This window comes from Methylobacterium sp. UNC378MF, from assembly GCF_900103195.1.
Taxonomy (GTDB): Bacteria; Pseudomonadota; Alphaproteobacteria; order Rhizobiales; family Beijerinckiaceae; genus Methylobacterium.
This window is the reverse complement of record NZ_FMWU01000007.1, coordinates 56,830-110,532: the sequence shown is the minus strand read 5'-3', so window position 1 is coordinate 110,532 and position 53,703 is coordinate 56,830. Positions and strand designations below refer to the sequence as shown.

Here is a 53,703-nt window from a genome sequence, read left to right as displayed (position 1 = left end):
TCCGCGACCTCGACGGCAGGGAGCAGGAAATCGAGGCCGACGGCCTGCTCTCGACCTGCATCCAGCACGAGATCGACCATCTCAACGGCGTCCTGTTCATCGATCACCTCTCGAAGCTGAAGCGCGACCGGGTGATCAAGAAGTTCACCAAGGCGGCCAAGCGCGACGCGGCCTGACCCGGCCATGCGCATCGTCTTCATGGGGACACCGGATTTCGCGGTGCCGACGCTCGCGCGCCTCGCGCAGGACGGGCACGACATCGCGGCGGTCTATACCCGCGCGCCTGCGAAAGCCGGCCGCGGCATGAGCCTGCGCCCCTCCCCGGTCCACGCGCTGGCCGACACGCTCGGCGTACCGGTCCTGACCCCGTCGACGCTTCGGACGCCGGAGGCGGCCGTGACCTTCGCGGGGCATCGAGCCGACGTCGCCGTGGTGGTCGCCTACGGGATGCTGCTGCCGCAGGCGATCCTCGATGCGCCGCAGCACGGCTGCCTCAACCTGCACGGATCCCTGCTGCCGCGCTGGCGCGGCGCGGCACCGATCCAGCGCGCGGTCATGGCGGGCGATGCCGAGAGCGGCGTCGGTGTGATGCGGATGGAGGCCGGCCTCGATACCGGCCCCGTGGCGCTGGAGGCCCGCATCCCGATCACGCCGGGCATGACCGCAGGCGAACTCCACGACGCATTGATGCCGCTCGGCGCCGACCTGATGGCGCAGGCCATCGTCCAACTCGCGGCGGGCACGCTGCACCTCACGCCACAGGCGGAAGACGGCGTGGTCTACGCCCACAAGATCACCAACGACGCGGCGCGGATCGACTGGTCTCGGCCGGCACGCGAGGTCGCCAACCGGATCAACGGGCTGTCGCCGTCCCCCGGCGCCTTCTTCGAGACCGATCTCGGCAAGGGTGTCGAGCGCGTGAAGGTGCTCCGCGCCGTCCCGGCGGAGGGCGCGGGCGAGCCGGGCACGCTGCGCGATTCCGAGGGACTTGTCGCCTGCGGCGACGGCGCCGTGCGGCTCATGGCGTTGCGCCGGGCCGGAAAGGGAGGTAGCGCGAGCGGCGCCGAGTTCGTGCGCGGCGCCCGCCTGACGCCCGGCGCCCGCCTCGGCTGATGCCCCGCTACAAGCTCGTCATCGAGTACGACGGCGGCCCGTTCTGCGGCTGGCAACGGCAGGCGGACGATCCCACCGTCCAGGGCGCGATCGAGGCGGCCGTCACGCGCTTTTCCGGAGAGGAGGTTCGGCTCACCTGCGCCGGGCGGACCGATGCCGGGGTCCACGCCATCCATCAGGTGGCCCATCTCGACCTCGCCAAGGACTGGCGGACCGACACGGTGCGGGATGCGCTGAACGCCCATCTGCGGCCGCGGCCCGTTGCCATCCTCTCCGCCGAGATCGTGCCCGCGAGCTTCGACGCCCGCCACTCGGCGATCCGCCGACACTACCGCTACCGCATCCTCAACCGGCGCAGCCCGGCGGCGCTGACGCGCGCCCATGTCTGGCACGTGCCGTGGCCCCTCGATGCCGACCGCATGCACGACGCGGCCCAACGCCTCGTCGGCCATCACGACTTCTCGGCTTTCCGGGCCGCCGAATGCCAAGCCAACAGCCCGATCCGCACGCTGGAGCAGCTCGACGTCGCCCGCGCCCCGATGGCGCTCCATGACGAGATCGTGGTGGCGACCTCGGCGCGCTCTTTCCTGCACCATCAGGTGCGGGCCATGGTGGGCACCCTGATGCTGGCCGGCTGCGGACGCCTCTCGGCGGATGACGTGGCCGAGATCCTCGCTTCGGGCGACAAGCGCCGGTGCGGGCCGTTGGCGCCGGCCGCTGGGCTGACCTTCGTGGGCGTGGATTACGTGCCGGGGAAATAGGCCTCGAGCACACGCACGTAGATCGCCGTCAGCCGCTCCAGATCGGCGACGGCCACGCACTCGTCGACTTGGTGCATGGTCTCGCCGACGAGGCCGAACTCGATCACCGGGCAGGCATCCTTGATGAAGCGCGCGTCCGACGTGCCGCCGGTGGTCGACAGCGTCGGCGTGAGGCCGGTCTCCGCCCGGATCGCTTCGGAGACCAGCGTCACGAAGGCGTCCGGCCGCGTCAGGAAGGCCGGCGCGTTCGAGGGCTGAAGGTCCAGGCTGAAGCGCACCGCGTTCCCGGCGGCCTGCTCCAGGCGCCGGCGGATCTCGGCGCCCAGGCTCTCCGCCGTCCAGTCGTCGTTGAAGCGAATGTTGAACGTCGCCCGGGCGGTCGCCGGGATCACGTTGCTGGCCGGATTGCCGACATCGATCGTAGTGAATTCGAGGTTCGAGGCGTCGAAATGCGCGGTGCCGCGATCCAGCGGCTCGGCGACCAGGGCCGAGGCGAGGCGCAGCAGGCCTGGGATCGGGTTCTCGGCCTTGTGCGGGTAGGCGACGTGACCCTGGCCGCCAAGCACCGTGAGCTTGCCGGTAAGCGAGCCGCGCCGCCCGATCTTGATCATCTCGCCGAGCCGGCCTGGATTGGTCGGCTCCCCGAGCACGCAATGGTCGAACCGCTCGCCCCGAGCCCGCGCCCAATCGAGCAGCTTCACGGTGCCGTTGACCGCCGGCCCCTCCTCGTCGCCGGTGATCAGGAACGCGATGGAGCCGCCGAAATTACCGCCGCGCCGTTCCAGAAAGGCGAGCGTGGCCGCCAGCATGCAGGCGACGCCGCCCTTCATGTCGGCCGCGCCGCGGCCGTACAGCATCCCGTCGATCACCGCCCCCTCGAAGGGAGCATGGCGCCACGCGCCCTCGCCTTCCGGCACCACGTCGGTATGGCCCGCGAAGACGAGGCACGGGCCTTCCCGTCCGATGCGCGCGTAGAGGTTCGGCGTGTCGGGATAGCCGGGCTCCGAGAAGACCGGCCGCGCGACGGTGAAGCCGGCGGGCCGGAGCGCGTCGGCGACAGCATCGAGGGCGCCGCGATCCTCCGGCGTCACGGACGGGCAGCGGATCAGGGCCTGCGCGAGGCGCAGGGCCGCATCGGGGGCGTGATGATCAGCCGGCATGAACCCGTCCTCTGCGGCGGAGAGTGCCGCACGGCCCGCTTACCCCGAAGCGGGCCGTCCCGGGAGCCCTACTTGGTAACCACCACCTGTACGTCGCCGTGGCGGCGCTGAACCGACACGGTGACGTCGTCATCGTAGCGCTGGAACCGGATGTCCAGGCGCGAGTCTCCGAGCCGGACGTTGTAGAGTGTCACCCCGTCGAGGAAGGACGGGAGGATCGGGTTCTTCAGCCGGACGCGATTGCGCGCGTGGTCCAACTCGAGCCCGAGACAGGCCGCCAGGAACGCGAAGGGTGCCGCCGCCGCCCAGGCCTGCGGGCTGCAGGCCACCGGATAGGAGACCGGCCCGCGCTGCTTGCGGCGCATGAAGCCGCAGAACAGCTCCGGCAGGCGCTTCTGGTCCTGGTAGAGCGAGGTTTCGAACATCCCCTGGAAGATGCGCGCGGCCTCGTGCTTGCGGTCGTAGCGCGCCAGACCCATCGCGATCAGGGCGTTGTCGTGCGGCCAGATCGAGCCGTTGTGGTAGGACATCGGGTTGTAGCGCGCCTCGCCCTTGGCGATCGTGCGCACGCCCCAGCCGTTGAACCCGTCCTTGCACAGCAGCGTCTCGGCGACCCGGGCCGCCCGCTCCGGCTTGGCGATGCCGGTGAACAGGGCGTGGCCGGCATTGGACGAGCGCACCGCGCACTGCTTCTTCGCGCCGTCCAGCGCCAGCGCGTAGGTGCCGATCTCCTCGTTCCAGAACGCCGCGTCGAATGTCTCGCGGAGGGAGGCGGCCTCCTGCGTGAGGCGCTCGGCCATCGGGTCATGCCCCAGCAGCGCCGCGAGCTTCGCCATGCCGTTCTTGGCCGCGTAGACGTAGCCCTGCACCTCGCAGAGGGCGATCGGCCCCTTGGCCAGGTGACCGTCGGTGTGGAAGATCGAATCGTGGCTGTCCTTCCAGCCCTGATTCTCCAGGCCCTTGTCGGTGTCGCGGGCGTATTCGACGAAGCCGTCGCCGTCCCGATCGCCGTAGCGATCCATCCATTCCAGGGCGAGTTCCAGCGCCGGCCAGATCGCCCGGACGGTGTCGAGATCGCCCGTGACCGCGTAATATTCCCAGGCCAACATGACGAAGAGCGGCGTGCCGTCGATGGTGCCGTAATAGTGCCGGAACGGCACCTCGCCGAGCATCGCCATCTCGCCGCGCCGGGTCTCGTGCAGGACCTTGCCGGGCTGGGCGTCAGCGGCCGGGTCGACCACCTTGGCCTGGGTCGAGGCGAGGTAGCGCAGCACGCCCCGGGCGAATTTCGGGTCGATCCAGAGCGCCATCATCGCCGTGATGATGCCGTCGCGCCCGAAGACCGTGGAGTACCAGGGGATGCCGGCGAACGGGTAGATGCCCTCAGGGGTGCGGGTCGCCAGCATGTAGAGGTCGGCCGTGGCGCGGCAAAGGCCTTCGTTGAATTGGTCGTTCGACGAGATGATCGTGGTGATCCCCGCCGTCAGCGCCCGAAGATCGCGTCGCGAGTCGCGATAGGCGCGGGCGAAGATCATCCCTTCGCCGAGTTCCTTGAGCTCGCGCCGGGCGCCACCGGCATTGGCCGCGAGCGTCAGCTTGGCGGCGGCATCTTCGCCGACCATCATGTCGGTCGGCGGTTTGGTGAAGGCCCGATGCGCCTCGAACGTGACGCGGATGAACAGGGAGGTCCGGCCCCCCGGCGGCAGCGACACATCGAAGACGACGCGGCCCGGCTCGATCAGGTCGGGCTTCGGGCCGAAATGCAGCGCCGTGGTCCGGACGATCTCGTCGAGGCCGACATAGCGGAACTGGACCTCCCGGTCGCTCGCCACCAGGACGCCGCGCTTGCCGCGCTCCTTCCTGTCGGTGCCGCGCACTTCGAACAGGTCGCGGTAATCCGCGTCGAAGGTTACGGCGATGCGCAGGCGGCGGTGCTTCGAATCGAAGGAGCGCAGGCCGATCCGGTCGTAGCAGGCGCCGCGGAACAGGAACTTGGTGCGCTCGATCGCGATCGTCTCGCGCGGAATCGAGGTCTCGTCGTGGGCGTCGAGCCGGATGTCCGGCGTCGTCATGTCGACGCTGAGCGCGCCGTTATCGTCCTGCATCACCGAGGAGAGCATCAGCGGGCGCTGACCCTCCACCGTGACCTCCAGGCGCGAGAGATAGCGTGTGTCTTGGAAATAGAGGCCTTCGGGACCGGGCTGGACGCCGATATCGCCGTAGGAGTCGAGAACGCCGAATGCCTCGCCGAATTTCAGCGAGCGCAGGGGCCGCTCCACCAGAGAGGTCTGCGCCTCGATGTGGTAGGTCGGAAGGACGTCGTCCGCGTCCTGAAATCCGTGCGCCACGCTTCCGGCGCTCGCCGCGGTCCGGACCTTCGCATCGTGGGCCGCTGCCGTGTTGTCCGCCGCCATGCAGGGCATCTCCGGGTGCAAGTGAGAGGTGCGAATCGAGAGGGCTGCCGCATCCCTTCGATGCGGCAGCCCTCTTCACCCTACGGATGAGTCGCCTTTAAGACGCTAGGCCGAGCCGGACCCGCCCCGCAAGTCCGCAGCCGGGTTTCAAGCCGGCATGGCGGCGACCGGAATCGCCGGGCGGGCGGAGCCGTTCACCTCGCCGTATTGCGGCTTGAAGCCGGACTTCGGCAGCTTGATCACGTCGGCGCCGCGGGACAGCAGCTCCTCGTACGCGGCAACATACTTCTTGACCATGCACTCGGCCGTGAAGGCGCTCTCGAAGTGGCGGCGCACGCCGGCGCGGCTCATAGCCTTCACCTTGGCGACCGCAGCCACGGCGTCGTCCATATTCTCGCAGAGAACGCCGCCGACGCCGTCCTTGATCACCTCGGGGACCGAGCCGTTGCGGAAGGCGATCACCGGCGTGCCGGCCGACATCGCCTCGATCATCACGAGACCGAAGGGCTCCGGCCAGTCGATCGGGAAGGCGAGCGCCAGGGCGTTGCCGAGGAATTCCTTCTTCTGCTCCTCGTTGATCTCGCCGATATACTCGATCAGCGGGTGATGGATCATCGGCTCGATGACCTCATCCCAGTAATCCTGGTCGGCCTTGTCGACCTTGGCGGCGATCTTGAGCGGCGTGCCCGAGCGGATCGCCATCTCGATCGCGCGGTCGGGCCGCTTCTCGGGCGAGATCCGGCCGAGGAAGGCGAGGTAGCCGCCCTTGGCCTCCGGGTAGTACGGGCAATTCTCGGCCGGCAGGCCGTGATGGATCGTCGCCAGCCAGCTGGAGGCCGGCGGCATGGGCAGGCGCTGGTTGTCGGAGATCGAGACCAGCGGCATGCCCGTGAAGGTGCGGTAGACCGGCATGAAGTCCGGCACGTCGAGGCGACCGTGCATCGTGGTGATGCACTTGTGGTTCAGATCCTCGAACATCGGATACTGAAGCAGGTCGATGTGGAAGTGCAGGATGTCGAACTCGTGCGCGCGGCGGTGCACCTGATGCAGCATCGCCAGGTGGCTGGCGGTGTGATCACGATAGCCGAGAAGGCGCAGGCCCTCGGGCGTGCAGGCCGCGAGCTTGGCAGACGTCTCGGAGTCACCGCTCGCGAACAGCGTGACTTCGTGGCCCTGGCGGACCAATTCCTCTGTAATCCAGCTGACGACGCGCTCGGTGCCGCCGTAGAACTTCGGAGGGACGGCCTCCGACAACGGAGCGATCTGGGCAATGCGCACGAAGTGTCTCCTGGTTGGCCGAATTTGACGGGGGGTCTAACCCTGCCGGCCTGAGCGGGACATGAATGAAACGGACGGCCAAGGTTATGGTTCCTGGCGCCCCCCGCTGTCGCTCACCGTTTTGTGCAGCGCGCACGCTGTCCCCGAATTCCTCCGAATCAGAGGGGGTGAATCAGAGGGGGTGACCTGGCACGGGCCGCCATCCTCGTCTGCGGCCCGGGATGGAGCGCGGCACCGGCTCGGCTCCGATCCGCAGGCGTTTTGCACCGTCTCGACTCGGGATGATGAACCCCTCCTCCCTGGGCGCCGGAGGCGAGCCCGGAGGAACGGCGCGGGCGTTCGCTTGGCAACCGACGCTCGGACCCGTTGCGATCCGCTCATGCGACGACAGCACCTCGCCTCGCAGGCGTTGCCGCCGCGTCAGCTTTCTGTCATAAGCCGCCCCGCGTCGAACCGCCCGGCCGATAGGGCTGCCGTGGCGGCTCGTGCTGCTCCACCAGAAGCATCAGCGCGCGAACCTCATCCGACCCTTGCGGGGCGGTCCGAGATCATTTCGCGCAACGGAGAGCCAAATGCCCAAGTTGAAGACGAAATCGGGCGCGAAGAAGCGCTTCAAGATCACCGGCACCGGCAAGGTGATGTACGCCCAGGCCGGCAAGCGCCACGGGATGATCAAGCGGACGACCAAGCAGATCCGCAACCTGCGCGGCACCACGACCCTGTTCGAGGGCGATGCTGCCAACGTGAAGAAGTACTTCCTGCCGAACGCGCGGTAAGTCCTTCGACACCCGTTGCCACTGTCTTTCGTCGAATCCAGGAGATAACCGATGGCCCGCGTCAAGCGCGGCGTGACCAGTCACGCGAAGCACAAGAAGGTTCTGAAGGCCGCCAAGGGCTATTACGGCCGGCGCAAGAATACGATCCGGATCGCCAAGCAGGCGGTCGAGAAGGGCATGCAGTATGCCTACCGCGATCGCAAGAACAAGAAGCGCACGTTCCGCGCGCTCTGGATCCAGCGCCTCAACGCGGCGGTCCGCGAGCACGGCCTGACCTATTCGCGCTTCATCAACGGCCTGGCCAAGTCGGGCATCATCGTCGATCGCAAGGCCCTCTCTGAGCTGGCGATCCACGAGCCGGCGAGCTTTGCCGCCGTCGTCGAGAAGGCGAAGGCCGCGCTGCCGGAGAACACCGCCAAGGCGGCCTGATCCAGGCCTGAGGCGAGACAGACGGAAGGCGCGGTTCCCCGGGGGCCGCGCCTTCGTCGTTTGCGAGTCCCCCGCGCCCCGCGCTTGCGCCCGGGCGCGCAACGCGCGAGAGCACGGCCCGACGGCCGACTCCGCCAACCCTGCTCGAAGACAGCGATGACCGATCTCGACACCCTCGAACGCGATCTCCTGGCCCAGGTGGGCGCGGCGTCCGACGAGGCGGCCCTCGACGCGGTCCGCGTCGCCGCGCTCGGCAAGAAGGGCAGCGTCTCGGATCTCCTGAAGACCCTCGGCTCGATGACGCCAGACGAGCGCAAGGAGCGCGGCCCGCTGATCAACGGCCTGCGCGACCGGGTCCAGGGCGCCGTCACCGCGCGCAAGACCGAACTCGCCGAGGCCGCCCTGGAGGCCCGCCTCGCCTCCGAACGGGTCGACGTGACCCTGCCGGTCCGCGAGGCGCCGGAGGTGCGCGGCCGGATCCACCCGATCTCCCAGGTCATCGACGAGATCACCGCGATCTTCGCCGACATGGGATTCGCGGTCGCCGAGGGCCCGGACATCGAGACGGACGAGCTGAACTTCACCGCCCTCAACTTCCCGCCCGGCCACCCGGCCCGCGAGATGCACGACACCTTCTTCCTGGCCCCCGACCGCGACGGGAAGCGCAAGGTGCTGCGCACCCACACCTCGCCGGTTCAGATCCGCACCATGCGGGCGCAGACGCCGCCGATCCGCGTGATCATCCCGGGGCGGACCTACCGGCACGATTCCGACCAGACCCACACGCCGATGTTCCACCAGGTCGAGGGGCTGGTGATCGACACGAGCGCCAACATCGCCAACCTGAAATGGGTGCTGGAGGAGTTCTGCAAGGCGTTCTTCGAGGTGGAGGGCGTGAAGATGCGCTTCCGCCCGTCCTTCTTCCCCTTCACCGAGCCGTCGGCAGAGGTCGACATCCAGTGCTCGCGCAAGGGCGGCGAGATCCGCTTCGGCGAGGGCGACGACTGGCTGGAGATCCTCGGCTGCGGGATGGTCCACCCGAACGTGCTGCGCAATTGCGGGCTCGACCCGGACGCCGTGCAGGGCTTCGCCTTCGGCGTCGGCATCGACCGCATCGCCATGCTGAAATACGGCATGCCGGACCTGCGCCCGTTCTTCGAGGCCGACGTCCGCTGGCTCGACCATTACGGCTTCCGCCCGCTCGATGTGCCGAGCCTCGTGGGCGGCCTCACCGGCTGAGCCGCCTGCGCCCTCGCCGCGGCCGTCCAGCCCCGGGGAAGGCTCCGCGATCCTGTTCCTCCGACGGTCGAGCCGACGTCAGGCTCTCGAAGGCCCATCATGAAGTTCACCCTCTCCTGGCTCAAGGACCACCTCGACACCGAGGCCACCCTCGACACCGTCGCCGAGACGCTGACGCGCATCGGCCTCGAGGTTGAGGGCGTCGAGGACAAGGCCGCCGCGCTCAAGCCCTACGTGATCGCGAAGATCCTGACGGCCGAGCAGCATCCGAATGCCGACCGGCTTCGGGTCTGCTCCGTCGACACCGGCGCGGGCGCGCCCGTGCAGGTGGTCTGCGGCGCCCCGAACGCCCGGGCCGATCTCGTCTCGGTCTTCGCGCCGCCCGGCACCTACGTCCCGGGCAAGAACATCACCCTGTCGGTGGGCACGATCCGCGGCGTCGAGAGTCACGGCATGCTCTGCTCGGGCGCCGAGCTCGGCCTCGGCGACGACCACGACGGCATCCTGGAGCTCCCGACCGACGCGCCGATCGGCCAGGCCTACGCGCTCTATGCCGGGCTCGACGATCCGGTCATCGAGATCAACCTGACGCCGAACCGGCCGGACTGTACCTCGGTCCACGGCATCGCCCGCGACCTCGCGGCTGCCGGCATCGGCACGCTCAAGCGCGAGACGCTGCCCGGCGTGCGCGGCGAGGGTCCCTGCCCGGTCGCGGTCGAGCTGGCCCTCGATCCGGCCGACCGCCACCTCGCCCCGATGTTCGCCCTGCGGCTGGTGCGCGGCGTCCGGAACGGCCCGTCGCCGGCCTGGATGCAGGCGCGGCTGCGCGCCATCGGTCTGCGCCCGATCAACAGCCTCGTCGACATCACCAACTACGTCACTTTCGACCGCGGCCGGCCGCTGCATGTCTTCGACGCCGCCAAGGTCGCCGGCACGCTGACCGTGCGGCGGGCGCGGGAGGGCGAGAGCCTGCTCGCCCTCGACGGCCGGACCCACGCCCTCACCGAAGACACGGTGGTGATCGCCGACGAGAACGGTGTCGAATCCATCGCCGGCATCATGGGCGGCGAGGCGTCCGGCTGCGACGCCGGCACCACGGACGTGCTGATCGAGTCTGCCCTGTGGGACCCGACCAACATCGCCCAGTCGGGCCGCCGCCTCGGCATCATCACCGACGCGCGCTACCGCTTCGAGCGGGGCGTCGACCCGGCCTTCACGCTCCCCGGCCTCGACCTCGCGACGCGGCTCGTGGTCGATCTCTGCGGCGGTACGCCGACGGAGGCGCGGATCGCCGGCGAGCCGCCGGAAGCCGAGCGCATCATCGACTTCCCCTGGACCGAGGTTCGCCGCCTCGCCGGCCTCGAAGTGCCGCGCATCGAGACGAAGCTCATCCTGGAGACCTTGGGCTTCCACATCTCCGGCACCGGAGACCGGGTGAAGGTGCTGACGCCGTCCTGGCGGCCCGATGTCGAGGGCAAGGCTGACCTCGTCGAGGAAGTCGTCCGCATCGCCGGGCTCGACCGTATCGAGGCTAAGCCCCTGCCGCCACTCGCCGGGATCGGCCGCCCGCTGCTCACCGTGATGCAGAAGCGGACCCGTCTGGCCAAGCGCGCCCTGGCGAGCCGCGGCCTCATGGAGGCTGTCACGTGGTCGTTCGTGCCGCACGGCGATGCGGTCCTGTTCGGCGGCGGCGGGGCCGACCTCGTGCTGGCCAACCCGATCGCCTCGGAGCTGTCCGACATGCGGCCGAGCCTGCTGCCGGGCCTCCTGCGCGCGGCCCAGCGCAACGCCGACCGCGGCTACCCGGACGCCGCCCTGTTCGAGGTCGGCCAGTGCTTCGCCACGGACGAGCCGGAGGGCCAGACCATCCGCGCGGCAGCGGTCCGCCGCGGCGGCGCGACCCTGGCCGGCGCCGGGCGGCACTGGGACGGCAAAGCCGCGACCGTCGACGCCTTCGACGCGAAGGCGGACGCCCTCGCCCTGCTCGGCAGCCTCGGCGTGCCGACGGGCGGCCTCCAGATCTCGGCAGGCGGCCCGTCCTGGCTGCATCCCGGCCGCTCGGGCACGCTGCGCTTCGGCCCGAAGACCGAGATCGGCTGGTTCGGCGAGGTGCATCCGCGGACGTTGCAGGCCCTCGACCTGAAGGGGACCCTCGTGGCCTTCGAGATCGTCCTCGACGCCCTACCCCTGCCCAAGCTCAAGCCCACCAAGGCCAAGGCGACCCTGGCGCTGTCGGAATTCCAGCCGCTGTCGCGGGACTTCGCCTTCGTAGTCGGCCGCGACGTGCCGGCCGGCGACATCGTGAAGGCCGCCCAGAACGCCGAGCGCAAGCTCGTGACCGGCGTCGACGTGTTCGACCTCTACGAGGGGCCGGGCGTGCCGGACGGCGCCAAGTCGGTTGCGATCGCGGTGCGCCTCCAGCCCGTCGAGCGGACCCTGACCGACGCGGAGATCGAGGCGGTGAGCGCCAAGATCGTCGCCGAGGTCTCCCGCCGGACGGGCGCGACCCTTCGGACCTGAGAAACGCCATGGACCGGATCGCCCTGCTCATCGACGATCTCGCGGCGGCCGAGTACCGGCCGAAGGCGGCGTTGCGGGAGGCGCTCAGACATCCCGCCGCCGTCGCGGAGGCGACGCTGCCGCTGCTGGAGGCGGCGGCCGACGGGCGTGAGCTGGCGCCGGAGGAGACGAACCTCCTGTTCTGGGGCCTGCACGTGCTGGCCCATGCCCGGGACACGCGCGCCCTGGCTCCGCTCCTCAGGCTGCTCCGGCACGACGAGGAGACCCTCGACGCGATCCTCGGCGACGCGGTCACGGCGACCCTCGCCAGGGTCGTGGCGAGCCTGTTCGACGGCGATCCGCAGCCGCTGTTCCGGCTGATTCTGGACAGCACGGCCGACGATTACGTGCGCATGGCGCTGCTCAGCGCCTGCACCTTCCTGACCCTGGAAGGCCGCATCGACCGGGCGGCGATGCACGACCTGCTTGTCCGGTTCGACGACGCCCAGGCCGCCGTGGAAGAGGCGCCGGCCTGGGTCGGTTGGGAGGAGACGATCGCGCATCTCGGCTTCCGGGACCTCGCACCCAGGGCGGCCGCGGCCCGCGCCGACGGTCGCCTCACCGACGAAGTCAGCGACGCCGAATGGTTCAAGGAGGCGTTGCGGAAGGCCGAGACCAAGCCGGACGACCGCGACCGGCTCGGCCCATACCAATACGGCTATCTCGACGATCCGGTGGAAGCGCTCGACTGGGCCGAGGAAGGCGCGGGCGAGCCGCAGCGCAACCCGTTCAAGGATGTCGGCCGCAACGATCCTTGCCCCTGCGGCTCGGGCAAGAAATTCAAGAAATGCTGCCTCAACGCGGAAGCGGTCGAGGGACCGTGGATGCCGCCTCAACCCTTAGGCGGCTGAAGCGCCGCTGCCGCTGAGCGGGTTCTCGGGATCCCAGCCGTAGTTCAGCGTCTCGAACCGCATGGCGCGGGCATCGACCATCAGCAGTCGCCCGACGAGCGGCTCGCCGAAGCCCGCCACGGCGCGAAGCACCTCCATGGCCATCAGCGAGCCCATCACGCCGGCCAGGGCCCCCAGCACGCCGGCTTCCGCGCAGGCGGGCACGCTGCCGGGCGGCGGCGGGCTCGGAAAGAGGCACCGATAGGTCGGGTTCGGCGTCCCGCCGGGTCCGGTCTCGTGCGCCCGGATCGTGGTCAGCGTGCCGTCGAAGCGGCCGAGCGCTGCCGTCACCAGCGGGCGTCGCGCGTGGAAACAGGCATCGGACACGGCGTAGCGCGTGGCGAAATTGTCGGATCCGTCGGCGACGAGGTCGTAGCCGCCGATCAAGTCGACGGCGTTGTCCGGATCGATCCGGAACGGATGCGGGACCACGCTCACGTGTGGATTGAGCCGCGCCACCGCGTCGGCGGCGCTGTCCACCTTCGGCCGGCCGAGATCCGGGGTCCCGTGGATCACCTGCCGCTGAAGATTCGAGAGTGAGACGGCATCGTCGTCGACGATGCCGATCGTCCCGATCCCGGCAGCGGCGAGGTACTGGATCAGCGGCGCGCCGAGCCCCCCGGCTCCCACGACCAGGATCCGGGCGGCCTTGATCCGCGCCTGACCGGGACCGCCGACCTCGGCGAGGACCAAGTGGCGGGCGTAGCGTTCGATCTCATCGGAAGCGAGGGCCATGGGCTGCCCATAATCCGCCGCAGCGCCGATCGGAAGCGCAGAAACGACAACGCCGCCCCGGTGAGGAGGCGGCGCGGGTCTCGCATCCCTGATCCGTGCCGCTCAGCGCGGCGCGAGGATCATGATCATCTGCCGGCCTTCGAGCATCGGCTCGCTCTCGACCTTGGCGATCTCCGCCGTCTCGTGCTTCACGCGCTCCAGGAGGCGCAGACCGATATCCTGGTGAGCCATCTCACGACCACGGAAGCGCAGGGTCACCTTGACCTTGTCGCCCTCCTCGAAGAAGCGGTGCACCGACTTCATCTTGGTGTCGTAATCGTGCTTGTCGATGCCAGGCCGGAGCTTGATCTCTTTCACTTCGACCGTCTTCTGGCGCTTGCGAGCCTCGTTCTGCTTCTTCTGCTCGTTGAAGCGGAAGCGCCCGTAATCGAGCAGCTTGCAGACGGGCGGCACGGAATTCGGCGCGATCTCCACGAGATCGAGACCGACTTCCTCGGCCATGTTCAAGGCGTCGAAGAAGGGGACGACGCCGCGGTTCTGCCCGGTATCGTCGATCAGCTGCACTTCCCGCACACCGCGAATGTCGCGGTTCGCGCGCGGCCCGTCCTTCTGCGGGGCCGGCATGGCTCTCATCGGTCTACGAATGGCTTCAGTCTCCTGCTGCAACGGCGAAACGGCGGTTCCCAGGAGGATCTCCTGACCGCCAGCCGACCCGGTATCTTCCGGGCATACAACGTTGGTGGAACCGCGGCCAGAGTCAACCGGCTGCAGTCGCGGTGCCGAAAATAAACGGCTGCCGCGTCTCGATTCGATCCTGCGGCCAGCCGGCCGTTCAGGGTCAACCGCCGAGCAATCCGGCATAGACGGCCAGCGTGTCGCCGACCATCCGCTCGAGGGAGAAATGCGCCTCGACATGTGCGCGGCTCCGCCGCCCGAGGGCGTCGCGCGCGCTGGCGCCGAGGGAGAGGGCCTCCGTGAGGGACGCGGCGAGCGCGCCCGCGTCGCCAGCCGGCACGCGCCATCCGGTGCGCTGGCCCGCTTGCGTCTCCGGCGGCGCCAGAACCGTTTCCGGCACGGCCCCGAGATCGGAGACCACCACCGGCGTGCCGAGCGCCTGCGCCTCCACGGCCGAGCGCCCAAAGGCCTCCGGTTCCACGGACGGCACGGCCACCACCGAGGCGGCCCGGAAGGCGGCCGGCATGTCGGTGCAGTGCCCGACCCGCCGGACGATGCCCTGGAGCCCGCGCGCGGCGATCAGCGCGTCGAGTTCGCGCTCGTAGGAGGCGCGGCCCTGCGGGTCCCCCGCGAGGACCACGGCCAGATCGGGCACGCCGCGGTCGCGCATCTGCGCGGCCGCCTCGATCAGCACGCGATGGCCCTTCCAGGCGGTGAGGCGGGCGGCCAGCAGGATCACGCGCTCGTGCGGCGCGACGTTCCAGCTCCGACGCAGGGCCTCCACCCGGGAGGCCCCGACGGCGACAGGATTGAATACGCCGAGATCCGTGCCGCGATGGATGACCCGCACGCGGTTGCCGGCCTGCTCGGCATGCAGCCGCTGGATCAGCTCCGCGGTGTAGTGTGAGTTGGCGATGACCACGTCGCCGCGGGCCATCACCGAATTGTACAGCACCTTCACGTTGGTGCGGCCGGAATAGCTGCCGTGATAGGTGGTGACGAACGGCAGGCCGAGCCGGCGCGCCGCCCCGAGGGCGACCCATGCGGGCGCGCGGGATCGGGCATGGATGATCTGCACCTTCTCGCGACGGCAGAGCGCCATCAGCCGGAGGACATTCACGGCCATCACCGCGGGATTCTTCGCCGCGGCCGGGAAGCGGAGCCAGTGGCCGCCCTTGGCCTGCAATTCCCCGACAAGCCGTCCGCCTTCCGTCGCAACCAGCGCGCGGGCACCCACGGCCGCAAGGCCGCCCGCAACGTCGACCGTGGTGCGCTCGGCGCCGCCGGCATCGAGCTCGGGGATGATCTGCAGGATACGGGCGCCCGCCAGCGCCCCGACCTCCGCGGGAAAGCCCGACAGGGCATGGGTGCCTTCGCCCGTCCGCGGGCCCTCGGCGAGGACGCGCAGGCCCCCGGCCGGTATCTGCCAAATGCTCGCTGCCATTGATCCAGCATCGCCGTCGGGCTTTACGGTCCGGTAAACGAGAGTTGAAGCCGAACCGTTCAGGTTCGGACTTCTTCTGCGGCGAGACAGGGATATCGGAGAGAACGATGACGGATGCGGCCCCCGAGTTCCTCACCGTCGGAACGGGCGAGGCGGCCCGGCGCATTGCCGTGCGGGTGCGCGAGGGCGGCGGTCCGCCGGTCGTCTGGCTCGGCGGATTCCGCTCCGACATGACGGCCACGAAGGCGTCAGCGCTGGATGCCTGGGCCGCCCAGACGGGCCGCAGGCTCATCCGGTTCGATTACGCCGCCCATGGCGCCTCGAGCGGCACCTTCACGGAATGCACGATTTCCTCGTGGCTCGAGGATGCAGAGGCCGTCCTGGCCGCCTATGCCAGTGAGGCGCCGATCCTGGTCGGCTCATCGATGGGGGGCTGGATCGCCTGTCTGGCCGCCCGCAACCGGGCGGCCAGCGGACAGGCAACCGCCGGGCTCGTGCTGATCGCCCCGGCCCTGGATTTCACGGAAGAGCTGATCTGGAACCGCCTCAGCGAGGCCGCCCGCGCCATGCTGATCCGCGACGGCGTGCTGCGAAAGCCCAGCGACTATGCGCCGGAGCCAGACCCAATCACCCGGACCCTGATCGAGGACGGGCGTCGCCACTGCATGCTTGGCGGGAGGGTGGATCCGGCCTGCCCGCTCCATATCCTCCAGGGCATGCGGGACACCGATGTCCCCTACATGCACGCCTTGAAGATCCTCGACCGGCTGCCGGCCGAGGGGACCGTGCTGACGCTCATCGCGGACGGCGACCACCGCCTGTCGCGGCCGCAGGATATCGCGCGGCTGGTGGCGGCGGTGGCCGAGATGGCCTGACCGGTCACCCGGCCGGCCCGGTCAGTGCAGGCTGACCGGCTGCAGGTCCTGCGCGACCGCGTTCGCCAGGACGACGTCCCGCGAATCGGCGAGCATGATCGGCGCGCCACTCGCGGACAGGAGGGCGAACAGATCGAGGCCGGGGAGCAGGTCGGGAGCCTGCGGGAAGAAGCGCCGCACCTCGTCGGACCGGATCGGCCGGACGTAGGCGATGTGCCCCTCACCGAGCGCCGCGAGATCGGCGGGCTGGAAATCGGCCGGATCGAGATCGGCCGGGGTCAGGGGAGACGGGTTCAGACTGGTCATAAAGCCCTCCTGGGGTGGCAGAGCGTCCGCCGCCGATCCTGACGGCATCGGCGGCTCCACCCTGATGTGGGGATCCGCGCCGCCCAATCAATCGGTCTCAGCCGCGGGCGCCGATATCAATCTTGCGAACGATGCGGTCCGGCTCCGGCCGGACGAGGTCAATCGACAGCAGGCCGTTGGCGAGGTCGGCGCCGAGGACCTCCATGCCGTCGGCGAGCAGGAAAGCCCGCTGGAACTGCCGCGCGGCGATGCCGCGGTGGAGGAATTGCCGCTCGCGCTCGTCGACCTGCCGGCCGCGCACCACGAGCTGGCTTTCCTCGAGCATCACGTCCAGCTGATCGCGGGTGAAGCCGGCCACCGCCAAAGTGATGCGCAGGCGCTCAGGCTCGCTCTCGGTGCGGGGCAGCCGCTCGATGTTGTAAGGCGGATAGCCATCGTTGGCGGCCTTGGAAACCCGGTCGAGGGCCTGCTCGATCTCGTCGAAGCCGAGCAGGAACGGGTGCCCGAAGGGCGAGGATCGAGTCATCGCGGCCATCATCCAGAAAGCGAGGCCTCCGACCCCGGGATCTGCCGCAATCCCGGGATGCCTGAGCACCCCGTCGGTAGGGAGCCCGCGGGGGGCAGCGCTCCGCCGGGCGGGACACCGCCGGCAACGACCAGATATGGCCAAGGCCTCCCACGCCATCAAGAGCGGGCGCCGGTTTCCTGCCACGGTCCCGGACAAACAAGATCCAGGATGATTTGGCAAAAACGCCCGGGATTCATAGGCAAACCCCCGAACCGCCACGCTTTCCTCTAACAGTTTGGAACTGCTCTGATTTTCTCGCTGGGTATTGATCCGGACGGCCGGCCTGGATACTGCCGCGGCAGACGATCCGGCCGCGACGGTTGGTCGGCGTGATCTTTCCCGCGACGCGAGGCACCACAGCCCATGAGCGCGCCCTTGACCCGGTCTGACCATGCGGCGATGCGGCGCGTCGCCGATGTGTGCGGCGATCAGGCCGATGTCCTGGCCTTGTCGGTGGCCCGTTTCGTGGCGGCCGGCTACATGACCAGCGACGTCGCCTGCTGGAACGCAGCCTTCGACGGCGCCGAGCAGTTGCTCGGACCGGCGGAAGGCTGCCGGTTCGTCGCCTGCGTGGTCGCGATCATCCGGGCCCTGCGGGCGGAGCGCGACGGCGACTGGTCGTTCATGCCGGCGAGCTGCTGCCGCGTGACCGGCCACGAATGCGCGCTGGTGAACCTGATCAACCGGGGGCGGCAGCGCCTCTGGACGGATCTCGAGGCCGCCGCCGCCGAGATCACCGGACAGGAGGCGGCGCCGCGCCTCGTGGCGGCGGTCCGTGCGGCGGTCGGCCCGCTGGATGCGGCGGCCCAGCGCCTCGCCCCGGCCTCCTGCCCGTCCGGCGTGGTGCTTCACTGATCCGGCGACTGCCACCCACCACACCGGCCCGCGCGGCGAGACCCGCCGGCCGGCATGAACTTGAAGAGGACCTGGTCACGGTGCTTGCCCTGCGCGCTCCCCTGTACCGCCGGCGGATCGGGCGTATCGCCCTCGACACGGCGGCCTGCTTCGCGCTCTCGGCGCTCCTGGTGGTGTCGGCCCTGGCGCAGGATGCGTCCGAGAAGGCCGCCCCGATCAAGCTGCAGCTCAACAAGGTCGAGACCGCGGGCGAGGCCTGCCGGATCACCATGGTGATCGACAACAAGGGCACAGGCCTCAAGACCTACAAGGTGGATCTCTTCGCCTTCGACCCCGAGGGCGTCGCGCAGAAGCGCGTGGCCGTCGAACTCGGTCCGCTGCCGCCGAAGAAGACCACCGTGAAGATCTTCGATTTCCCCGGCATCGCCTGCAATAAGGTCGGACGCGTCCTTCTGAACGACGTTCTCGCCTGCGACGGCGGCGACGCTGCCCGCGAGGCCTGCCTCGAACGGACCGAGACCGACACCAAGGCCGGCCTGCCGTTCGACCGCTGAGGCGGGGTGGTTTGACGGTCGACGAGACCAAACCGCCCGGCGGCGAGGGCCGCCGGGCGGCCTGCGGCTTTCGCCGCACCCCGAGACGATGGCGGCGCAAGGCCGCGTGAGACCAGGACGCCAGGAGCCCGCGATGGACCCGACACAAGCCCCGATCGAGGCGGCCCACGACTTCTCGTTCCTCGGCCTGTTCCTGCAGGCCGACCCCATCGTGAAGGGCGTGATGATCCTGCTGGTGATCGCCTCGATCGCCTGCTGGACGGTGGTGTTCGAGAAGATCATCCGGCTGGCCGCCGCACGGCGCCAAGCCAAGGCCTTCGCCACGCTGGTCCGCTCCGGCGGAAGCCTCGACGGCGAGCATCGCGGCATCGCCGGCCACGTGGTGAAAGCGGCCATCGACGCGTGGCGCGACCAGGATTCCTCGGAGACCCGGGCGGAGCGCCGCGAACGGATCGAACGGGCGATGAAGGGCGCCCTCGCCCTCGAGGTGAAGCGCCTGCGCACCGGCCTTTCGCTGCTGGCGACCTCGGGCTCCACGGCCCCGTTCGTGGGCCTGTTCGGCACGGTCTGGGGTATCATGAACTCGTTCTCGTCCATCGCCCGGAGCCAGGACACCTCGCTCGCCGTGGTGGCGCCGGGCATCGCGGAAGCGCTGTTCGCGACCGCGATCGGCCTCGTCGTCGCGATCCCGGCGGTGATGGCCTTCAACAAGCTGTCGAGCGACGTGAGCGGCATCCAGAGCACCTTCACGTCCTATATCTCGGTTCTGGGCAACCGCCTGGCACGCGACCGCGCGGGCGCCCATCGCGCGGCCGCCGAGTAGAGCCGCCGCGCTTGCCCGCATCGAACCGAACGTAACGGTACCGGAGACGCCCCATGGCGATGGGATCCCTTCGCGCGAACGACGACGACGATCTCGACGACGTGCCGATGTCCGACATCAACGTCACGCCGATGGTTGACGTGATGCTCGTGCTGCTGATCATCTTCATGGTCGCCGCACCGCTGATGACGACCGGCGTGCCCGTTCAGCTTCCGAAGACCGCAGCCCCGAAGGTGGCACAATCGAAGAAGCCCGCCGAGGTGACGGTCGACAAGGACGGCAACCCGTCCATCGCCAAGGAGGTGTTCACGATGGAGAGCATCGTGCCGCGCCTGCGCGAGATGGCGGCGGCCGAAAAGGATCAGGTCATCCTGGTGCGCGGCGACCGCGACGTCCCCTACGGCAAGGTGATGGAGGTGATGGGCCTCGTCGGCCAGGCCGGCTTCACCAAGGTCTCGCTGATCGCGCAGTCGCCCGGCGGTGCCGCGCCGGCATCGCCTGCCGCATCCGCCGCTCCCGCAGGGACCGCGCGCTGAGCCGATGAGCACCTACACGTCGACGGATCTGCCGGCCGGCCTCGGCGAGCGCCGCCCGTCCGGGCTGGCCGCCGCCTTCCTGATCGCCCTGGGCCTGCATGCGCTCGCGCTGGCCGCGATGATGTTCCTGCGGCTCGCCCCGCCCGCGCCGCCCGGCGAGCAGCAGATCACCGTCGACCTGGCGCCGCTCATGACCGATGCGGCGACCGAGGCTCCGGCGGAGCAGCAGATGAGCCAGGAGGCCCCGCCGGAGACCAAGCCGGTGGACACGCCGCCCGATGAGGCCGTGCAGCCCCCGCCGCCGACCGAGATGACTGAGGTCAAGCCCGAAGATACCCAGGCGGTCGAGGTGCCCCCGGAGGCGCAGCCGGTCGAGGCGCAGAATCAGGTGATCACCTCGACGTCCGAGGCCGCCGAGCCGCAGACGCCGCCGCCCGCCGAGGTCGCCAAGACCGAGCCGCCGCCGAAGCCGACGCCCGATCCCGCCAAGCTCAAGGCGGAGCGGGAAGCCAAGCTGCGGAAGATCCGCGAGGAGAAACTCCGCGAGCAGAAGCGGGAGGAAGCGCGGCAGGAGCGCCTGGAGGAGATCCGCGAGGCGAAGGCCAAGGCGGCTCGCGAGGCCAAGGCGCGGGAAGCCAAGGCACGGGCGGGCGCCGAGCGGAGTTCGGCGTCGTCCTCGCGCGAGAATGCTCCCGGCCGTGCCGCTGCGGGCAATGATCCGAGCGCCATGCGCCAGTGGCAGGGCGCGATCAGCGCGGCGATCCACAGCCGGATGAACGTGAACGCGGCCGTTGGGACCGGTGGCGGGACCGCGGTGGTGCGCTTCACCGTGATGCGCTCGGGACAGGTCACGGGCGCGGGCGTCGCCCGCTCGAGCGGAGTCGGCCAGATCGACAACGCCGCCCTGGCGGCGGTGCGCGGCAGCATGCCGGCGGCACCCCCAGGTGTTACGCAGTCGAGCTTGTCCGTCTCTATTCCGCTCAACTTCCGCGTGCGCTGAACCGACATCGATCGGGTTCCACTGGTTTCAGCAGACCTGGAACCCGATCGACTTTATCGGCGGCTTTGAGACGAATGATGTGTGTCGTCAGTCTCATCGCGCGATCCGGATTCGCCATTTGCGCCGCGGGCATGCTAAAGCGTTCGTCAACCTGCTCTCCTTGTGCGCCGGACGGCGATGCGGGAGGGCGGCCGATCCGGCCTCACCCCGCCCCTCGAACAGGCCGGACCCGCTCAGACTCCGTCCCGCGCAGGATGTGCAGGGTTGGATCCGTCGAGCCGGGGTGAAAGGGACAGGATGAGCGACGATACCGAGTATGACCTCGACGAGGTGAATTCCGTCCGCGACGCGGAAGCGGAAGCGAAGACACGCGCCGACAACCGCGCCGAGCGCGCCGAACGGGCGGAACGCATGGCGCGCGAAGGCGCCCAGGCGATGGCGGAACATCACGCGGCCATCAAGGCGGTGGACGAGCGGACGGTCCGGTTGCGCTCGATGCGCCTCGCCAAGGAAGCCGCGGATGCGCAGACCAAGGCCGCCGAGAAGGAAGCCAAGGCTGCCGCCAAGGGCGCCGCGAAGAAGGCCGTGAAGAAGGCCGCACCCAAGAAGACGACCGCGAAGGATTAGGTGTCGATGGCCGAGGACCGCAACCGCCGCCGCTTCACCGACCCGCGTGCGACCGCCGAGGCGGCTTTCCGGGCCGCCACGTCACCGAAGCCGGCCGCTCCGGCGCCGCAGCCGGTCGCGCGGCCCACGACGATCCCCGGCTCTCGGGAGGTGGTGAGCCTGCGACTCGACAGCGCCGTTCTCGCTTATTTCCAGAAGGATGGGCCGGGCTGGCAGGACCGCATCAACGAGGCCCTCAAGAGCCTCGTTCCGGCGGTCGACGCCTGAGACATCCGCCGAGCCGGAGAGCGGCCAGATCTCAACCCGGCTTCGGCCGGTCCCGCAGGATCCGGTTCACGGCCCGGTCGAGAGCTGACAGGAAGGCCGACCGGTCAGCGCGCGAGAACGGCTTCGGCCCACCCGTGATGGTCCCGGCTTCCCGCAGTGACTGCATCAAGTCGCGCGTGGCGAGCGCGAGGCCGATCGAGGATTCGCTGAACGGCTTGCCGGTGAAGGCCAGAACCGTGGCGCCCGCCTTGACGCAACGCGCCGCCAGCGGGACGTCGGCGGTGAGCACGATGGTCCCCGGCCCGGCCCGCGCGGCGATCCAATCGTCGGCGGCGTCGAGTTCCGATCCGACCACCACGCGCTCGATCCAGGGCTCGCGCGGAAGGTTCAGCACGCTGTTGGCGACGACGTGAACGGTGAGGCCATAGCGAAGGGCCACCCGATAAGTCTCGTCCTTGACCGGGCAGGCATCGGCATCGAGATAGATCGGCGGCCCTGACGGCGCGGCGCTCATAGCGGTGCTCACGGGCGGGGAACGAGTTTCGAGGTGAAGCCTGCCAGGATCAGGAGCACGCCCAGGCCGAACTGCCAGCGCTCGATGTCGCCGCCCACCGACAGCACGATGGCGCGGCCGAAAACCGCGACCCCGATCAGCGGCAGGCCGAAGCGGAGCGCCATCTTCACGGCGATGAGGGTGTTTGCGCGGGCCGCGCTGACCTGCGCCATCAACGGGCCAGCGCAGCGCGGCGCGGCGCCAGATCCGCCACGGCGGCGCTCTCGGCGGGCCCGCGTTCCAGCGTCGCCACGGAAAGCGGCGCACCGCGCCCGCGGAGGGCATGGGCACCGAGGGATCGCGCCCGGATGCCGGTGGGAAGGCGCGGCAAGCGACCGAGGAGATCCTGCGAGATCAGGATGCCGACGCCGAGCGGGCGGCACAGGGCTTCGATCCGCGACGTCACGTTCACGGCGTCGCCGAAATACGCGATCTTGTGGCGGTCGACCCCGACTTCGGCCGTGACCACCGGGCCGCCGTGCAGCGCCGCCCGCAGCCGCGGCACCGTCCCGAACCGGGTGGTCCAGGCCGCGGCATCCGCGTCGATCCGGTCGAGCACCTCGAACAGGCACGTGATGCAGCGCGCATCCTTCAGGCCGCGGGCCATTGGCCACGTCACCATGGCGAGATCGCCAACATAGTCATCCACGGAGCCGCCGTTGCGCCGCACCGGTTCGGCCAGAGTCGCGAAGACGGCGCCGAGATATTCCTGGGCGCGCAGGTCGCCGTGGGTCTCCGCGAAGGCGGTGGAGCCGACGACGTCGAGGAACAGGAAGATCCGTTCCTCCTCCACCGGCTTGTGGTAGCGGCCGATCATGAAGTTCACGAACACCTCGCCGCCGATCAGGTCGCGCATCCGGATCACGAAGACGAGGAGGCCCGACACCGCCAGGGCGTAGGCCAGGACCCGCGCGGTCATGCGGGTCGCCGAGGTGAGGTCGTCCGGTGTCAGGGCGAAGGTCCACACGACGAGACCGCCGAGGGCGTTGCCCGCCATGATCATCAGCACATAGGCGAGTTCCGCGGCCAGGACGTACAGCCAGGCCGGCAGCCGGCGTATCCGTGCCTGCAGCCCGGCCAGGATCAAGCCGCGGTCGAAGGCCAGCACCGTGGCGCCCATGCAGAGGCCGTAGGTGAAGCCGGCGATGGGAGAGGCACCGGCCGCAAAGATGATGTTGTAGAGCAGCCCCGCCCCGGCCGCCGCCAGCAGGATCAGACCCCAGAATATCCGATGGGCCGGCAGCATCGACGCATCTCCAGCATGGCCACATGACGGACCGGGTGTCGCGTGGCCGGGCGCGGCGGCGCTGTGCGGAGAGGCGCCGGCGTGGCAAGCCCGCGCCGCCGGACTTCGGGCTCAGGCCTAAAGTTTAGCGTCGCGGAAGGCCGCCAGCCATTGCTCAACGCCCCAAGATGGCGCGAGTAAGGCGTGCCGGGTTGTTCAACGGCAGAGCCGTGACATGCCTGCGGCCCGGAGCCCAACCGGATCGCCGCCGGCAACCCCTGTGACAGCGAAGAGGGAGCGCTGCCATGTACGCCAGGAGCTTCGGCGCGACCCGTGTCTCGGTGCCGGTCATCGGCCAGGGCACGTGGCACATCGACAGTTCGGACCGGTCGGACGCGATCCGTGCGTTGCGGGCCGGGATCGACGCCGGCATGACCCATATCGACACCGCGGAAATGTATGGCGACGCGGAAGCGATCGTGGCCGCCGCCATCGCGGATTGCCGCGAGGAGGTGTTCCTCGTCTCGAAAGTGGTGCCGGCCAACGCGACACGCCGCGGCGTCGCGCGGGCCTGCGAGGCCTCGCTCCGTCGGCTGCGGACGGACCGGCTGGACAGCTACCTGCTGCACTGGCCGGGACAGCATCCGCTCGAGGAGACGATCGCGGGCTTTGAGGACCTACGCCGGGCGGGCAAGATCCTGTCCTGGGGCGTCAGCAATTTCGACGTCGAGGATCTCGACCGGGCCCGCGCTATCGCCGGACCCGACCGGATCGCCTGCAATCAGGTGCTCTACCACCTGAACGAGCGGGCGATCGAACACGCCGTGCTGCCCTGGTGCGAGAAGCACGCCGTCGCGATGGTCGGCTACTCGCCCTTCGGCAGCGGCGACTTCCCAGACCCGGCCAGCGCCGGCGGCCGCGTGCTGGCCGGCATCGCGCACAACCATGGGACGACGCCCTACGCTGTGGCCCTCGCCTTCCTGACCCGGCTGCCCGGCACCTTCACGATCCCGAAGACCGGCCGCCCGAGCCGGGCCATCGAGAACGCGGGCGCGGCGGACCTGCATCTCGGCGCGGCCGAGGTCGCCCTGATCGACGCGCATTTCCCGCGGGGACCGAGGCCTCGGATCCTGCCGATGCTGTGAGACCTGCGTCGGCTCAGGCCCGCAGCGCCAGGGTGACCGGATCGGGCGGCGCGGCGGCCCGAACCCGATTGCGTCCGGCCGTCTTGGCCGCGTACAGCGCCGCGTCCGCCGCGGTGAACAGCGTTTCGGGCGGATCGCCGCCGCCGGGATTGGCACAGGCGACGCCGATGGTCACCGTGGCGGTGCCTCCCACCTCCGGCGCATGGGGGATCCGGAGGTTCACCACCGCGCGGCGGATGCGCTCCGCCGCGACGCTGGCTGCGGTCACGTCGAGACCCGGCAGCAGCGCAACGAACTCCTCACCTCCGATCCGGAAACTGAGTCCGCCGACACCGAGCGTCCGGTGCAGGCAATCGGCCACCGCCTTGAGCACCTCGTCACCGCGCTGATGGCCGAAGCGGTCGTTGAACTGCTTGAAGTGGTCGGCGTCGACGATCATCAGGGCCAGGGGGGTCCGGAACTGCGCGGCCCGCGCCCATTCCACGGCGAAGTGCTCATCGTAGCTGCGCCGGTTCGGCAACCCGGTCAGGCCGTCGGTCCGGGCCAGCACCGCGAGCGCAGCGTTCGCTTCGCGCGTGGTTGCCTCCGCGGCCATGTGTTGCCCGACCTCCCGGTGAAGCAGGACCGTCAGCCCCAGGGAGAGGATGCACAGGAACAGGATCAGGACGCCGACGATCGCCGCCTTGTAGATCCAGACGGCGCGGATGCTGTCGACGTCCGTGGCCACGGTTACGATCAGCGGCAGATCCTCAAGATCGGCGAAGCTGTAGACCCGCTCCACACCATCCAGGAACGACCGCCCCTGGAACTCGCCGCGGGTTTGCGACCGATAGGTCTTGTAGCCCGCGCTCGCGCCGATGCTCTGCCCGAGCGCGTCCGGCCGTGCCGGCGCGCGGATCAGCAGCGTCCCGTCCCGATGAAAGACGTTCAGAGCGATCCCATCGTCGAAGTGCAGACGGTCGAACAGCGCCTGGAAATGCTCCAGCATGATCGATCCGGACACGATCCCCGCGAAGGTGCCGTCGGGAGTCTGGATCCGCCGGGTCATGCGGATGATCGGCTCTCCGGTCAGACGGGAACGGGTCGGCCCGGAGAGGATCAGGCCGACATCGGGGTCGGCGCGGTGGATCTGGAAATTCGGCAGCGTGCTCATGTTGAGCCGGTTCCGCCCGTCGGCATCGCTCGTCATCCGGACATCGCCGGCCGCATCCGTGATGACGATCGGGCCGAGACCGGAGCCCGCGACCGCGGTGTCGAACAGGGCCAAGCGCCGGAGTTCCGGATCGAGGGCGGCGATGTCCGGACGGCGCGCGAGGCGCGCGGAACTCTGCAGGGAGAGGTCGTAGACCCGCAGGCTGTGGCCGACGCCCTCCTCGATCACCGCCAGCAGGTTCGCGGCATTGCGGCGCGCGTTGTGCCAGGCCACGTCGCGCAGATCGAGACACAGATAGACGCCGAGCAGCGTCAGGCAGAGCACCAGACATGTGCCGCCCGCCGCGATCGTGCGCGAGGCGCGATCGGCGAGGTGGGCTCGGATCGCTGTGGCAGTCGCGCGCAGGACCATGGGCTCGGTCGGATCGCCGCCGGCCGCGCCATTGCGGCCGGCGGACTTCCTGTCAGTCCGATCTTATGACGGTGAAGATTGAAAAAGGCGTTATTCGCAGCGTTAAGATACGCACAATTGCTGCCGATACTAATACAGGCAAGACAAATGTGACTGCTGACCCGACAAAGGCGGACCCGATCCGAACTCGGCGGTACGGCGAGCAGGCGCGCGTCGGCGCGGTGCGGCCGGCATCCGGCCCGGGACACGCGCTGACGCGCAACCACCGACGCTCATGAAGCGTCAGTCGCCGATCCCGAACAACTTTTCGATGAAGTTGCGATCGTCCTTCTGGCCACGCCGCGAGGGCGCGGCCTGACGCGGTGCGGGCGCGTCCGGTTCGCCCAGGATCTGCCCGAGCAGCCCGCCGGGGGCGGCCGGGGCGGCGCTCGCGACGGAGGCTGTCGTCTCCGGCTGCCGACGCCAGCGGTTCAGGCCGGGAAGCGGAACAGGGGTCTGCCCCTTCAGCGCCTGGGTCATGTAGGTCTTCCAGATCTCCGCAGGCAGATTGCCGCCGGTGACCTTCTTGGTGAGTTCGCCGTCGTCGTTACCGAGCCAGACCCCGGTCACGAGGCTGCCCGAGTAGCCCATGAACCAGGCGTCGCGGTAATCCTGGGTGGTGCCGCTCTTGCCGGCCAGGTCCCAGCCCGGGATGTCGGCCTTCTTGCCGGTGCCGCTGACGAAGGTCTCGTGCATCATCGCGTTCATCATGCCGTCGGCATTGGCGTCGATGACCCGTCCGAGACCATTGTCGGACCGCTTGTAGAGAACCTTTCCGTCCTGATTCTTCACGGCGGTGACCACGTAGGGGATCACACCGTTGCCGCCATTGGCGAAGGCCCCGTAGGCGCCGACCATCTCCAGGAGCGTGACCTCGGACGTGCCGAGGGCGATGGAGCCGTTGGCCTGGAGCGGCGAGGTGATGCCGAGCCGCTGCGCGGTCTGCACAACGGTCTTCGGGCCGACCTCCTGACCGAGCCGCACCGCGACTGTGTTGAGCGACTGGGCGAGCGCCGTCCGCAGAGTGACGGCCCCCTCGTACCGGTGTGAGTAGTTCTCCGGCGCCCAGTTGCCGATCCGGATCGGTGCGTCCTCCCGGACCGTGTCGGGCGTGGCGCCGTGCTCCACGGCAGCGAGGTAGACGAAGGGCTTGAACGAGGAGCCGGGCTGGCGCTTCGCCGTCGTGGCGCGGTTGAACTGACTCTGGGCGTAGTCGCGGCCGCCGATCAGCGCGCGGATCGCGCCGTCGGGCCGCATCGAGACCAGCGCGCCCTGGCTGACATTGAAGCGCGCGCCCTTGGCGTTGAGTTCGTCGGTGAGCGCCTTCTCGGCGGCGGCCTGCAGGCTTGGGTCGACGGTGGTCTGGACCGTGATGTCGGTTTCGAACTTGCCGACGTAATCGTCGAGCACGTCCATCACGAGGTCGGCGACATAGTTGGCGGAGCCGCCGCCACGGGCATTGGCCGGCTTTGCCGGCTGCGCGAGCGCCACCTTGACGTCCTGCGGCGCAGCGAAGCCCAGTTCCTGCATGGCGGCAAGCACCTGGGCGGCGCGCGCCTGGGCGGCTGGGAGGTTGCGGTTCGGTGCGAGCCGCGACGGCGCCTGCACGAGGCCGCCGAGCATCGCGGCCTGGGCGAGGCTCACCTCCTTGGCGGGCTTGCCGAAATAGCGCTGCGCGGCCGCCTCGACCCCATAGGCGCCGGCGCCGAAATAGACGCGGTTCAGGTAGAGTTCGAGGATCTCGTCCTTGGTGTACTTGTGCTCCAGCCAGAGCGCGAGGATCGCCTCCTGGATCTTCCGCGAGGCGGAGCGCTCCGGAGTCAGGAACAGGTTCTTGGCGAGCTGCTGCGTCAGGGTCGAGCCGCCCTGCGCAACGCCGCGCCGCGTCAGGTTCTGGCCGATGGCCCTCAGGATGCCGACCGGATCGACGCCGAAATGCTGGTAGAAGCGGCGATCCTCGATCGCCACGAAGGCGCGCGGCAGGTAGGGCGGCAGCTCCTTGATCGATACGACGCGGCCGCCCGTCTCGCCGCGATTGGCGAGCAGCGAGCCGTCACTCGCCAGGATGGCGATGTTGGGCGGCCGCTTCGGCACCGCGAGCTGGTCGATCGGCGGCAATTGCGACGCATGGTAGGCGATCAGCCCGGCAAGCCCGATGACCCCCCAGAGTCCGAGGACCACGGTCCCATAGACGATGCGACCGAGCCAGGAGCGCCGGCGGCGCCCGCGGCCCGTCGCTTTCGCCCGTCCTGTCGTCCGGGACGGCGCCTTGCCGGGCTGCCGCGCTGCTCCGCCTGATCGCTTCGCCACGCCGTCTCCTGCCCCGGGCCGGTCCTCCCGGGACAGGCGCAGATCGAGTTCGCCGCGATCCCGAACGCGCCCCTCGGGCACGTCGAAATTCGGCTCAATCCTGCCCCGCCCCTTGGCCATGCATCCCGTCTTCAAATGTTCCGCCGCAACACGCGTCTCAGACGCGCAGCAGGACGGTTTCCGCACGCTAAATGCGGCGGTTTAAGGGGCCGTTATCGAAGCGTTCGGCTCCCGTTCCAGGTCGCGGGCGCCAATGTGCCTCACCGCTCCGCCGTCGGCGTCGTGGGCTCCGCGCCCAGCACCCGTCGGGCTTCCGCGAGCAGAACGGGATGGCGGGCCGATTGCGGACCGGAATCCGGCGTCTCGCGGCCCAGCCGGGCGATGCGCGACAGGAACAGGCGCCGGCGCAGGCCGAACCGCCCGATGCTCATCACCAGCGCCTGAAGCACGAGGCGGACCGCCTCCGTCCGCTCGCGCTCCTCCACGAGGGCCGCCGACAGAGCCGCCTCGCGGCCGAGGGCAGCCTCCAGATCCGCCCGGACGGTGGCGCGGTCCGCCTCGTCCTTTCGCGCGGCGTCGAGCTGAATCCGGCACTCCTGCAGCGCGCTGAGCAGTAGAAGCTCCTGCGCGGACGCATCCCTCATCAAGGCCTCCTGAGGCGCTGTTTTCCGCCCGCGAGCGGGTCATTCCGTCCGCTCATGATCGCGTCGGCGGCGGACCGGCCCGCGCGGATCCGTCCGCGACGCCATAGCGAGCGCGGCCGCTGGTCGGAAGCCGCCGACCGGATTATTCGGCACGCGGACCGCAAACCAAGGGGGAATCGGGGACGTGCAGATTCGGATCGCTCTGGCCTTCGGGGCCATCGCGCTGGGCGGCGGGGCTCTCGCACCGGCTCCGGCCCAGGCCTATCAACTCGACACGGTGAATCTCGTCGGCTGCGCGCAGGACGGCGGCGTCTGCCGGATGCCTTACCCGACCAACGTCTATTACGGCGTACCCGGCCGGACCAATGGCCGGCCGTTCCCACAGGGCGGCGTCGTGCCCTGCAACAGCCAGACCTTCGGCGATCCGGCACCCGGTCAGGCGAAGAGTTGCTGGTACGCGCCCCGCATCACCGCAGGTGGCGCAGGCGGCGGCTATGGCGGCGGCGGCTATGGCGGCGGAGGCGGCTATCGGAACGACGGCTACGACAGCCGGCGCGACTCCGACCGCTATGGCCGCGACTACGACCGCCCGCCCGCGCGCCGCCCGTATGATGAAGATTATGAGCCCGGGCCACGCCGCTATCGGGGCGATCCGGACGATTATTGATCTCGGCCAGCCAGAGCGGACACAGGATCGTATTGGCCCTGTTAACCGCCATCCGGCATCGTCCGGGGCCGCGGAGGCCGTCTCCGCGGGGTCGCGTGACCGGACGGAGGAGTCGATGACGGAGAATCGCCGCGGCGCTTTCCGGAAGAACGCCTTCACCTTCGGCGCGGTGCTGCTCGACGGCGGCGAAGTCAGCTGCCTGGTCTGGGACGCGACTGAGGTCGGCGCGCAGATCGAGGTCGAGGACGATCAGGCCGTGCCGGATCGGTTTCCGCTGCGCGTCAGCGCGGACGCCGAACCGCGCCCGGCCGCGGTGGCGTGGCGACGCAGCCGTCGGATCGGCATCGCCTTCGAGGGCTGAGGCCGACCGCCTCAGGTCGGCTGGAGGGCCGGGCGCGTCCGCGGCACCGACCCCACGAGCCGGAACCGGCGGGGCCGCACGAACAGCAGATCGAGCGCCGTGCCCCGAACCAGCCGCTCCACCGCCAAAGGCAGCAGCACCGCCAGCGTCATGACCGTGAGGCTCGCGAGCCCGATATCGGCGATCGTGCCGGTGCGGACCAGGATCTCCCGGGTCGCCGCCATGGGCAGTGGAAAGGCGAGGTAGATCACGATCGAGCGCTGGCCGCAGGTTCGGACAGCCTCGGCGATGGGCCCGCCGGCGCGGCCGATCAGCGTGGCCACCACCACGATCGCGAGGGCACCGGCGGCGCCGAGGGCGAGGCTCACCAGCGGCACGCTCGCGAGCGTCGGATAATCTGGCAAGCCCGACGGGGTCAGCGCGAGCCAGCCCTCGAGGCCTGCCCAGGCGGCAAGGCCGCACAGGGCGAGAGGGACGTGGCGGCGCGCCGTGTCGGCGAGCGCGAAGATGCGGTCGGCGAACAGGTAACCCGCGAGAAAGAAGATGTAACGGGCGCAGAACTCCTCGATCAGGGTCGAGTCGCTGCGGATGTCGGCGATCTGCAGGAGGGCGGCACCGGCGAGCAGCACGCCGCCGGGCAGCCGGTGCAGGACCTTGGTGACGACCGAGAACACCGCCAGCAGGTAGATGAACCACAGGCTGGAATAGGGCTCGACCAGGGCATAAGCGAGGTGCTCCACAAAAGCCGCGGGACCAGCATCGCCGACGATCTTGCCGTATTTGGCGGCTGACTGGATCACCAGCCAGAGCAGGTAGAAATACGCGAAGTGGACGACCCGGCGGTCGGAGAACAGGCGCCAGTCGCGGTCGATCACCCGCCCCATGAACAGGCCTGACAGCAGGAAGAAGTCCGGGATCCGGAACGGCTTCGCGAAGGCGACGACCGGGTGGAGGAAACCCTCGCCGCCCATGGCCTCACCGGTGCCGGTGACCGAATGCATCATGACGACCAGGAGGATGCAGATCCCCTTGGCGATATCGACCCAGGCGAGCCGATCCCCCCTATCTCCGACCCCGGCCATCGTCCCACCCTCGCGATCGGAGCGATCCTGGACCGGTTCGGGTTGACGGCAAGGAACGCGGCGGCCGCCACCTGCGGATGTGACGAACGGTCGGTAAACGCCGGCCGCTCAGATCTTGCGCCGCGCCGATTGCCGCGCGCGTGTCATGCGCGTGGCGGCGTGGAAATCGTCGGGCTTGCCGCGGACCCAGAGGAGGAAGCGGGCGATCTCCGGATCGGCGCGCAGGGCCTCGACATCCGCGAGGCGCTTGGCAATCTCGGCCTCGCTGTAGCGAGCGTGGATCGCCGAGTGGCAGATCTGGTGCAGCCGGACGGTGCCGCGATGGGTCCCGCCTTTCAGCTTCGGCGTTAGGTGATGGAGGCTGGAGCGGGCGCGGCGCGGGATCGGGCGCTCGCAGAGAGGGCAGACCGGGTCCGGGCGGCCCTGGACGCCCGGCGCGTCCTGATCCTCGGCGCTCCAGCGCTGCGAGCGCCGTCCGACCAAGCGAGCCTCCTCTCCTACTCGTGCTGATCGACCGGCTGCGGGCAGGCCTGACCGATCCGCTGGCCGAACAGCGCCTCGGCCTCGCGGTCCAGGGCCCCCAGGATGGACACGTGATCGCCCGGAATCACGTCGATCCGCGTCCGCGGCCCGGCCGCCTCGGCGAGGCTCCGCGCCAGCTTGACCGGCACCACCGTGTCGTCGCGGCCCTGCACGATCAGAAGCGGCTCGATCCCGCCTCGGATGCGCAGATCCGAGCGGTACGTGTCGCGCAGGAGCCAGATCGGGGCTAGCGGGACATGCAGCCGCACGGTGTGGGTCATCGAGTCAAAAGGCGCCTCCAGGTAGAGGCCGATCGCCGGCACATGTTCGGCGACAGCGACCGCTACGGCGGCGCCCAGCGAGTGGCCGTGGAGCAAGATCGGCGCGCCGGGCGCCCGCGCCCGCGCGGCCTCGACGGCTGCGAGCCCGTCGCGGATCAGCCCGTCCTCACTGGGACTGCCGGTCGAGCCGGGATAGCCGCGATACGCCACGGTCAGCAGACCCCAGCCGCGCGCCCGCCACGGCTCCGCGGCGAAGCGCGCCGCGTGCGGTTCCGGGCGTGATCCGTTGCCGTGAAAGCTGACGATGACGCCGCAGCCTGGCCGCGGCGCGCGCCAGAGGCCGTGAAGGGTCTCGCCATCCTGGGTCGCGACCGTGATGGTCGCAATCCCGGGCGGCACCGGCCGTGGGGGCGGTGGGTCGAAGGCTCCGGGATAGAGGAAGCGGCGCTGTCCGAGGGCGAGCGCGGCGCAGGCCAACCCGCAGAGCAGGAACGCGGCGAGCGGGAGGCCGGCGAGGAGACGCATGGGATGCGGGGACGCGGGCGTACGAATGCGTTCGGACGGACGGTTTTCGGGAAGTGTTTTCTAGGGCGGCCGGTCAGCATTGACAAAGCCGTCCGCGGGCCCGAGTCTGGAACCGTTCCGAGGGGGGCCCTGCAGGGGGCTGAGATTGGGCGCGCTGCCCTGACCCTTGAACCTGATCCGGCTCATACCGGCGGAGGGACGGGAACCTGCGGTCGCCTCTCGCGCGGCCTCATCTCATCTCGGCCATCGCGTGGACCGGACCGCTCCAGCACGAGGAGAGGCCCACGATGAACGCACCCGTTCTCCCCAAGGACGTGAAAGGCAGCCCCGAGACCGTGACCACGGGTCCGGTCACCGGATCGCGCAAGGCTTATGCGAGCCCGGCTGGCCGGCCGGACATCCGCGTCCCCTATCGCGAGATCGTCCTCTCCGATCCGAAGGAGGAACCGGTGCGGGTCTACGACCCGTCGGGCCCCTATACCGAGACCGAGGCCCGCATCGACCTCAACGCGGGCCTCCCCGGCGTGCGCGAGCCCTGGATCGCCGCGCGCGGCTACGCGGCCGTCGCGCCGCGGGCGGTGAAGCCCGAGGATAACGGCTTCGCGGGCGACAAGCTCGTGGCCCCCTGCCCCGCCGAGCGGACCATCCGCAAGGCGGCACCCGGCCAGTTGGTCACCCAGTACGAGTTCGCCCGCGCCGGGATCATCACCGAGGAGATGATCTACGTCGCCCATCGCGAGAATGTCTGCCGCGAGACGATGCTCGCGGGCGCCGAGGCCGCGCTCGCCGACGGCCAGAGCTTCGGCGCCTCGGTCCCGCCCTTTATCACCCCCGAATTCGTGCGCGACGAGATCGCCCGCGGCCGGGCGATCATCCCAGCCAACATCAACCACACCGAGCTGGAGCCGATGGCGATCGGCCGGAACTTCCTGGTCAAGATCAACGCCAATATCGGCAACTCGGCGGTGACGTCCTCGGCGGCGGATGAGGTCGAGAAGCTCGTCTGGTCGATCCGCTGGGGCGCCGACACGGTCATGGACCTGTCCACGGGCCGCAACATCCACAACATCCGCTCGTGGATCATCCGCAACAGCCCGGTCCCGATCGGCACGGTGCCGATCTACCAGGCGCTGGAGAAGGTCGGCGGCGACCCGCTCAAGCTCGACTGGGAGGTCTTCAAGGACACGCTGATCGAGCAGGCCGAGCAGGGCATCGACTACTTCACCATCCATGCCGGCGTGCGCCTGGCCCACGTGCCGCTGACAGCCCGGCGCGTCACCGGCATCGTCTCGCGCGGCGGCTCTATCATGGCGCGCTGGTGCCTCGCCGGGCACCGGGAATCGTTCCTCTACGAGCGGTTCGACGAGATCTGCGACATCATGCGGGCCTACGACGTGTCATTCTCGCTGGGCGACGGCCTGCGCCCGGGCTCGATCGCCGACGCCAACGACGCCGCGCAGTTCGGCGAGCTGGAGACGCTGGGGGAGCTGACCAAGGTCGCCTGGGACAAGGGCTGCCAGGTGATGATCGAGGGCCCCGGCCATGTGCCGATGCACAAGATCAAGGTCAACATGGAGAAGCAGCTGAAGGAGTGCGGCGAGGCGCCGTTCTACACCCTCGGCCCGCTGACCACCGACATCGCCCCCGGCTACGACCACATCACCTCGGGCATCGGCGCCGCGATGATCGGCTGGTTCGGCACCGCGATGCTCTGCTACGTCACCCCGAAAGAGCATCTGGGGCTCCCCGACCGGGACGACGTGAAGACCGGCGTCATCACCTACAAGATCGCCGCCCACGCCGCCGACCTCGCCAAGGGCCATCCCGCCGCGCAACTGCGCGACGACGCACTCAGCCGCGCCCGGTTCGACTTCCGCTGGGAGGACCAGTTCAACCTCGGCCTCGATCCCGATACGGCCCGCCGCTACCACGATGAAACCCTGCCGAAGGACGCTCACAAGGTCGCGCATTTCTGCTCGATGTGCGGGCCGAAATTCTGCTCGATGAAGATCACGCAGGATCTGCGCGCCGAGGTGCTGGCGATGGAGGAGGCCGGCGAGGTCGTGGGCGCGTCGCCCATGATGTCGAAGGCCGAGGCCGAGGCCGGCATGCGGGCGAAGTCGCAGGAATTCCTGGCCGAGGGCGGCAAGCTCTACGTCGACGCCGCCGAGTGAGACGGCGGCACGCCCGGTCCGCTCAGGATCCGGGCGTGCCGCACCCGCTTCCCGGGGATCCGCCGTACGGAGCCGCGATATCGAGAGCGGCGCCCGGGCGGGCGCCATAGGCGTCGTGCAAGGTCGCGAGCATCAGGTCCGCCGCGATGCCGCTCCCGGCGGCCCCTCGTCGAGAAAGCAGCACGGATTTGTGTCACGGCGGTAACGGGATGTTCATCGCATCTCCGACCATCGGCCAGCCTCCAGTGGACCAGGCACAGCCCTTAACCGATGATTAGGCAGGTGCCCGGCTGAATCCTCCGATCACAGGATCGTAGGAGACCGGCCATGGAGATCCGCCAGCTGACAGCCACGACGCCGGGACCTCAGGGCCTCGATGCGCTGGGAGCCACGGCCGCCGCCGCCGTGACGCAGGAGGCGCCCGAGCCCCAGACGAGTACCGCGCCGCTGGAACCCGCGGTGAAGCTCGACATCGGTACGAGCGGCGGCAAGGCACGCTACATACAGGATCCGGACACCAGTTCGATCGTCTTCCAGGTCGTCGATCCGGCGTCGGGCAACGTCATCGATCAGCTGCCGAGCGAGACCGCTCTGCGCAATCGCGCCTACGATTCCGCGCGCGGCACGCATGGATCGCAGGCCGGAAGCCTCTCCCGCGTCGCCTGAACGCCCGCGCTCAGGCGCGCAGCCGGCGGACAGGCTCGTCGATCGGGACGGCGCCCAGGCCGAACTGCGCCAGGGACAGGACCTCGACCGGCGCATCCCGCCGCGCGATGACGACGCTGTTCTCGGCGACGGCCGTCCAGGTCGCGTGATCCCGGTCGAGCGGCTCCGAGGCGACGACCACGCCGCCCTCCGAGGTGCGGTAATAGAGCGAGTTGGCCTTGTCGTTGGCGGCGTACCGGAACGCGTAGAGGTCGCGTCCGTTCGCGAGGGCCGCGGTGAAGCGGAACGGATGCGTCCCGGCCAAGTCCGTGAGCGCGGCGAGCGCACGTGCCGTCGCCTCCACCGGGTCGTGGCGCGGGCCCGGCCCCATCAGCCCGCAGCCGAGCAGGCCCAGGAAGATCGCCTCCGAATCGGTGGTCCCGGCACGCGACGGGTAGAGTTCGTCGGGGATTAGGGCCTCGACCGGCCGCCGCAGGCGACTCCAGTCGCCGATATAGCCGTTATGCATGAAGAGCCACGGGCCGCAGGCGAAGGGATGGCAGTTCGGTCGTGTGATCGGCGTGCCCGTTGCGGCGCGCACATGCGCGAAGAACAGGTGCGAGTGCAGGTGCCGGCACAGGTAGCGCAGGTTATCGTCCGACCAGGCGGGCTGAACCTCCCGGTAGCGACCCGGCTCCGGGTGATCGCCGTACCAGCCGAGGCCGAACCCGTCGCCGTTGGTGGCCGCGGTCGATTCGAGCGCCTGGATGCTCTGCGAGACGAGGCTGTGGGACGGCTCGGTGACGTAGTGCTCCAGCGGGATGGTGCGGCCCGCATAGGCGATCCAGCGGCACATCGACAGGCTTCTCCGGGTGAGTGTCGATCGGCTGATCCGGGACGATCGTGGACAAAGCGCGGCACCTTGAGGGCTGCGTCGATCACGATTGGTCGCGAAAGCCGTGCCGCGGCGGGTTTCAGACGCCGTGCGTCTGAAGCCAGCTCTCCAGAAGGGCCACCTGCCAGAGCTTCGAGTTGCCCTTGGGCGTGAGCGTACCGTCCGGGTCGGCGAGCAGATGATCGACATAGGCGCGGTTGAAGATGCCGCGGTCGCGCGCCTCGGGCCGGTCGAGGATGGTGCGAACATAGTCGAGGAACGGCCCTCGGATGTGCTTCAGGGCGGGGACCGGGAAATAGCCCTTCTTGCGGTCGATCACCTCTGCCGGAACCACCGCGCGCGCGGCCTCCTTCAGGATGTATTTGCCGCCGCCGCGGACCTTCAGCTCCGCCGGGATGCGGGCGGCCAGCTCGACGAGGTCGTGGTCCAGGAAGGGGACCCGCGCCTCCAGACCGCAGGCCATCGTCATGTTGTCGACGCGCTTCACCGGGTCGTCGACCATCATGATCTGCTGGTCGAGTTGCAGCGTCTTGTCGATGGCGCTGGCGCTCGTCGATCGCTCAAAGAACGTGGCGATGTAGTCGGTGCTGTAATCGCCATTCAGCAGATCGGGCGCGAGTGCCTCGCGCATCTCGGCATGGTCGCGGTCGAAATAGGCCTTGGCGTAATCGGTGACCGGATCGGTCGAGCCCATCAGCTTCGGGTACCAGTGATAGCCGCCGAACACCTCGTCGGCGCCCTGACCGCTCTGGATCACCGTCACGTGCTTGGCGACCTCCTGGGAGAGCAGGAGGAACGCCACCGCGTCGTGACTCATCTGCGGCTCGGACATCGCCGCGATGGCCGCGGGAAGCGCCTCGAGGGTGCGCGAGCCGTCGACTGCGAGCTTCGTATGGTCGGTCGCGAAGGTCTCGGCGATGATGTCCGAGTACTTGAACTCGTCGCCCTCGACGCCGTTCACCGCGTCGAAGCCCACCGAAAAGGTCTTCAGGCCGGTCTGCCCGCTGCGCGCGAGCAGGGCCACCAAGAGCGAACTGTCGAGGCCGCCTGAGAGGAGGACCCCCGTCGGGACGTCGGCGACCTGCCGGCGCTCGACGGCGGTGCCGAGGGCTTCAAGAACGGCCTCCCTCCAATCCGCCTCGGTCCGGCCGCGGTCGGCCTCGCGGGGCCCGATCGTCAGCGTCCAATAGGTTGCGGCACGCTGCGTCCCGTCCCGCTCGATCGTCAGGATCGTCGCCGGTGCGAGCTTGCGAACGCCCTTGAGGATGGTGAGCGGCGCCGGCACGCCCGCGTGCCAGCTCATGTAATGGTGGAGGGCGGCGGGATCGATCCCGGTGTCGACATCGCCCGCGGCGAGCAGGGCCGGGAGCGACGAGGCGAAGCGGAATCGGCCTTTCGTCTCGCTGTAATAGAGCGGCTTTACGCCGAGGCGGTCGCGCGCCAGCACGACACGTCCGGAATCCCGCTCCAGGATTGCGAAGGCGAACATGCCGGCGAAACGCTCGACACAGGCACTTCCCCAGGCGTGATAGGCCTTCAGCACCACTTCCGTGTCGCTCGAGGAAAAGAACCTGTAGCCCCTCGCCTCGAGTTCGGCGCGCAACTCACGGAAATTGTAAATACAGCCGTTGAACACGATCGCGAGGCCGAGGCTCGGATCGACCATGGGCTGCTGCCCGGCCTCGGACAGGTCGATGATCTTGAGCCTGCGGTGGCCGAAGAGGACCCGGCCCGATCCGAAGAGACCCTCGCCGTCGGGCCCGCGCGGCCGCAGGCATCCCATCATGGCCTGGACGGAAGCGGGATCGGCCGGCCGGTCGAAGCAGATCTCACCGCAGATTCCGCACATGATGGCAGCTTGTTCTCGTTCCGGTTGCGCGACCGCTCCAAGGGAGCGAAACGGTGTGCGCGCGGCAGCGTTCCGCCGATTCGACGCGATTGTCGCGACGGCACGCCTGCAAGAGGGCCGAAACAGCCGGGCGCCGGTGCGTGGATGGCCGAGGCGTTTGACGCCGTCGCCCTCGAACTGCTAAACCTCGGCCGCACATGAGCGCACGGCGCCGTTCGGACTTCGCCCTCCGCAACGAACTGTCTCCGTGTCGGCCATGTCGGCGGGCGTAGTTCAGTGGTAGAACGTCAGCTTCCCAAGCTGAATGTCGTCGGTTCGATCCCGATCGCCCGCTCCAATATCCTCAGTGACTTAGCCTGTGGATAGCTGCCCTTGGAAGGGCATGATACAACTTTGATACAACGGATAAGCTCAGCGGCGGTGTTGCGCGCTGATTCGAGGGCGACGCGCCGAGGCTTGCCGCTCTGTGCGAAAATCGCACAGACCCCGCGGTTGCCGGGCACAGCCGCGAGGGGCATCATTTCGGCATAGGAGATCGGCCCCGGCCGGTCGGCCTCTCGCACCCCATGAGGGCTCCCCGTCATCGCCCCGGCGCCGCGCGCCGGGCAGGAGCACCTTAATGCAGACCATCGACATCGCCGTCATCGAAGCGCGCATCCGGGAGGGCCTGCCGCGCGCCACCGAGGAAGAGGTCGCGTTCATCATCTCCCGGTGCGAGGGCCGCGCCCTGAGCCGTGAGAACGCAGACCTCGCGCGCCCCTTCCTGCCGCGCGACCGGGAGCGCTCCCGTCGCGAGGGCGTGGAGGCCCTCATCGGGTGCTTGCTGACGGGTCAGCGGTCCGGTTGGTTCAGCAGCGCCCTGAATCCTCAGGTCCGCCGCATCATTGTGGATGCGGGCGCAAGGACCGCGTAGCCGCCTCGCGACGACGGGGTGGGGCTACCCGGCGGTCAGGACGACGTCTTCGTCCGGGCCGACGGGACGGGAGCGCTGATCTCGAACCGGTCGTTCCTCGGCAGCCACGGCATAAAATGGTCCGGGGCGCGGGCAAGTTCGACATCGTAGCGGACCGCCCGGGGGATATCATCCTGCAGGGGTCTGTCGTCGGGGTGCTCCACGAATGTCGGTCCACCTTCTCTCCGGCCGTCGCCAAGGGTCCAGCAGAGCATTTCGGTATATCCGAGCGAGTGGCAGAGAATGCTGACCTGCGTCGCGGTCACTGGTTCAGCGCTCTCGTATGGCCTGCGAAAAATCTCGGCCCCCTTCAACACCGCGACATGGACATTTTTTACCTCCCATTCCTTGTCTCCGGGAAATACACCGAAGACGATGTCCGCGCCGAATGCTTCCCTCAACCATGAAGCCCGTTGGTCCACCGGGACAGAACGTAGGATGTCATGGTTTTGCTGTGCCAGACCGGCCTGCTCGATGCGATCTTCCGTCGGCATATACGGCAGCGTCATCAACTGCCTGATCGGCAGGTCGTCCACGGTTGGCGGCGAGGGGTCTTGGCGTCCATCACCGAGGACGCGCCAGTGTAGCTCGGCGTCGAGATAGTCAGTGCAGAGGAATCGGAGGACCCTCTCCGTCACAGGATGCCCGCCCTCTAAAATCTCCTTCAGGCGACCCATCCCCCGGAGGACCGCCACCCGGTTACCGCCAGGTGCATCCTGGTCCGGCCAGACACCGTAGACGATACCGGCAGCCTGGAACTCGTTCACGATCCACCGGCCCGACGCATCATTGTCCATGCGACTGAGTTCAAGCGCGGTCCGATCAGCCTCACGACGGATTTCGACGGCCATTTCAGCGGGACACTTTTTCGAAACCTCGAACCTTTGCTGCCAAGGTTCCTTTTGCTGGCCTTGCTGGGCCCGGCGCTTCTTCTCACCCATCTCGTCATTTCCAGCCGCGTCTGTTGAGGACACCCTGAACGGCTCAGGTTACCTGAAACCGAATCACCCAACGCCAAGCTTCGCCTTGGTTCGCGTTCGGTCGCCGGGTTCGCTCAAATGCGATGGACCCTCGCAACGTCTCAATTGCCACGCCGGCAATCGGGTGGGCCGGCTCAACCAAACTGGAACCGTGGCACCGCCAAACTGCGGACAGCGTGACAGGGCTGAAAGGGAATGACGATGCGTGAGCTCGTTGAGGAACACGTGTTCGGGCGCCTGTCGGCCCAGCAGCGCGATGCGTTCCGGGAAAAACACATCTCCCCGAACAGGAACGCGATGCTGATGCATGAACTTCAGTTGTCAGGCGCTGAGGAATACTTGCAATCGAAAGTCGTCTGGGCTGGCGATGGGGCAACGGCGTATTCTTATCCGACCGCCCCTGATAGCTGCCTAGTACACAACCTCAGAGCCCTGGCGCACTCTCGCTATTGGCGTAGCAGCAGAGATGAATGTCAGTATGAGGCATTGCTCCGAATGGCGTTTGCTCCCCACAAGGATTGGCTCGCCTCAATTGACCAGTATTTCGAGGAAGCTACCGGCGTAAGCACAGCCTTCACCGAGTCATACGATGGCTACGAGCTGATGAATTGCCTCTGGTCTGTGGCCAAAGAGCTCAGGCATTACGGGGCCGAGGTGCCATCAGAGCCTGCCTCGATTGCGCTGTACGAGGCGGCAGGCATCGAGCCCATCATCGCAGTGATCCCGTCGGACGGTGACACTCCCCCCCGAGCGTTCGCCTCGGAAAGGGCCCGCCCCGTGTACGAGAAGCACGCCGCTATGATGGCTGACGAGAAACGGGACGCCATCAGGCGCAGGGATGTCCTCCGGGCGGAATACCCTGAGGAGCTGCATCTGTTCGACGACTACGTAAGGTACCCGCCGTGAGAGGCCCGCGGGCCTGGCTGGCGTCGGTTCTGACGTCCCTCCGCCAGGCGACGGCCTCCCGCATCCCGGCGGGGAACCTCGGGCACGCCGGGCGGACCGGTTGGGGCGGCTGCCGGGTCACACCCGGTCCACCCGTGCCACGTCCCCCACCTTCCGGCAGATGAACCACGTGGCTGCGGCTGTGTGGGCCGTGACGATGCACCACCAAGTGACGATTGAATCCGGGGGCGTCACGGGCCGGTCGAAGAATCCCATCAGCCAGAGCACAGTCACGTCGTCCTCTCCGTCAGCATCCTCGCCAGGGCTGCATGCGCCATGGCGGGCTCCATCCGGTGCCAGCGCCGGTCCTCCAGGACCGCGACGGCCTCGTCCGGACCGAGGCCTCCCCGCTCGGCGAGGCGCTCCAGGGTCTGCCCGCCGTGGTTGCTGCGGGCCTGATCCTCGTGCGGGGCGATGAGGCTCCACGGCAGGGCGATGACGACCTGCGTCGCGCCAGCCTGCCGGAGTGCGAACAGGTCATCGCGAGCCCGGTACGAGGACAGCGCCATGATCGGGAACAGGCGCTCAGGCCCTATAGGTCGGGCACTCCTCCTCGGTCGCCGGACCTTCGGCGCAGATCTCCCAGTGCCTCCCACACGGGCAATGGGTCTCGGGGTCGACGGGCACGATGAGGTCGGATCTCATGCCGCTGGCCGCCCATGCGGCGTCGTGCTCGGCTAGGAGCTCATCGTCGGCCGGCATGCCCGCACACTCGGTATCGCCGTACCAGACGTCGGGGCTGACGTGTTCGCGCAGCCAGAGAATGATGGCCTTGAACGCCGGCCAGTCACCCCGGTGGTAGCCCCGTCCGAAATAGCGGACCCCGCTTTCGACCGTGACGGCCTGGACGTGAGGTGCCGGCCCATCGCCACCAAGGACCTGATACTTGTCCGGCCAAGCCCACCAGTTGTCGTCGAGCGCTAAGCCGGTGCAGAACGACCGGGCTGGCGTCGCATCCAGCCGTCTCTTCAGGTTCGCGAGGTCGATGGCGGTGAGTTCAGGAAGGTGGCGGCGGTACGCGACGATGCGGACATCCATGCCCATGTCAGGCCGCGCTCCTGTCTCGCCCGGGCCGAGCCGCGCCGGTGAGCTCGTGCCGGTGGGAGAGCGCCCGGACGGCGGCCGCCAGGATGGCCCGGCACTCCCGCCCAATTCCGTTACCGGGGGCGAGGTCCTCGCTCCACTCGCAGGGGCACTCGTCCTCGGGCCACTCGCGGAACAGACGCTCACCGTGGGGCCCGTTGTAGTCCGGCCAGAGGGAGGCGTGCCCGGTCAGGCCGCAGAGGCCCGACGAGACCCAGAACCCGGGGAGCGCCTCGGCGACGAACGCCCGCGCCGCGTCGATTGAGCGGGTGTACGGAGCCGGCCCCTCCGGCGGGTCGTAGACGCTCAGCGGGGTGCTGCGCAGGATCAGCTCCAGGTAGGCGTCGAGGGCCGGGTCCGGCGCACCACCATCCACCAGGGAGAGCTCGACCCGTCGCAGGTCGGCCCGGCGGCACGCGCGCTTGAGCGCATCCCTGTCGTTGTCGTCGACCGCGGCCTGAAGTTCGGCGAACAGGCGCACGTTCATGGAGGCCCACGCGGCCTCGGGGTCGTCCCGCTCGGCTATGTGCCGAAGGGCCTCGGCGTCCCAGCGCTTCCGGTCCGTCAGCAGGGTCATGCCACGCTCCTGTCCGACGCCTTGCCGGCAAACCTGGCGGTCGTTTCCACCAGGTGATTAAGCCAAGCCTGTCGGTGGACAGCCTCGGGCCGGACGCCGGGATGCCTGTCTCCCATGGCCTCAGCGATTTTCTCCAGGGGCGGGGGCGGGCTTCGGTACGACCCGACGACGTCCTCGACCGCTTCGCGCAGGCCGCGGAGGATCACGCTCTGCATGACGGACGCCTGCAGGTGAGCCTACCTCGCGCCGGCGAACATGGCGGCCGCGTGAACCGTCCGCCAGAATGCGTCCTCGGCAGCCGGTTCCTGACGAACACGGAGTGGCCATCGTCATCCCTGACGAGCGCCCGCGTCTCCGTCTCAGCGGCGGCCGGGTTCTTCGCACGCCAGCGAGCCATCATCGCGAGTTGGGCTAGGCCCTCGGCATGGACGAGCAGGTCGTCCGCGGCTCGTTCGATGGCGTCCCGGGCGGCAGTTGCCTTGGCCATCCAGTCGTTGTCGGGCTTGGTCTTAGCCATGAAAGCCTCCCTCGTGCGGCCACGCCCACTGAATGGACATCGGCATGTCCCGGCCGAGGCGCGCTCGCTCCGCGCGGATGCGCCCCCGATTCCTGCGGCGGGCCCGGATGGACAAGGGCTTGCCGATGGCGGGACGGGCGGCCTTGTCCGCTTCGGCGTCGAGCCAAACGTCGGCGAACAGCCGCCAGGACGGGCGCACGTAGTCGCACTCCACGATCGCCCTGGCACGGGCCCGGTGCTCCTGCTCACGTCGCATGACCTCACGCCATGCCTGACCGTGGACCGCGCACTCGTAGTCGAGGGGATGCTCAGCCATGGAACGAGCTCACCTGCGGGAGGTCGGCGTCGCGGGTGATCCGAGCCTGTTCCGGGGGAGGCACAGGCGTGCAGCGGAGCGGCACCCCGATCTGCCTGTCCCACGCGTTGAAGTCGCGGGCGCAGCGGTGGCAGTAGTAGAGCTTGCCACCGACGACCATGAAGTCGTCCATCGTCCACTGCCTCTCCCCCTTGAGGGGTGCCTGACAGGCGGTGCGGTTGCAGGAGCCGTCCCTGAGCCCCTTGTCGGGCTTGCGGGGCTGATCGAGCGAGGCGAAGATCAGCCGCTCTTTCATGCCCGCCTCCGTGCGCGCTCGGCCGCCCGGCGCTGCTGGCGGTTAGCCTGAGGGTGGAAAGGGACCGTCTCCCCCAGCCAGGCGCACTCCACGATATCACCCACATCTCGGGCGGCGTGCCTCGCGACATGCACCGCATACGCGCGGGCGCCGATGCCTCTCAGCGGGATTGTCCTGCCCGCGACGGTGGTCTCGTTCGCCATGGTCAGGCGTCCTCCTCGATGACGGCGGGGACGTGGGGGCCGTACTCGGCCTCCATCGCGATGAGGGTCGCCCCGGCCTCGTCCGCATCGAGCTCGTCGAGGTGCAGGCGCATGTCCCGGGTAGTCTCCTCCAGGGCGGTCAGGAGATCGGGCCGGAACAGCAGGCGGGCCCCGACGGCGCGGAGCCATGCGGCCCGCATGTCGGCGGCTTCCCGCTTAGCGGCGGCCGCCTCGGCCTGAGCCTTCCGGAGCCTGTCATCGGACGCGGCCAGGAACAGCTTGAGGTGGCCGACCTGCTCGTCGGGCGTAGGCATGCCTGGGAGCCTACCGGCCTTGCGAGCTTCCGCCTCCAGGAAGTGGGCAGGCTCCTCAAACTCGGTGAAGACCTCGTCGATGCACTCCTCGCACAGCGGGCAGAGCCGGGCACGGTGGTCACCGCAGTCCTCGCAGCCGACCTCGGTCTCCTTCCACATGGAGACTGGCGACCAAGCCTTGCACTCCGGGCACTCGTAGCCGAGCTCGGCGTGCGGGTCCGGCCGGCGGGTTATGCGGACCTCGCCCATGATCACGCCTCCTCGGACGCGAGATCGGCCAGGTCGGCACGGACGATGTCGGCCATCACCTGAAGGGCGGCGCCGAGCAGCGCGACCGCGAAGGGGTTGGCGCCCTTGACCGGAACGACCCGCTGAACGCGGAAGGCCTCCCGGGCCTCCTTCGGCAGGCGCGCGTTCGGCGGCGGCATCAGGAAGATACAGTCACCGTCCCGGCGGCCGCGGCACCCGGGCAGGACGCGCTGAACAAAGGCGCTGGCAGCGTTGAAGCTGTTCAGGAAGAGGCCGAAGGTCTCGCCCTCCTCGAAGCCACCGAACTGAGCGAGGACATGCACACCCGCCTCTGGCGGCGCTGACTGCGCAGATCTCCATCGAGCCACTTCCGGAGTTGGGCCAACTGGTCGAGTTGCATCTCGCAGGTCATCCGCATCAGCGGGGCGAGGAAGCCGGCCGTCATCTTGATGTCGATGGTCGTCTCGATGCGGGTATGGATGACCGGCCGCTCGCGTTCGGGTCTGCGGAAGTCGGAGGCCGAGAGCGCGACGAAGGAGCCAACGGGCTTCCCCGTGGCGTCCAACGCCCGAGCCCTGACCTGGCCGTAGCGGGGGGTGTAGTCGGAATCGGGGTGTGCGTCGGCCATGCGTCGTCCTCGCGGTAAGATCAGCGAGGAGTGCCGGGACAGCTTTGGCCGTGTGACCCGGCATGATGGGAGTGGACCCCACCACCGGCAGCCGCGCCCTCTCCATGGGCACGTGATCCGATTCTATGTGGAAACGCCGATTCGAGAAGACCGGTTCGACTTGACGCGGCGAGCGGCGTCCCCAATTCTGGTCCGACCGCTAAGTCGCGGCGTCCTCCCGGTGGGAGGGCGAACCCAGTGTCATCGTCACCTTTGGCGGCGGCTGGTCATCCTCCCGTCCGCGGGAGGGCAAACCCGTCACAGACGTGGGTTCAAGTGTAACTGTGACCTCCTCCTGCTTGCGGGAGGGCAGACAAGGCCCCGGCATCGTCCGAGGCCTTCTACGTTTCTGGGGGGCGCGCTATGCCGGGGGCATGCGTGTCGTCCTCCGCCCCGTCCCAACGCACCCTGATGCCGTCGGCACCGTCGATGGCGCCCCCCTGACATACGAGGGCCGGGTCCCGCATGTGGCTGGCCGCCCTGTCGAGCACGCCGCAATCGCCGAGGCGCTCTCCGACGCCGTCGAGGCAGCCGCCGGCGCCGTGTTCGGGGGCGACTATGTGAACCCGTTGTCGCGCGCGACGGGGCTGAATCGGAGGACGGTCACGAGGGACCGCGTGCTCCGGAACGGGCTGCCGGGGTGGGCGCTGGCGTTCCTCGCCCGCGCCGCCGCATACGAGCATCCCCGCGCCATGGGGTACATGCTGCAGGCCGCCGCGGAGATGTCAGAGCGGGGCAGTCTCGCGCAGGGTGATGCGCTCCCCGGCGTGCGCCCGCGCGACCGCGAGGATCTCGCCATCCTCGCCCGCTTGGGCCTGGAGGAGGCCCTAGAGCTCGTTGCGGTCGCCCGGGACGCCAAACGGAGCCCGGTTGTCGACAGGGAATAGAGGGCACCTGCACAGAACCGTTTGACGAGTTCTTAACAGACGGCCGGTAGTGTTCGCCGGATATGCGCCAGTGGCTCTCGCCCAGGCGTGTGGTGACGGAGACACCCCATGACCAAGATCGCGCCCGCGTTTGGCGTTCCCCCGACTTTGCGCCAACTCCTGAGCGGCACCGCCCTGTACGGCGGCTCGGTCTACCGCGACCTGTACTGCATTCTCGGCAATACATGGTCGGACCTCATCGTCGACGACCGGGACGGGTTGATCGAATCGGTCGGCGGCTCACGTACGATGGCCGAAATCCTACGCGGCATCTGGACTACCAGCGCGAGGATGCTCGACAACAAGCGCGGCCACAGCAGGTTGGACCTTCGGGTATTCCACACAAACGTCCTGTGCTCCTGGACCGAGCTTCGGCGACTGCTTGACCAGCGGCCGGCCATCGACATCGATTTCGACTGGCAGCACGGCCTACCGTGCCCGCTCGACGAGCTCCGGTGGCGGATGGCACATCATCTCCTGATGATGGGCGAGCAGTCCGCCGTCGGCGAAGTCGTGGGCGTCTGCTGGGCGTATGCCCGGCGCCCCGGCGAGGGGCAGGCCGAGATCCTGGCAGCGGCGACCGGTGCCGAGCTGGACGAGGGCGCGTACAGCCCGAGGCCGATTCCCGGTGGCGAGGACCTCGTCGACGTCCTCGCTCAGTGGCGAGAGCGCGGTCAGCAGGCCATCCTGGAAGCCGTCGCGCAGATGCGCGGCAGCATCCGCGAAGCCGTGGCGGAGGCCATCCAGGAGCGGCCCAAGCCCATGACGGTGCTCGCTGCGCTCCGGAAGCAGGCCGCCGAGGCCGAGCGGCCGGCTCCGGAGCCCGAGGGCCCCGGGCTCGTCGTGCTCGCGTCGGTCTCGCATTTGCCGGGGAGCGCCAAGGACGGCGAGAGCAAGACGACGAGCGCCTCGAACCCGCGCATTGAGTTCGCCCCCATCGCCGGGAAGCGGCTGCCCCTCGTCCCCGTGCCCGATCTCGCGCGCGTGCAGCGCGTCCTGGCGGGCGAGTTCCCCGATGCCGCGCAGATCATCACCAGCATCCTCGCGTCCCTCGCCGGGCGTCCCTACGTGCGCCTACCCCCGCTCCTCCTGCGAGGCGGACCCGGCACCGGCAAGTCGCGGCTGGCGCGCCGGCTCGGCGAGGAGCTCGGGCTGGCGGTGACCGTCTACGGCGCCGCCAGCGTAGCGGACGGCAGCTTCATCGGCACGTCGCGGCAATGGTCGACCGGCCGGGCCTGCGTGCCGCTGCAGGCGGTGAAGCGGCACGGGTTCGCCAGCGTCCTCGTGGTGGTCGACGAGATCTCCCGGGCTGGCACGCGGCTCGATAACGGCCGCCTCACGGACGGCATCCTCGCCCTCGCCGAGCCCGAGACCGCCCGCGCCTACCACGACCCGTACCTGGAGTGCGCCACTGACCTGTCGGGTGTCTCGTACATCGCCACGGCGAATTCCACGGAAGGCCTCGATCCGGCGTTGCTGAGCCGATTCCGGGTCGTGGACATGCCCGTGCCGACGCTCGCCTCCCTGCCCGTGCTCGCCCGCGGTCTCGTCGCCGAGCTACGTCGCGAGCGGGGCCTCGATGACCGGTGGCTGCCCGACCTGACGCCCGGTGAACTCGATCTCGTCGCGGAGCACTGGCGCGGTGGTTCCGTCCGGACCCTGCAGGCGCTCTGCGAGTGCGCCCTGGACGGCCGCCATGCCGGCCCGGCGAACTAGGGGGGGTGACCATGGATGCGCCCACCATCGTCCCCGTCGGCAGCCCCATCGTGGAGCTTTTCCTGGAGCAGGTCGCCTCGGCCGAGCAGGCCGGGCGGGTGACGCCGGCGATGGCCGTGACAGCGCGGGGCCGCCTGTACGACCTGCAGGCCAAGACCCGTCAGGGCGGCTTGCTGCCCCACGAGGCCGCCCGTCGCGCCGCGCAGGTCGTCAGCATGGCTGAGCGGGGTGTGCTTGATGTCGAATGACAACCCCCAAGCCGTCCTCCGCCGCATCCGGCTGGCGTGGTCGACGCGGCGGTCATGCGGGCTTCTCGCGGTCGCGGCGGGCCTACGCGTCGAGCGCGTCGTCGCCCTGGCGGCGGCGGGCCGCCTCTCGGCCGAGGACGCCCTGCGCATGTCGCTTGAGGTCGAGGCCGTCGCGCTTTGCCTGCCGCCGCTGCCGGCCGCGCCGTGTTAGACATCCACTGGCATCTAGTCCGACGCACTTGGTCGATCCGCGAGGCCGGCCGCGTCGTCGGGTACGTCTCCGCCCTCGCGCTCAGGGACGTCCGGTTCGTCGTCAGCGCCGCCGGCGTCGCCCGCATCAGGCGGCGCGGCCAGCGCGAGGTCGTCGCCTACGCCCGGGGCGCCCTCACCGAATCCAGGCCTGTCACCGACAGCGCGCAGCGGGTCCATTTCAACCCGTACGTCGCCGCCGCCTTTCTTCTCCCCGACGGCACGCCCATCGCGGCGGCCGCCTTCGTCGCCTTCCTCTCTGACGGTTCGTGCCGGGCCGTCCCCATCCCCTCGGAGGGTCCCCCATGCGTTTCCTGGCCGCCATCGCCGTGCTGATCAGCGCGGCCGTCCCCGCCGCCGCCGTCGAGCTCTGGCCGCAACCTGACACGGGCTGGCGATTCGCCCTGACCGTTCCGGCGGGCCCCGGCCGGGAGCGCTTCGGCTACGTCGACGCCGACCCGGCGCCCCCGGCCGGGTGGTCCGTCACCGTAACGTGCGGGCTTCAGGACGCCCGTACCGGACAGATTCTCTCCAAGGTCGTCGGGCGCGGCACGTCCAACCGCGGCGCGGCACTTGGCTTCGGAGGGCAATGGTCGTGGCCGAATGGAGCCCGCGCTTCGTTTGTGATCACGCAGACCCTACGCGAACCCGAAAGCCTCCGCCTGCCCGGCGAGTTCACGGCGCCGAAATGCCCGAGGCGGGGCATTGGCGACCTCAGCACGGGGGACTGACGCCCCAAACGCAAAGGGCCGGCCCGAGGGAATCGGGTCGGCCCAAACGTAGTGATTAGGCGTTCGCTACGGATTAGTTACGCCGCATTCCCGAACAGGTCGCGGTCGCCCTTTGGTATGAGCTTGGCCCACTTTCACCGCTTGGCGAGGAAGCTAAGCCCGAACGGGATGACACAGGTCTTACTGCAGGCCCGCTCGACGCGGCCAACGGTTCCAGCCGGACCTCCGACTCGAACACCCGGAACGTTTTTGGCCGGGGGCTATCCAGCGTCAGTCATCATTCTTGAGTTCGAAATAGCGGCACAGCCTTCTAGGATCACCTTTAAGCAGCGTTCAAAAATCACATCAAGACCGGGTCGGTGCCGCAACCGCTAACGGCTCGTAAGGGCAGCCCATGCCATGTCTATCCCATTGAACGGAGGCAGGCATGTTGAAGAAAGAGAGGAAACATGAGGAAATGGACGAAAGCATTAGAAAGTATGATGCGCGCCGAGCGCAGCGTTGGGAGGCCGTCGCCGAGGATGTTCGAAACGGTTCATGGGCGCGTCGCAAGGGATGGGATGATGGGCGCTACGTGTTCATTGATCATCGTGCCCACGAGAATGGGAAAAAATTTGGGGATCAATTCGACCTGTACTACGTTGATCCCGCAATCAGTGAAGTCTCTAGCACCGGATGTGGCAAGCGTTGGAAGACGATGCAAATAGACATTATGGCAGAAGACTGGGAAATCATTGCAAAAGAAGATTAAAATTCAACATATTTCGATACAGATATTTTATATTACAAATCGCGGCTACCTCTGGGTAAGAAAGTTACCAACTGCAGCTCAGCCATCGCTGAGAGAGTTGAAGCGCTGCTCGTCTGGTTATCGGCTTGCTTAATGTTGATCGCACTCAATATTTAACATAAACCGGCAGCAATCGGAGCAGTCGCTTCAGGGAATGTTAGGCTGTAAAGCAAACGGCCTCCCCCCCACCCAACGCAGGGGCGCACACGCGACAATGCCGCTCCCGAAAGCGGAAGCATACTCGGTGGCCAAGTCTAGGGTGTGAACTGAGTTCCAGGGAAGGCGTCGTGACGAACATCTCGTCGCTGGCGAAGTCGTAGGCTGGGTGCAGGACCTGGGCGACGAAGATCAGCCCGGCGACCAGAGCGACCGTCTCAGGAACACACGAGTGCGAGGGCCGGCCATCGCGACGATGGCTGTCATCCGCCTGTGCTCGGAGCGACGGAAGGCGACCACCGCTCCAAGTATGGCCGGCCAAAGGAACAGGATGCCGGCGAGCTCATTGGACCAAACGAGTGGTTCGTGGAACACGTAGCGACTGACAACCCGGCGAGCAACACGCCGACCTCAGCCACCACCAACAGGGCGGCGGGGATCTCGACGAGCAGGCCGATGGCATTCTCGATCAGTCGCAACGCCGTGCGCGAGCGGGGGCGCGGATCTACCGGGACGTCGCTGGAGCCCACGGCGGCGGCGGGGATATAGACTTGCATGAGCCGGTCCTCCCTTTTTAGTCGGACGCTTGATTCTCGCCGACCTTAAGTACCGAGCCGTACCCGTCGTCCCAGGTGGACGACGGTCCCGTGGCGTCCGGACGCCGGCTCTTTATCGTCGTGGTCACCCGGCATGCGGGCTTGGAGGGCCACCTGCGGGTCGTCTCGTCGGCGGTTTGCCACCCGTGGTCGACGCCGGCCGCTCCTCCACCTCCGGTCGCCGCTTCGAATCGTCCGTTCGCCTCGCGACTTCCGGTTGGACGGCGTTGAGGTCGGACCTTTCCGATGAAGCGAGGTCGCAGTCGCCGGCGCCAGTCTCAGGTCCCGTTCAGGGCTCGGTACGAGCGCACGACTTTGCTGTCGTCTGCGCTGCCGTCACCCCGGCCCGAAGTCGACAGGAACAACTGGTGGGCCATCGCCGCCAAGGGCAGCGCCGCCCCGACGCCGCGTCCGGCCTCAAGCACGATGCCGAGGTCCTTGACGAAGATGTCCACCGCGCTCGTCACGCGGCGCTCGTCCTCAAGCATGCGCGGTCCGCGGTCGCACAGCATCCAGCTGGACGCCGACGAGCCCGAGAGGATGTCGAGCACCACCGAATGGTCGATCCCCACCTTCTCCGCCAATCCGAACGCCTCCGCGGCCACGGCGATATGCACGCCGCATAAGAGTTGGTTGACCGCCTTCGCCGTGGCGCCTTGTCCAGACTCGGTGCCGACGTGGAACAGCTTGTCGCCCAGGGCGCCGAGGATCGGCCTCACCACCTCCATCGTCACGGGCGGCGCGGCCGCCATGATCGTGAGCGTGCCGGCCGTGGCTCCGACGACGCCTCCGGACACAGGGGCGTCGACGAAGCGTCGGCCCAGCTCCAAGACCCGCGCCGCTAAGCCTTTCACCGCCCGCGGCGGGCAGGTCGCCATCAGCAGGACGACGCCGTCGGGAGCGAGGCGGTCCAGCGCGCCCCGCTCGAACAGCACGTCCTCGGCCTGGGCGGCGTTGACCACCATCAGGAGCAGCACGTCGGCGCCGTCGGCCGCCGCGATGAGATCCTCCGTGGGGACCCCGCCTGCGCTCGCCAGCGTGGCGCGGCTCTCGGGCCGGACGTCGTAGCCGCGGGTCGGGAAGACCGCGGTCACGAGGTAACGGGCCATGGGCATCCCCATCGCACCGAGCCCAACGAAGGCCACGGTCGGGCGGTTGGTGCCAGGTTCGTTCATAGCCATCCGCGGATGCTCCTTGCCATCGCCTCGGTGGAGAGGCCGTAGCGGTCGTGCAGCGTCGGCAGGGCGCCGGCGTCGGGGAATTCGTCGGGAAGGCCGACCTGCCGGAAGCCGCGCTCGGGCAGTACCCCGTTACGGAACAGGAGACCGGCCACGGCCTCGCCGAGGCCGCCCACCACCGTGTGGTTCTCGTCCACCACGACGAGGCGGCCGCCGCGGCGGACCTCCGCCAGGATAGAGAATTGGTTCGGCGGCGCCTTGGTAGCCCTGGCGGAGTTTTGCAGGCCGCAGTGTCCGTGGGCCTCGGCGAACCGGCTCGAAAATTTCACCTTGGGGGGCGGCCGTGGCGACGGCGGATTCGATGGTGGCGTAGCGCTGCCGGGTTTGGCGACCTGCGCTTCTAGGGCCAGGACCCTCTCGGCATAGCCCAGCAGGAGCCCCCGCAGCGCACCGGAGTCGTTGAGGCCGAGGACCGCCAGCGTCGTCCGGCTGCGAATCACCGCCTCAATGACGTTGAACGCCTTGATATAGCTGTGCTTCCAACTAAGGGCCCGCTCGCCGGTGAAGCCCGCGATCAGCAGGCTGAAGCCGTCCCGGTTCATGAGGAAGGCGCGGGTTTCGCGAGTGCCGCCGTTGCCGGTTGCAGCCTCACCGAACTCAGGCAGAGATTTCTGCCCGAGGAAAACGGGGCACCGCTCGATCAGCACGTCGATGGCGGCAAGGACGGTCGTGTGTGGGCGGCCGAGCTGGCAGGCGGCGTTTTTGCTGCTCACGACCGGCTGGCCGTTCGACAGTCCTAGGTCTAGCGAGGTCGGGACAGTGCGGGACCGGGCACCGGGGATAGGCCCTAGGTAGGGAACTCATACAACCAACTGCTGTTGCTCGTGTTTTCGTCCTGAGATTGGGGTTTCCAGCGCAGGAGGTTCGCGATGGCACGGTTGTTCTGGCTCTCCGATGAATCCTGGGGGCGGATCGAGCCGCACCTGCCGCACGACCAACCGGGCAAGCCCCGGGTCGACGACAGGCGAGTGATCAGCGGCATTCTGCATGTGCTGAAGGTCGGCTGCCGCTGGCAGGACACGCCCTCCGCTTACGGTCCGCACACGACGGTCTACAACCGCTACAACAGATGGTCTCAGCGCGGGATCTGGCAGCGGCTGTTCGCCAAGATCGCGGCCACAGGCCCCGTGCCAGATGAGTTGATGCTCGACGCGTCCCACGTGAAGGCCCACCGCTCGGCTGCCGGCGGAAAAGGGGGGCCTGGAGCCAGGCGATCGGCCGCTCGCGAGGCGGGTTCACGAGCAAAATCCATTGCTTGGCCGATGATCGTGGCCGACCGGTCGCGTTCGCCCTGACGCCCGGCAACGTGGCCGACATCACCATGGCGCTGCCCCTGCTGTGCGCTGTGGTGCCGCCCAAGCGTCTGATCGCCGACAAGGCCTACGACGCACAGAGCTTGAGAGATTGGCTGAAGAGCCACCGGGTGATCGCCACCATCCCATCCACGGCCACCCGGACGGTACCCTATAAGCACAGCCGGGTCGCCTACCGACGGCGCAATCGGATCGAGCGGCTGTTCGGCCACCTCAAAAACTGGCGGCGCGTCGCGACCCGCTACGATCGCCTAGCCTGCAACTATCTCGCAGCCGT

The 53,703-nt window shown here is 68.8% G+C and carries 60 protein-coding genes, 1 tRNA gene, 4 pseudogenes and 1 riboswitch (2 of these 66 cut by a window edge); of the genes and pseudogenes, 33 read left to right on the top strand and 32 right to left on the bottom strand.

The features are described from left to right. The 3 genes in view from BLT59_RS09335 to truA are tightly spaced (at most 7 nt apart) and all read left to right on the top strand, a layout consistent with a single transcriptional unit that may run on beyond the window. Nucleotides 1–176, top strand: the end of a protein-coding gene (locus tag BLT59_RS09335) for a peptide deformylase (RefSeq protein ID WP_091778734.1). Its footprint begins 340 nt before the window's first position; the window shows 176 of its 516 coding nt (coding positions 341–516); its start codon lies beyond the left edge, outside the window; its stop codon occupies nt 174–176. 7 nt (nt 177–183) lie between these two features. Next, entirely contained in the window at nt 184–1,113 is a 930-nt protein-coding gene (gene fmt / locus BLT59_RS09330; RefSeq protein WP_091778732.1) for a methionyl-tRNA formyltransferase, read from the top strand. Next, nucleotides 1,113–1,874, top strand: a complete 762-nt coding sequence (gene truA, locus BLT59_RS09325; RefSeq protein ID WP_091778730.1) for a tRNA pseudouridine(38-40) synthase TruA — start codon at nt 1,113–1,115, stop codon at nt 1,872–1,874. Before fmt ends, truA begins: the two co-directional genes overlap by 1 nt. Here truA and dapE read toward each other — a convergent pair. From dapE to BLT59_RS09310, 3 genes are all read right to left on the bottom strand, one after another. Continuing rightward, nucleotides 1,856–3,034: a succinyl-diaminopimelate desuccinylase gene (gene dapE, locus BLT59_RS09320; RefSeq protein WP_091778728.1), complete on the bottom strand. Its 1,179-nt coding sequence runs from the start codon at nt 3,032–3,034 to the stop codon at nt 1,856–1,858. The two genes, truA and dapE, sit on opposite strands and share 19 nt — an antisense overlap. 68 nt (nt 3,035–3,102) lie before the next feature. Beyond that, nucleotides 3,103–5,448, bottom strand: coding sequence for an amylo-alpha-1,6-glucosidase (locus tag BLT59_RS09315; RefSeq protein WP_091778726.1), 2,346 nt, complete (start codon nt 5,446–5,448; stop codon nt 3,103–3,105). 147 nt (nt 5,449–5,595) lie between these two features. Then, nucleotides 5,596–6,726: a glycosyltransferase family 4 protein gene (locus BLT59_RS09310; protein WP_091778724.1), complete on the bottom strand. Its 1,131-nt coding sequence runs from the start codon at nt 6,724–6,726 to the stop codon at nt 5,596–5,598. Nucleotides 6,727–7,298: 572 nt separating this feature from the next. Between BLT59_RS09310 and rpmI the strand changes: the two genes are divergently transcribed. The 5 genes from rpmI (at nt 7,299) to BLT59_RS09285 (ending at nt 12,580) form a co-directional block, all read left to right on the top strand. After that, the gene (rpmI, locus tag BLT59_RS09305) at nt 7,299–7,502 is read left to right on the top strand and encodes a 50S ribosomal protein L35 (protein ID WP_007561407.1); all 204 of its coding nucleotides are present in this window, start codon (nt 7,299–7,301) and stop codon (nt 7,500–7,502) included. Between the two features lie 51 nt (nt 7,503–7,553). Continuing rightward, on the top strand, nt 7,554–7,931 hold the full coding sequence (rplT, locus tag BLT59_RS09300; protein ID WP_091778722.1) for a 50S ribosomal protein L20: 378 nt from the start codon (nt 7,554–7,556) through the stop codon (nt 7,929–7,931). A 156-nt stretch (nt 7,932–8,087) separates the two neighbouring features. After that, nucleotides 8,088–9,170, top strand: a complete 1,083-nt coding sequence (gene pheS, locus BLT59_RS09295; RefSeq protein WP_091778720.1) for a phenylalanine--tRNA ligase subunit alpha — start codon at nt 8,088–8,090, stop codon at nt 9,168–9,170. A 99-nt stretch (nt 9,171–9,269) separates the two neighbouring features. Continuing rightward, nucleotides 9,270–11,690 carry a phenylalanine--tRNA ligase subunit beta gene (pheT, locus tag BLT59_RS09290; RefSeq protein WP_091778718.1) on the top strand — a complete coding sequence of 807 codons (2,421 nt, stop codon included), beginning with the start codon at nt 9,270–9,272 and terminating at the stop codon, nt 11,688–11,690. An 8-nt stretch (nt 11,691–11,698) separates the two neighbouring features. Beyond that, nucleotides 11,699–12,580 (top strand): DUF1186 domain-containing protein, encoded by an 882-nt coding sequence (locus BLT59_RS09285; RefSeq protein WP_091778716.1) that lies wholly within the window; start codon nt 11,699–11,701, stop codon nt 12,578–12,580. Here the strand turns inward: BLT59_RS09285 and moeB are convergent. The 3 genes from moeB to BLT59_RS09270 all read right to left on the bottom strand — a co-directional run bounded on the left by moeB (nt 12,569) and on the right by BLT59_RS09270 (nt 15,473). Then, a complete protein-coding gene (gene moeB, locus BLT59_RS09280) occupies nt 12,569–13,354 on the bottom strand; it encodes a HesA/MoeB/ThiF family protein (RefSeq protein ID WP_091778714.1) in 786 nt (261 codons plus the stop codon). The genes BLT59_RS09285 and moeB overlap by 12 nt on opposite strands. Nucleotides 13,355–13,456: 102 nt before the next feature. Beyond that, nucleotides 13,457–13,978, bottom strand: coding sequence for a translation initiation factor IF-3 (gene infC, locus BLT59_RS09275; RefSeq protein WP_244513920.1), 522 nt, complete (start codon nt 13,976–13,978; stop codon nt 13,457–13,459). A gap of 214 nt (nt 13,979–14,192) precedes the next feature. Next, nucleotides 14,193–15,473 carry a glycosyltransferase family 4 protein gene (locus BLT59_RS09270; RefSeq protein ID WP_244513913.1) on the bottom strand — a complete coding sequence of 427 codons (1,281 nt, stop codon included), beginning with the start codon at nt 15,471–15,473 and terminating at the stop codon, nt 14,193–14,195. Between the two features lie 107 nt (nt 15,474–15,580). Between BLT59_RS09270 and BLT59_RS09265 the strand changes: the two genes are divergently transcribed. After that, on the top strand, nt 15,581–16,348 hold the full coding sequence (locus tag BLT59_RS09265) for an alpha/beta hydrolase (protein ID WP_091778710.1): 768 nt from the start codon (nt 15,581–15,583) through the stop codon (nt 16,346–16,348). 21 nt (nt 16,349–16,369) lie between these two features. On the opposite strand, the gene BLT59_RS09260 is transcribed toward BLT59_RS09265, so the two are convergent. Both BLT59_RS09260 and BLT59_RS09255 read right to left on the bottom strand, forming a co-directional pair. Continuing rightward, nucleotides 16,370–16,654 carry a BQ00720 family protein gene (locus BLT59_RS09260; RefSeq protein WP_091778707.1) on the bottom strand — a complete coding sequence of 95 codons (285 nt, stop codon included), beginning with the start codon at nt 16,652–16,654 and terminating at the stop codon, nt 16,370–16,372. 97 nt (nt 16,655–16,751) lie between these two features. Next, a complete protein-coding gene (locus tag BLT59_RS09255; protein WP_091778933.1) occupies nt 16,752–17,180 on the bottom strand; it encodes an Hsp20 family protein in 429 nt (142 codons plus the stop codon). A 405-nt stretch (nt 17,181–17,585) separates the two neighbouring features. On the opposite strand from BLT59_RS09255, the gene BLT59_RS09250 reads away from it, so the two are divergent. The 7 genes from BLT59_RS09250 (at nt 17,586) to BLT59_RS09220 (ending at nt 21,884) form a co-directional block, all read left to right on the top strand. Continuing rightward, on the top strand, nt 17,586–18,077 hold the full coding sequence (locus BLT59_RS09250) for a hypothetical protein (protein WP_173009297.1): 492 nt from the start codon (nt 17,586–17,588) through the stop codon (nt 18,075–18,077). Between the two features lie 80 nt (nt 18,078–18,157). Further along, a complete protein-coding gene (locus tag BLT59_RS09245; RefSeq protein ID WP_091778705.1) occupies nt 18,158–18,631 on the top strand; it encodes a Tat pathway signal protein in 474 nt (157 codons plus the stop codon). A 133-nt stretch (nt 18,632–18,764) separates the two neighbouring features. Further along, nucleotides 18,765–19,454, top strand: coding sequence for a MotA/TolQ/ExbB proton channel family protein (locus BLT59_RS09240; protein ID WP_091778703.1), 690 nt, complete (start codon nt 18,765–18,767; stop codon nt 19,452–19,454). A 53-nt stretch (nt 19,455–19,507) separates the two neighbouring features. Further along, a complete protein-coding gene (locus BLT59_RS09235; protein ID WP_091778700.1) occupies nt 19,508–19,990 on the top strand; it encodes an ExbD/TolR family protein in 483 nt (160 codons plus the stop codon). Between the two features lie 4 nt (nt 19,991–19,994). Then, nucleotides 19,995–20,990, top strand: a complete 996-nt coding sequence (locus BLT59_RS09230; RefSeq protein WP_091778929.1) for an energy transducer TonB family protein — start codon at nt 19,995–19,997, stop codon at nt 20,988–20,990. 297 nt (nt 20,991–21,287) lie between these two features. Then, on the top strand, nt 21,288–21,617 hold the full coding sequence (locus BLT59_RS09225) for a hypothetical protein (RefSeq protein WP_091778698.1): 330 nt from the start codon (nt 21,288–21,290) through the stop codon (nt 21,615–21,617). Nucleotides 21,618–21,623: 6 nt separating this feature from the next. Then, nucleotides 21,624–21,884 carry a BrnA antitoxin family protein gene (locus BLT59_RS09220; protein ID WP_091778695.1) on the top strand — a complete coding sequence of 87 codons (261 nt, stop codon included), beginning with the start codon at nt 21,624–21,626 and terminating at the stop codon, nt 21,882–21,884. A gap of 31 nt (nt 21,885–21,915) precedes the next feature. On the opposite strand, the gene BLT59_RS09215 is transcribed toward BLT59_RS09220, so the two are convergent. Genes BLT59_RS09215 through BLT59_RS09205 form a run of 3 tightly spaced genes read right to left on the bottom strand, consistent with a single transcriptional unit; the run spans nt 21,916 to nt 23,683 of the window. Continuing rightward, complete coding sequence (locus BLT59_RS09215) at nt 21,916–22,398, bottom strand: YaiI/YqxD family protein (RefSeq protein WP_091778693.1); 483 nt, start codon at nt 22,396–22,398, stop codon at nt 21,916–21,918. An 8-nt stretch (nt 22,399–22,406) separates the two neighbouring features. Further along, nucleotides 22,407–22,610: a hypothetical protein gene (locus BLT59_RS09210; protein WP_091778691.1), complete on the bottom strand. Its 204-nt coding sequence runs from the start codon at nt 22,608–22,610 to the stop codon at nt 22,407–22,409. Next, entirely contained in the window at nt 22,610–23,683 is a 1,074-nt protein-coding gene (locus tag BLT59_RS09205) for an adenylate/guanylate cyclase domain-containing protein (RefSeq protein ID WP_091778689.1), read from the bottom strand. Before BLT59_RS09205 ends, BLT59_RS09210 begins: the two co-directional genes overlap by 1 nt. Nucleotides 23,684–23,967: 284 nt before the next feature. On the opposite strand from BLT59_RS09205, the gene BLT59_RS09200 reads away from it, so the two are divergent. Next, nucleotides 23,968–24,807 carry an aldo/keto reductase gene (locus tag BLT59_RS09200; RefSeq protein ID WP_091778687.1) on the top strand — a complete coding sequence of 280 codons (840 nt, stop codon included), beginning with the start codon at nt 23,968–23,970 and terminating at the stop codon, nt 24,805–24,807. Nucleotides 24,808–24,820: 13 nt separating this feature from the next. On the opposite strand, the gene BLT59_RS09195 is transcribed toward BLT59_RS09200, so the two are convergent. From BLT59_RS09195 to BLT59_RS09185, 3 genes are all read right to left on the bottom strand, one after another. Beyond that, nucleotides 24,821–26,371 carry a GGDEF domain-containing protein gene (locus BLT59_RS09195; RefSeq protein WP_091778685.1) on the bottom strand — a complete coding sequence of 517 codons (1,551 nt, stop codon included), beginning with the start codon at nt 26,369–26,371 and terminating at the stop codon, nt 24,821–24,823. A gap of 282 nt (nt 26,372–26,653) precedes the next feature. Next, nucleotides 26,654–28,840, bottom strand: coding sequence for a transglycosylase domain-containing protein (locus tag BLT59_RS09190; protein ID WP_091778683.1), 2,187 nt, complete (start codon nt 28,838–28,840; stop codon nt 26,654–26,656). Between the two features lie 140 nt (nt 28,841–28,980). After that, entirely contained in the window at nt 28,981–29,364 is a 384-nt protein-coding gene (locus BLT59_RS09185; protein WP_091778681.1) for an ATP-dependent helicase, read from the bottom strand. Between the two features lie 184 nt (nt 29,365–29,548). On the opposite strand from BLT59_RS09185, the gene BLT59_RS09180 reads away from it, so the two are divergent. Beyond that, nucleotides 29,549–30,031: a hypothetical protein gene (locus BLT59_RS09180; protein WP_091778679.1), complete on the top strand. Its 483-nt coding sequence runs from the start codon at nt 29,549–29,551 to the stop codon at nt 30,029–30,031. Between the two features lie 115 nt (nt 30,032–30,146). Next, the gene (locus tag BLT59_RS09175) at nt 30,147–30,392 is read left to right on the top strand and encodes a pilus assembly protein PilZ (RefSeq protein WP_091778677.1); all 246 of its coding nucleotides are present in this window, start codon (nt 30,147–30,149) and stop codon (nt 30,390–30,392) included. An 11-nt stretch (nt 30,393–30,403) separates the two neighbouring features. On the opposite strand, the gene BLT59_RS09170 is transcribed toward BLT59_RS09175, so the two are convergent. The 3 genes from BLT59_RS09170 to BLT59_RS09160 all read right to left on the bottom strand — a co-directional run bounded on the left by BLT59_RS09170 (nt 30,404) and on the right by BLT59_RS09160 (nt 32,802). Next, complete coding sequence (locus BLT59_RS09170; RefSeq protein ID WP_091778675.1) at nt 30,404–31,474, bottom strand: acyltransferase family protein; 1,071 nt, start codon at nt 31,472–31,474, stop codon at nt 30,404–30,406. A gap of 108 nt (nt 31,475–31,582) precedes the next feature. After that, the gene (locus tag BLT59_RS09165) at nt 31,583–31,957 is read right to left on the bottom strand and encodes an HNH endonuclease family protein (RefSeq protein WP_091778673.1); all 375 of its coding nucleotides are present in this window, start codon (nt 31,955–31,957) and stop codon (nt 31,583–31,585) included. 14 nt (nt 31,958–31,971) lie between these two features. Then, complete coding sequence (locus BLT59_RS09160; protein WP_091778671.1) at nt 31,972–32,802, bottom strand: alpha/beta hydrolase; 831 nt, start codon at nt 32,800–32,802, stop codon at nt 31,972–31,974. Between the two features lie 110 nt (nt 32,803–32,912). Continuing rightward, nucleotides 32,913–33,018: riboswitch (TPP riboswitch) on the top strand. Between the two features lie 71 nt (nt 33,019–33,089). On the opposite strand from BLT59_RS09160, the gene thiC reads away from it, so the two are divergent. Both thiC and BLT59_RS09150 read left to right on the top strand, forming a co-directional pair. Continuing rightward, on the top strand, nt 33,090–34,976 hold the full coding sequence (thiC, locus tag BLT59_RS09155; protein WP_091778927.1) for a phosphomethylpyrimidine synthase ThiC: 1,887 nt from the start codon (nt 33,090–33,092) through the stop codon (nt 34,974–34,976). A 327-nt stretch (nt 34,977–35,303) separates the two neighbouring features. Then, nucleotides 35,304–35,642, top strand: a complete 339-nt coding sequence (locus BLT59_RS09150) for a FlaG family protein (protein ID WP_091778669.1) — start codon at nt 35,304–35,306, stop codon at nt 35,640–35,642. 10 nt (nt 35,643–35,652) lie between these two features. On the opposite strand, the gene BLT59_RS09145 is transcribed toward BLT59_RS09150, so the two are convergent. Further along, nucleotides 35,653–36,477 carry a class II glutamine amidotransferase gene (locus tag BLT59_RS09145; RefSeq protein WP_091778667.1) on the bottom strand — a complete coding sequence of 275 codons (825 nt, stop codon included), beginning with the start codon at nt 36,475–36,477 and terminating at the stop codon, nt 35,653–35,655. A 118-nt stretch (nt 36,478–36,595) separates the two neighbouring features. Continuing rightward, the gene (locus tag BLT59_RS09140) at nt 36,596–38,365 is read right to left on the bottom strand and encodes an N-acetylglutaminylglutamine amidotransferase (RefSeq protein ID WP_091778665.1); all 1,770 of its coding nucleotides are present in this window, start codon (nt 38,363–38,365) and stop codon (nt 36,596–36,598) included. Nucleotides 38,366–38,627: 262 nt separating this feature from the next. Here BLT59_RS09140 and BLT59_RS09135 point away from each other — a divergent pair. Together BLT59_RS09135 and BLT59_RS09130 are read left to right on the top strand one after the other, a co-directional pair. Next, nucleotides 38,628–38,702, top strand: a tRNA-Gly gene (locus BLT59_RS09135). A gap of 282 nt (nt 38,703–38,984) precedes the next feature. Continuing rightward, on the top strand, nt 38,985–39,278 hold the full coding sequence (locus tag BLT59_RS09130; protein ID WP_091778663.1) for a hypothetical protein: 294 nt from the start codon (nt 38,985–38,987) through the stop codon (nt 39,276–39,278). Between the two features lie 35 nt (nt 39,279–39,313). Here BLT59_RS09130 and BLT59_RS09125 read toward each other — a convergent pair whose 3' ends face one another. After that, nucleotides 39,314–40,258 carry a hypothetical protein gene (locus BLT59_RS09125; protein ID WP_091778661.1) on the bottom strand — a complete coding sequence of 315 codons (945 nt, stop codon included), beginning with the start codon at nt 40,256–40,258 and terminating at the stop codon, nt 39,314–39,316. A gap of 240 nt (nt 40,259–40,498) precedes the next feature. On the opposite strand from BLT59_RS09125, the gene BLT59_RS09120 reads away from it, so the two are divergent. Next, nucleotides 40,499–41,203, top strand: coding sequence for a hypothetical protein (locus BLT59_RS09120; RefSeq protein WP_139174039.1), 705 nt, complete (start codon nt 40,499–40,501; stop codon nt 41,201–41,203). Nucleotides 41,204–41,320: 117 nt separating this feature from the next. Here BLT59_RS09120 and BLT59_RS31225 read toward each other — a convergent pair whose 3' ends face one another. The 8 genes from BLT59_RS31225 to BLT59_RS09075 form a co-directional block, all read right to left on the bottom strand. Then, nucleotides 41,321–41,476 (bottom strand): hypothetical protein, encoded by a 156-nt coding sequence (locus tag BLT59_RS31225; RefSeq protein ID WP_175543979.1) that lies wholly within the window; start codon nt 41,474–41,476, stop codon nt 41,321–41,323. Then, the gene (locus BLT59_RS09115; RefSeq protein ID WP_091778656.1) at nt 41,473–41,751 is read right to left on the bottom strand and encodes a hypothetical protein; all 279 of its coding nucleotides are present in this window, start codon (nt 41,749–41,751) and stop codon (nt 41,473–41,475) included. Before BLT59_RS09115 ends, BLT59_RS31225 begins: the two co-directional genes overlap by 4 nt. A 16-nt stretch (nt 41,752–41,767) precedes the next feature. Next, on the bottom strand, nt 41,768–42,286 hold the full coding sequence (locus BLT59_RS09110) for a hypothetical protein (RefSeq protein WP_091778654.1): 519 nt from the start codon (nt 42,284–42,286) through the stop codon (nt 41,768–41,770). A gap of 1 nt (nt 42,287) precedes the next feature. Beyond that, complete coding sequence (locus BLT59_RS09105) at nt 42,288–42,902, bottom strand: hypothetical protein (RefSeq protein WP_091778652.1); 615 nt, start codon at nt 42,900–42,902, stop codon at nt 42,288–42,290. 509 nt (nt 42,903–43,411) lie between these two features. Then, a complete protein-coding gene (locus BLT59_RS09095) occupies nt 43,412–43,735 on the bottom strand; it encodes a hypothetical protein (RefSeq protein ID WP_091778648.1) in 324 nt (107 codons plus the stop codon). Then, nucleotides 43,728–44,030 (bottom strand): hypothetical protein, encoded by a 303-nt coding sequence (locus BLT59_RS09090; protein WP_091778646.1) that lies wholly within the window; start codon nt 44,028–44,030, stop codon nt 43,728–43,730. Before BLT59_RS09090 ends, BLT59_RS09095 begins: the two co-directional genes overlap by 8 nt. Nucleotides 44,031–44,235: 205 nt before the next feature. Further along, complete coding sequence (locus tag BLT59_RS09080) at nt 44,236–44,796, bottom strand: TraB/GumN family protein (RefSeq protein WP_091778642.1); 561 nt, start codon at nt 44,794–44,796, stop codon at nt 44,236–44,238. A gap of 2 nt (nt 44,797–44,798) precedes the next feature. Then, nucleotides 44,799–45,119: a hypothetical protein gene (locus BLT59_RS09075; RefSeq protein WP_091778639.1), complete on the bottom strand. Its 321-nt coding sequence runs from the start codon at nt 45,117–45,119 to the stop codon at nt 44,799–44,801. 718 nt (nt 45,120–45,837) lie between these two features. Here BLT59_RS09075 and BLT59_RS09065 point away from each other — a divergent pair. The 7 genes from BLT59_RS09065 (at nt 45,838) to BLT59_RS09035 (ending at nt 50,084) form a co-directional block, all read left to right on the top strand. Beyond that, nucleotides 45,838–46,350, top strand: a complete 513-nt coding sequence (locus tag BLT59_RS09065) for a hypothetical protein (protein WP_139174038.1) — start codon at nt 45,838–45,840, stop codon at nt 46,348–46,350. A gap of 108 nt (nt 46,351–46,458) precedes the next feature. Then, nucleotides 46,459–48,105: an AAA family ATPase gene (locus BLT59_RS09060; RefSeq protein ID WP_091778632.1), complete on the top strand. Its 1,647-nt coding sequence runs from the start codon at nt 46,459–46,461 to the stop codon at nt 48,103–48,105. A gap of 11 nt (nt 48,106–48,116) precedes the next feature. Then, a complete protein-coding gene (locus BLT59_RS09055) occupies nt 48,117–48,353 on the top strand; it encodes a hypothetical protein (protein WP_091778630.1) in 237 nt (78 codons plus the stop codon). Next, nucleotides 48,343–48,564: a hypothetical protein gene (locus BLT59_RS09050; RefSeq protein ID WP_091778628.1), complete on the top strand. Its 222-nt coding sequence runs from the start codon at nt 48,343–48,345 to the stop codon at nt 48,562–48,564. The genes BLT59_RS09055 and BLT59_RS09050 overlap by 11 nt, the downstream gene beginning before the upstream one ends. Further along, nucleotides 48,558–48,938 (top strand): hypothetical protein, encoded by a 381-nt coding sequence (locus BLT59_RS31220; protein ID WP_175543978.1) that lies wholly within the window; start codon nt 48,558–48,560, stop codon nt 48,936–48,938. The genes BLT59_RS09050 and BLT59_RS31220 overlap by 7 nt, the downstream gene beginning before the upstream one ends. After that, nucleotides 48,908–49,333: a hypothetical protein gene (locus BLT59_RS09040; RefSeq protein WP_091778624.1), complete on the top strand. Its 426-nt coding sequence runs from the start codon at nt 48,908–48,910 to the stop codon at nt 49,331–49,333. Before BLT59_RS31220 ends, BLT59_RS09040 begins: the two co-directional genes overlap by 31 nt. 427 nt (nt 49,334–49,760) lie before the next feature. After that, nucleotides 49,761–50,084 (top strand): Thoeris anti-defense Tad2 family protein, encoded by a 324-nt coding sequence (locus BLT59_RS09035; RefSeq protein WP_091778623.1) that lies wholly within the window; start codon nt 49,761–49,763, stop codon nt 50,082–50,084. Between the two features lie 301 nt (nt 50,085–50,385). Here the strand turns inward: BLT59_RS09035 and BLT59_RS09030 are convergent. The 4 genes and pseudogenes from BLT59_RS09030 to BLT59_RS31760 all read right to left on the bottom strand — a co-directional run. Then, nucleotides 50,386–50,758: pseudogene (locus tag BLT59_RS09030) on the bottom strand (TRAP transporter small permease subunit); the annotation flags it as partial. A gap of 395 nt (nt 50,759–51,153) precedes the next feature. Beyond that, nucleotides 51,154–52,050: an NAD(P)-dependent oxidoreductase gene (locus BLT59_RS09025; protein ID WP_210185972.1), complete on the bottom strand. Its 897-nt coding sequence runs from the start codon at nt 52,048–52,050 to the stop codon at nt 51,154–51,156. Beyond that, a pseudogene (locus tag BLT59_RS31765) lies at nt 52,047–52,307 on the bottom strand (transketolase C-terminal domain-containing protein); the annotation flags it as partial. The gene BLT59_RS09025 and the pseudogene BLT59_RS31765, both read right to left, overlap by 4 nt. A 261-nt stretch (nt 52,308–52,568) precedes the next feature. Further along, nucleotides 52,569–52,826 (bottom strand): annotated as a pseudogene (locus BLT59_RS31760) (Rha family transcriptional regulator); the annotation flags it as partial. Between the two features lie 156 nt (nt 52,827–52,982). Between BLT59_RS31760 and BLT59_RS32245 the strand changes: the two are divergent. Continuing rightward, entirely contained in the window at nt 52,983–53,408 is a 426-nt protein-coding gene (locus tag BLT59_RS32245; RefSeq protein ID WP_348272282.1) for an IS5 family transposase, read from the top strand. Next, nucleotides 53,312–53,703, top strand: a pseudogene (locus tag BLT59_RS32240) (IS5 family transposase) (its annotated part continues 34 nt past the right edge of the window); the annotation flags it as partial. The gene BLT59_RS32245 and the pseudogene BLT59_RS32240, both read left to right, overlap by 97 nt.

Coding starts and splice junctions, on each gene's coding strand:
- BLT59_RS09210 (WP_091778691.1), bottom strand. CDS start 22,610: ATGGCGCAGGTCAGCGCGGCCCGCGCAAACACCCTCATCGCCGTGAAG.
- BLT59_RS09035 (WP_091778623.1), top strand. CDS start 49,761: ATGTTGAAGAAAGAGAGGAAACATGAGGAAATGGACGAAAGCATTAGA.
- BLT59_RS09250 (WP_173009297.1), top strand. CDS start 17,586: ATGAGCGCGCCCTTGACCCGGTCTGACCATGCGGCGATGCGGCGCGTC.
- rpmI (WP_007561407.1), top strand. CDS start 7,299: ATGCCCAAGTTGAAGACGAAATCGGGCGCGAAGAAGCGCTTCAAGATC.
- BLT59_RS09055 (WP_091778630.1), top strand. CDS start 48,117: ATGGATGCGCCCACCATCGTCCCCGTCGGCAGCCCCATCGTGGAGCTT.
- BLT59_RS09240 (WP_091778703.1), top strand. CDS start 18,765: ATGGACCCGACACAAGCCCCGATCGAGGCGGCCCACGACTTCTCGTTC.
- BLT59_RS09095 (WP_091778648.1), bottom strand. CDS start 43,735: ATGGCTGAGCATCCCCTCGACTACGAGTGCGCGGTCCACGGTCAGGCA.
- truA (WP_091778730.1), top strand. CDS start 1,113: ATGCCCCGCTACAAGCTCGTCATCGAGTACGACGGCGGCCCGTTCTGC.
- BLT59_RS09115 (WP_091778656.1), bottom strand. CDS start 41,751: ATGGCGCTGTCCTCGTACCGGGCTCGCGATGACCTGTTCGCACTCCGG.
- infC (WP_244513920.1), bottom strand. CDS start 13,978: ATGCCGGCCCCGCAGAAGGACGGGCCGCGCGCGAACCGCGACATTCGC.
- BLT59_RS09225 (WP_091778698.1), top strand. CDS start 21,288: ATGAGCGACGATACCGAGTATGACCTCGACGAGGTGAATTCCGTCCGC.
- BLT59_RS09065 (WP_139174038.1), top strand. CDS start 45,838: ATGCGTGTCGTCCTCCGCCCCGTCCCAACGCACCCTGATGCCGTCGGC.
- BLT59_RS09110 (WP_091778654.1), bottom strand. CDS start 42,286: ATGGGCATGGATGTCCGCATCGTCGCGTACCGCCGCCACCTTCCTGAA.
- BLT59_RS09260 (WP_091778707.1), bottom strand. CDS start 16,654: ATGACCAGTCTGAACCCGTCTCCCCTGACCCCGGCCGATCTCGATCCG.
- BLT59_RS09150 (WP_091778669.1), top strand. CDS start 35,304: ATGGAGATCCGCCAGCTGACAGCCACGACGCCGGGACCTCAGGGCCTC.
- BLT59_RS09215 (WP_091778693.1), bottom strand. CDS start 22,398: ATGAGCGCCGCGCCGTCAGGGCCGCCGATCTATCTCGATGCCGATGCC.
- BLT59_RS32245 (WP_348272282.1), top strand. CDS start 52,983: ATGGCACGGTTGTTCTGGCTCTCCGATGAATCCTGGGGGCGGATCGAG.
- BLT59_RS09105 (WP_091778652.1), bottom strand. CDS start 42,902: ATGACCCTGCTGACGGACCGGAAGCGCTGGGACGCCGAGGCCCTTCGG.
- BLT59_RS09255 (WP_091778933.1), bottom strand. CDS start 17,180: ATGACTCGATCCTCGCCCTTCGGGCACCCGTTCCTGCTCGGCTTCGAC.
- BLT59_RS09315 (WP_091778726.1), bottom strand. CDS start 5,448: ATGGCGGCGGACAACACGGCAGCGGCCCACGATGCGAAGGTCCGGACC.
- BLT59_RS09220 (WP_091778695.1), top strand. CDS start 21,624: ATGGCCGAGGACCGCAACCGCCGCCGCTTCACCGACCCGCGTGCGACC.
- BLT59_RS09050 (WP_091778628.1), top strand. CDS start 48,343: ATGTCGAATGACAACCCCCAAGCCGTCCTCCGCCGCATCCGGCTGGCG.
- BLT59_RS09025 (WP_210185972.1), bottom strand. CDS start 52,050: ATGAACGAACCTGGCACCAACCGCCCGACCGTGGCCTTCGTTGGGCTC.
- BLT59_RS09205 (WP_091778689.1), bottom strand. CDS start 23,683: ATGCTGCCGGCCCATCGGATATTCTGGGGTCTGATCCTGCTGGCGGCG.
- BLT59_RS09190 (WP_091778683.1), bottom strand. CDS start 28,840: ATGGCCAAGGGGCGGGGCAGGATTGAGCCGAATTTCGACGTGCCCGAG.
- BLT59_RS09230 (WP_091778929.1), top strand. CDS start 19,995: ATGAGCACCTACACGTCGACGGATCTGCCGGCCGGCCTCGGCGAGCGC.
- BLT59_RS09140 (WP_091778665.1), bottom strand. CDS start 38,365: ATGTGCGGAATCTGCGGTGAGATCTGCTTCGACCGGCCGGCCGATCCC.
- BLT59_RS09145 (WP_091778667.1), bottom strand. CDS start 36,477: ATGTGCCGCTGGATCGCCTATGCGGGCCGCACCATCCCGCTGGAGCAC.
- BLT59_RS09090 (WP_091778646.1), bottom strand. CDS start 44,030: ATGAAAGAGCGGCTGATCTTCGCCTCGCTCGATCAGCCCCGCAAGCCC.
- thiC (WP_091778927.1), top strand. CDS start 33,090: ATGAACGCACCCGTTCTCCCCAAGGACGTGAAAGGCAGCCCCGAGACC.
- BLT59_RS09200 (WP_091778687.1), top strand. CDS start 23,968: ATGTACGCCAGGAGCTTCGGCGCGACCCGTGTCTCGGTGCCGGTCATC.
- BLT59_RS09130 (WP_091778663.1), top strand. CDS start 38,985: ATGCAGACCATCGACATCGCCGTCATCGAAGCGCGCATCCGGGAGGGC.
- BLT59_RS09175 (WP_091778677.1), top strand. CDS start 30,147: ATGACGGAGAATCGCCGCGGCGCTTTCCGGAAGAACGCCTTCACCTTC.
- BLT59_RS09235 (WP_091778700.1), top strand. CDS start 19,508: ATGGCGATGGGATCCCTTCGCGCGAACGACGACGACGATCTCGACGAC.
- dapE (WP_091778728.1), bottom strand. CDS start 3,034: ATGCCGGCTGATCATCACGCCCCCGATGCGGCCCTGCGCCTCGCGCAG.
- BLT59_RS09125 (WP_091778661.1), bottom strand. CDS start 40,258: ATGGGTGAGAAGAAGCGCCGGGCCCAGCAAGGCCAGCAAAAGGAACCT.
- pheS (WP_091778720.1), top strand. CDS start 8,088: ATGACCGATCTCGACACCCTCGAACGCGATCTCCTGGCCCAGGTGGGC.
- rplT (WP_091778722.1), top strand. CDS start 7,554: ATGGCCCGCGTCAAGCGCGGCGTGACCAGTCACGCGAAGCACAAGAAG.
- BLT59_RS09170 (WP_091778675.1), bottom strand. CDS start 31,474: ATGGCCGGGGTCGGAGATAGGGGGGATCGGCTCGCCTGGGTCGATATC.
- BLT59_RS09185 (WP_091778681.1), bottom strand. CDS start 29,364: ATGAGGGATGCGTCCGCGCAGGAGCTTCTACTGCTCAGCGCGCTGCAG.
- pheT (WP_091778718.1), top strand. CDS start 9,270: ATGAAGTTCACCCTCTCCTGGCTCAAGGACCACCTCGACACCGAGGCC.
- BLT59_RS09120 (WP_139174039.1), top strand. CDS start 40,499: ATGCGTGAGCTCGTTGAGGAACACGTGTTCGGGCGCCTGTCGGCCCAG.
- BLT59_RS09270 (WP_244513913.1), bottom strand. CDS start 15,473: ATGGCAGCGAGCATTTGGCAGATACCGGCCGGGGGCCTGCGCGTCCTC.
- BLT59_RS09195 (WP_091778685.1), bottom strand. CDS start 26,371: ATGGTCCTGCGCGCGACTGCCACAGCGATCCGAGCCCACCTCGCCGAT.
- BLT59_RS09080 (WP_091778642.1), bottom strand. CDS start 44,796: ATGGGCGAGGTCCGCATAACCCGCCGGCCGGACCCGCACGCCGAGCTC.
- BLT59_RS09040 (WP_091778624.1), top strand. CDS start 48,908: ATGCGTTTCCTGGCCGCCATCGCCGTGCTGATCAGCGCGGCCGTCCCC.
- moeB (WP_091778714.1), bottom strand. CDS start 13,354: ATGGCCCTCGCTTCCGATGAGATCGAACGCTACGCCCGCCACTTGGTC.
- BLT59_RS09060 (WP_091778632.1), top strand. CDS start 46,459: ATGACCAAGATCGCGCCCGCGTTTGGCGTTCCCCCGACTTTGCGCCAA.
- fmt (WP_091778732.1), top strand. CDS start 184: ATGCGCATCGTCTTCATGGGGACACCGGATTTCGCGGTGCCGACGCTC.
- BLT59_RS09265 (WP_091778710.1), top strand. CDS start 15,581: ATGACGGATGCGGCCCCCGAGTTCCTCACCGTCGGAACGGGCGAGGCG.
- BLT59_RS09285 (WP_091778716.1), top strand. CDS start 11,699: ATGGACCGGATCGCCCTGCTCATCGACGATCTCGCGGCGGCCGAGTAC.
- BLT59_RS09160 (WP_091778671.1), bottom strand. CDS start 32,802: ATGCGTCTCCTCGCCGGCCTCCCGCTCGCCGCGTTCCTGCTCTGCGGG.